General features: G+C 60.2%; 57 protein-coding genes and 2 tRNA genes (2 of these 59 cut by a window edge). 37 read left to right on the top strand and 22 right to left on the bottom strand.

Annotated elements, in window-relative coordinates; all coding sequences use genetic code 11:
• The 3 genes from BMZ42_RS10030 to BMZ42_RS10020 form a co-directional block, all read right to left on the bottom strand.
• On the bottom strand, positions 1-995 hold the 5' portion of the coding sequence (locus BMZ42_RS10030) for an amino acid ABC transporter permease (protein WP_091521740.1). 163 nt of this gene lie to the left of the window's left edge; the window shows 995 of its 1,158 coding nt (coding positions 1-995); the start codon lies at positions 993-995; its stop codon lies off the left edge, out of view.
• Position 996: 1 nt separating this feature from the next.
• The gene (locus BMZ42_RS10025; protein WP_091521738.1) at positions 997-2,187 is read right to left on the bottom strand and encodes an amino acid ABC transporter permease; all 1,191 of its coding nucleotides are present in this window, start codon (positions 2,185-2,187) and stop codon (positions 997-999) included.
• Positions 2,188-2,342: 155 nt separating this feature from the next.
• Entirely contained in the window at positions 2,343-3,371 is a 1,029-nt protein-coding gene (locus tag BMZ42_RS10020; protein WP_091521735.1) for an amino acid ABC transporter substrate-binding protein, read from the bottom strand.
• 408 nt (positions 3,372-3,779) lie between these two features.
• Between BMZ42_RS10020 and BMZ42_RS10015 the strand changes: the two genes are divergently transcribed.
• From BMZ42_RS10015 to BMZ42_RS10000, 4 genes are all read left to right on the top strand, one after another.
• Entirely contained in the window at positions 3,780-4,955 is a 1,176-nt protein-coding gene (locus tag BMZ42_RS10015) for a cystathionine beta-lyase (RefSeq protein ID WP_091521733.1), read from the top strand.
• Positions 4,956-5,074: 119 nt separating this feature from the next.
• Positions 5,075-5,151 (top strand) — tRNA-Pro (locus tag BMZ42_RS10010).
• A gap of 38 nt (positions 5,152-5,189) precedes the next feature.
• The gene (locus tag BMZ42_RS10005; protein ID WP_091521731.1) at positions 5,190-5,495 is read left to right on the top strand and encodes an ETC complex I subunit; all 306 of its coding nucleotides are present in this window, start codon (positions 5,190-5,192) and stop codon (positions 5,493-5,495) included.
• A 117-nt stretch (positions 5,496-5,612) separates the two neighbouring features.
• Positions 5,613-5,689: transfer RNA gene (locus BMZ42_RS10000), tRNA-Arg, on the top strand.
• A 66-nt stretch (positions 5,690-5,755) separates the two neighbouring features.
• Here BMZ42_RS10000 and hdaA read toward each other — a convergent pair.
• The 3 genes from hdaA to BMZ42_RS09985 are packed head-to-tail and all read right to left on the bottom strand — an operon-like array spanning position 5,756 to position 8,136.
• On the bottom strand, positions 5,756-6,463 hold the full coding sequence (hdaA, locus tag BMZ42_RS09995; RefSeq protein WP_091521729.1) for a DnaA regulatory inactivator HdaA: 708 nt from the start codon (positions 6,461-6,463) through the stop codon (positions 5,756-5,758).
• A 4-nt stretch (positions 6,464-6,467) separates the two neighbouring features.
• Entirely contained in the window at positions 6,468-7,607 is a 1,140-nt protein-coding gene (locus BMZ42_RS09990) for an AI-2E family transporter (protein ID WP_091521727.1), read from the bottom strand.
• Positions 7,588-8,136, bottom strand: coding sequence for a CDP-alcohol phosphatidyltransferase family protein (locus BMZ42_RS09985; RefSeq protein ID WP_091521861.1), 549 nt, complete (start codon positions 8,134-8,136; stop codon positions 7,588-7,590). Before BMZ42_RS09985 ends, BMZ42_RS09990 begins: the two co-directional genes overlap by 20 nt.
• Positions 8,137-8,290: 154 nt before the next feature.
• Here BMZ42_RS09985 and purM point away from each other — a divergent pair, with 154 nt between their 5' ends.
• Positions 8,291-9,355 (top strand): phosphoribosylformylglycinamidine cyclo-ligase, encoded by a 1,065-nt coding sequence (gene purM, locus BMZ42_RS09980; protein ID WP_091521724.1) that lies wholly within the window; start codon positions 8,291-8,293, stop codon positions 9,353-9,355.
• A gap of 5 nt (positions 9,356-9,360) precedes the next feature.
• Positions 9,361-10,050, top strand: coding sequence for a phosphoribosylglycinamide formyltransferase (purN, locus tag BMZ42_RS09975; protein WP_091521722.1), 690 nt, complete (start codon positions 9,361-9,363; stop codon positions 10,048-10,050).
• 42 nt (positions 10,051-10,092) lie between these two features.
• On the opposite strand, the gene BMZ42_RS09970 is transcribed toward purN, so the two are convergent.
• Complete coding sequence (locus tag BMZ42_RS09970) at positions 10,093-12,201, bottom strand: molybdopterin-containing oxidoreductase family protein (protein ID WP_091521859.1); 2,109 nt, start codon at positions 12,199-12,201, stop codon at positions 10,093-10,095.
• A 101-nt stretch (positions 12,202-12,302) separates the two neighbouring features.
• Here BMZ42_RS09970 and BMZ42_RS09965 point away from each other — a divergent pair, with 101 nt between their 5' ends.
• The 4 genes from BMZ42_RS09965 to BMZ42_RS09950 all read left to right on the top strand — a co-directional run bounded on the left by BMZ42_RS09965 (position 12,303) and on the right by BMZ42_RS09950 (position 15,040).
• On the top strand, positions 12,303-13,154 hold the full coding sequence (locus BMZ42_RS09965) for a 23S rRNA (adenine(2030)-N(6))-methyltransferase RlmJ (RefSeq protein WP_091521719.1): 852 nt from the start codon (positions 12,303-12,305) through the stop codon (positions 13,152-13,154).
• Between the two features lie 102 nt (positions 13,155-13,256).
• Positions 13,257-13,688 carry a hypothetical protein gene (locus BMZ42_RS09960; protein WP_091521718.1) on the top strand — a complete coding sequence of 144 codons (432 nt, stop codon included), beginning with the start codon at positions 13,257-13,259 and terminating at the stop codon, positions 13,686-13,688.
• The gene (locus BMZ42_RS09955) at positions 13,654-14,376 is read left to right on the top strand and encodes a ribonuclease T2 family protein (protein ID WP_244523224.1); all 723 of its coding nucleotides are present in this window, start codon (positions 13,654-13,656) and stop codon (positions 14,374-14,376) included. The genes BMZ42_RS09960 and BMZ42_RS09955 overlap by 35 nt, the downstream gene beginning before the upstream one ends.
• A gap of 64 nt (positions 14,377-14,440) precedes the next feature.
• The gene (locus BMZ42_RS09950) at positions 14,441-15,040 is read left to right on the top strand and encodes a glutathione S-transferase family protein (RefSeq protein WP_091521713.1); all 600 of its coding nucleotides are present in this window, start codon (positions 14,441-14,443) and stop codon (positions 15,038-15,040) included.
• Positions 15,041-15,099: 59 nt separating this feature from the next.
• Here the strand turns inward: BMZ42_RS09950 and BMZ42_RS09945 are convergent, their stop codons facing one another.
• On the bottom strand, positions 15,100-15,756 hold the full coding sequence (locus BMZ42_RS09945) for an outer membrane protein (protein ID WP_091521710.1): 657 nt from the start codon (positions 15,754-15,756) through the stop codon (positions 15,100-15,102).
• A gap of 317 nt (positions 15,757-16,073) precedes the next feature.
• On the opposite strand from BMZ42_RS09945, the gene BMZ42_RS09940 reads away from it, so the two are divergent.
• The 5 genes from BMZ42_RS09940 to BMZ42_RS09920 all read left to right on the top strand — a co-directional run bounded on the left by BMZ42_RS09940 (position 16,074) and on the right by BMZ42_RS09920 (position 20,300).
• Positions 16,074-16,841 carry an SDR family oxidoreductase gene (locus tag BMZ42_RS09940; protein WP_091521707.1) on the top strand — a complete coding sequence of 256 codons (768 nt, stop codon included), beginning with the start codon at positions 16,074-16,076 and terminating at the stop codon, positions 16,839-16,841.
• Positions 16,838-18,871 (top strand): excinuclease ABC subunit UvrC, encoded by a 2,034-nt coding sequence (uvrC, locus tag BMZ42_RS09935; RefSeq protein ID WP_091521704.1) that lies wholly within the window; start codon positions 16,838-16,840, stop codon positions 18,869-18,871. Before BMZ42_RS09940 ends, uvrC begins: the two co-directional genes overlap by 4 nt.
• 93 nt (positions 18,872-18,964) lie before the next feature.
• Complete coding sequence (gene pgsA / locus BMZ42_RS09930) at positions 18,965-19,549, top strand: CDP-diacylglycerol--glycerol-3-phosphate 3-phosphatidyltransferase (RefSeq protein ID WP_091521702.1); 585 nt, start codon at positions 18,965-18,967, stop codon at positions 19,547-19,549.
• A 12-nt stretch (positions 19,550-19,561) separates the two neighbouring features.
• Entirely contained in the window at positions 19,562-19,813 is a 252-nt protein-coding gene (moaD, locus tag BMZ42_RS09925; protein ID WP_091521700.1) for a molybdopterin converting factor subunit 1, read from the top strand.
• 4 nt (positions 19,814-19,817) lie between these two features.
• Positions 19,818-20,300, top strand: a complete 483-nt coding sequence (locus tag BMZ42_RS09920; protein WP_091521698.1) for a molybdenum cofactor biosynthesis protein MoaE — start codon at positions 19,818-19,820, stop codon at positions 20,298-20,300.
• Between the two features lie 91 nt (positions 20,301-20,391).
• On the opposite strand, the gene ndk is transcribed toward BMZ42_RS09920, so the two are convergent.
• Entirely contained in the window at positions 20,392-20,814 is a 423-nt protein-coding gene (ndk, locus tag BMZ42_RS09915; RefSeq protein WP_091521696.1) for a nucleoside-diphosphate kinase, read from the bottom strand.
• A gap of 239 nt (positions 20,815-21,053) precedes the next feature.
• On the opposite strand from ndk, the gene BMZ42_RS09910 reads away from it, so the two are divergent.
• Complete coding sequence (locus tag BMZ42_RS09910; RefSeq protein ID WP_091521693.1) at positions 21,054-21,566, top strand: DinB family protein; 513 nt, start codon at positions 21,054-21,056, stop codon at positions 21,564-21,566.
• A 25-nt stretch (positions 21,567-21,591) separates the two neighbouring features.
• Here the strand turns inward: BMZ42_RS09910 and BMZ42_RS09905 are convergent, their stop codons facing one another.
• The 3 genes from BMZ42_RS09905 to BMZ42_RS09895 are packed head-to-tail and all read right to left on the bottom strand — an operon-like array spanning position 21,592 to position 23,399.
• Complete coding sequence (locus BMZ42_RS09905) at positions 21,592-22,008, bottom strand: VOC family protein (RefSeq protein ID WP_091521690.1); 417 nt, start codon at positions 22,006-22,008, stop codon at positions 21,592-21,594.
• 28 nt (positions 22,009-22,036) lie between these two features.
• Complete coding sequence (locus BMZ42_RS09900; protein WP_244523223.1) at positions 22,037-22,306, bottom strand: MoaD/ThiS family protein; 270 nt, start codon at positions 22,304-22,306, stop codon at positions 22,037-22,039.
• A gap of 10 nt (positions 22,307-22,316) precedes the next feature.
• Positions 22,317-23,399, bottom strand: coding sequence for a WD40/YVTN/BNR-like repeat-containing protein (locus BMZ42_RS09895; protein WP_091521685.1), 1,083 nt, complete (start codon positions 23,397-23,399; stop codon positions 22,317-22,319).
• 101 nt (positions 23,400-23,500) lie between these two features.
• Here BMZ42_RS09895 and BMZ42_RS09890 point away from each other — a divergent pair, with 101 nt between their 5' ends.
• The 4 genes from BMZ42_RS09890 (at position 23,501) to BMZ42_RS09875 (ending at position 27,646) form a co-directional block, all read left to right on the top strand.
• On the top strand, positions 23,501-23,962 hold the full coding sequence (locus BMZ42_RS09890; protein WP_091521683.1) for a MarR family winged helix-turn-helix transcriptional regulator: 462 nt from the start codon (positions 23,501-23,503) through the stop codon (positions 23,960-23,962).
• Positions 23,963-24,146: 184 nt separating this feature from the next.
• The gene (locus tag BMZ42_RS17990; protein ID WP_091521681.1) at positions 24,147-24,857 is read left to right on the top strand and encodes a hypothetical protein; all 711 of its coding nucleotides are present in this window, start codon (positions 24,147-24,149) and stop codon (positions 24,855-24,857) included.
• A gap of 108 nt (positions 24,858-24,965) precedes the next feature.
• Positions 24,966-26,843 (top strand): ABC-F family ATP-binding cassette domain-containing protein, encoded by a 1,878-nt coding sequence (locus BMZ42_RS09880; RefSeq protein WP_091521678.1) that lies wholly within the window; start codon positions 24,966-24,968, stop codon positions 26,841-26,843.
• Positions 26,840-27,646, top strand: coding sequence for a crotonase/enoyl-CoA hydratase family protein (locus tag BMZ42_RS09875; protein ID WP_091521676.1), 807 nt, complete (start codon positions 26,840-26,842; stop codon positions 27,644-27,646). Before BMZ42_RS09880 ends, BMZ42_RS09875 begins: the two co-directional genes overlap by 4 nt.
• A 12-nt stretch (positions 27,647-27,658) precedes the next feature.
• Here BMZ42_RS09875 and BMZ42_RS09870 read toward each other — a convergent pair whose 3' ends face one another.
• From BMZ42_RS09870 to BMZ42_RS09860, 3 genes are read right to left on the bottom strand one after another with little or no spacing between them, the layout of a single operon-like run.
• A complete protein-coding gene (locus tag BMZ42_RS09870) occupies positions 27,659-28,264 on the bottom strand; it encodes a hypothetical protein (protein ID WP_091521674.1) in 606 nt (201 codons plus the stop codon).
• A complete protein-coding gene (locus BMZ42_RS09865; protein WP_091521671.1) occupies positions 28,261-28,710 on the bottom strand; it encodes a DNA polymerase III subunit chi in 450 nt (149 codons plus the stop codon). The genes BMZ42_RS09870 and BMZ42_RS09865 overlap by 4 nt, the downstream gene beginning before the upstream one ends.
• Before the next feature lie 16 nt (positions 28,711-28,726).
• Complete coding sequence (locus BMZ42_RS09860) at positions 28,727-30,217, bottom strand: leucyl aminopeptidase (RefSeq protein ID WP_091521669.1); 1,491 nt, start codon at positions 30,215-30,217, stop codon at positions 28,727-28,729.
• A 253-nt stretch (positions 30,218-30,470) separates the two neighbouring features.
• Here BMZ42_RS09860 and BMZ42_RS09855 point away from each other — a divergent pair, with 253 nt between their 5' ends.
• The 7 genes from BMZ42_RS09855 (at position 30,471) to rsmA (ending at position 38,964) form a co-directional block, all read left to right on the top strand.
• Entirely contained in the window at positions 30,471-31,259 is a 789-nt protein-coding gene (locus BMZ42_RS09855; protein ID WP_091521666.1) for a phosphatase PAP2 family protein, read from the top strand.
• Positions 31,260-31,349: 90 nt separating this feature from the next.
• Positions 31,350-32,543 carry an LptF/LptG family permease gene (locus tag BMZ42_RS09850; RefSeq protein WP_091521665.1) on the top strand — a complete coding sequence of 398 codons (1,194 nt, stop codon included), beginning with the start codon at positions 31,350-31,352 and terminating at the stop codon, positions 32,541-32,543.
• A complete protein-coding gene (gene lptG / locus BMZ42_RS09845; RefSeq protein WP_091521662.1) occupies positions 32,540-33,628 on the top strand; it encodes an LPS export ABC transporter permease LptG in 1,089 nt (362 codons plus the stop codon). Before BMZ42_RS09850 ends, lptG begins: the two co-directional genes overlap by 4 nt.
• A complete protein-coding gene (locus BMZ42_RS09840; protein ID WP_420492459.1) occupies positions 33,628-35,982 on the top strand; it encodes an LPS-assembly protein LptD in 2,355 nt (784 codons plus the stop codon). The genes lptG and BMZ42_RS09840 overlap by 1 nt, the downstream gene beginning before the upstream one ends.
• Before the next feature lie 116 nt (positions 35,983-36,098).
• Positions 36,099-37,058 (top strand): peptidylprolyl isomerase, encoded by a 960-nt coding sequence (locus BMZ42_RS09835; protein WP_091521657.1) that lies wholly within the window; start codon positions 36,099-36,101, stop codon positions 37,056-37,058.
• 59 nt (positions 37,059-37,117) lie between these two features.
• Positions 37,118-38,131 carry a 4-hydroxythreonine-4-phosphate dehydrogenase PdxA gene (gene pdxA, locus BMZ42_RS09830; RefSeq protein ID WP_244523222.1) on the top strand — a complete coding sequence of 338 codons (1,014 nt, stop codon included), beginning with the start codon at positions 37,118-37,120 and terminating at the stop codon, positions 38,129-38,131.
• Positions 38,128-38,964: a 16S rRNA (adenine(1518)-N(6)/adenine(1519)-N(6))-dimethyltransferase RsmA gene (gene rsmA, locus BMZ42_RS09825; RefSeq protein WP_091521652.1), complete on the top strand. Its 837-nt coding sequence runs from the start codon at positions 38,128-38,130 to the stop codon at positions 38,962-38,964. The genes pdxA and rsmA overlap by 4 nt, the downstream gene beginning before the upstream one ends.
• Positions 38,965-39,012: 48 nt before the next feature.
• Here rsmA and gmk read toward each other — a convergent pair whose 3' ends face one another.
• The 7 genes from gmk to fabD form a co-directional block, all read right to left on the bottom strand.
• The gene (gene gmk / locus BMZ42_RS09820) at positions 39,013-39,669 is read right to left on the bottom strand and encodes a guanylate kinase (RefSeq protein ID WP_091521648.1); all 657 of its coding nucleotides are present in this window, start codon (positions 39,667-39,669) and stop codon (positions 39,013-39,015) included.
• A gap of 3 nt (positions 39,670-39,672) precedes the next feature.
• Positions 39,673-40,560: a YicC/YloC family endoribonuclease gene (locus tag BMZ42_RS09815; RefSeq protein WP_091521646.1), complete on the bottom strand. Its 888-nt coding sequence runs from the start codon at positions 40,558-40,560 to the stop codon at positions 39,673-39,675.
• A gap of 27 nt (positions 40,561-40,587) precedes the next feature.
• Entirely contained in the window at positions 40,588-41,748 is a 1,161-nt protein-coding gene (mltG, locus tag BMZ42_RS09810; protein ID WP_091521644.1) for an endolytic transglycosylase MltG, read from the bottom strand.
• Positions 41,749-42,010: 262 nt separating this feature from the next.
• Positions 42,011-43,270, bottom strand: coding sequence for a beta-ketoacyl-ACP synthase II (gene fabF, locus BMZ42_RS09805; RefSeq protein WP_091521641.1), 1,260 nt, complete (start codon positions 43,268-43,270; stop codon positions 42,011-42,013).
• 50 nt (positions 43,271-43,320) lie between these two features.
• Positions 43,321-43,557 (bottom strand): acyl carrier protein, encoded by a 237-nt coding sequence (locus BMZ42_RS09800; protein ID WP_091521638.1) that lies wholly within the window; start codon positions 43,555-43,557, stop codon positions 43,321-43,323.
• 237 nt (positions 43,558-43,794) lie between these two features.
• A complete protein-coding gene (gene fabG / locus BMZ42_RS09795) occupies positions 43,795-44,532 on the bottom strand; it encodes a 3-oxoacyl-[acyl-carrier-protein] reductase (protein WP_091521636.1) in 738 nt (245 codons plus the stop codon).
• Between the two features lie 51 nt (positions 44,533-44,583).
• The gene (gene fabD, locus BMZ42_RS09790; RefSeq protein ID WP_091521634.1) at positions 44,584-45,525 is read right to left on the bottom strand and encodes an ACP S-malonyltransferase; all 942 of its coding nucleotides are present in this window, start codon (positions 45,523-45,525) and stop codon (positions 44,584-44,586) included.
• Between the two features lie 512 nt (positions 45,526-46,037).
• On the opposite strand from fabD, the gene rpsF reads away from it, so the two are divergent.
• The 10 genes from rpsF to purF all read left to right on the top strand — a co-directional run.
• Positions 46,038-46,478 (top strand): 30S ribosomal protein S6, encoded by a 441-nt coding sequence (gene rpsF, locus BMZ42_RS09785; protein WP_091521632.1) that lies wholly within the window; start codon positions 46,038-46,040, stop codon positions 46,476-46,478.
• The gene (rpsR, locus tag BMZ42_RS09780; RefSeq protein ID WP_019170551.1) at positions 46,478-46,726 is read left to right on the top strand and encodes a 30S ribosomal protein S18; all 249 of its coding nucleotides are present in this window, start codon (positions 46,478-46,480) and stop codon (positions 46,724-46,726) included. Before rpsF ends, rpsR begins: the two co-directional genes overlap by 1 nt.
• Before the next feature lie 191 nt (positions 46,727-46,917).
• Positions 46,918-47,499, top strand: a complete 582-nt coding sequence (gene rplI / locus BMZ42_RS09775) for a 50S ribosomal protein L9 (RefSeq protein WP_091521629.1) — start codon at positions 46,918-46,920, stop codon at positions 47,497-47,499.
• Positions 47,500-47,792: 293 nt separating this feature from the next.
• Positions 47,793-49,076: an SAM-dependent methyltransferase gene (locus tag BMZ42_RS09770; RefSeq protein WP_091521627.1), complete on the top strand. Its 1,284-nt coding sequence runs from the start codon at positions 47,793-47,795 to the stop codon at positions 49,074-49,076.
• 71 nt (positions 49,077-49,147) lie between these two features.
• A complete protein-coding gene (locus BMZ42_RS09765) occupies positions 49,148-49,471 on the top strand; it encodes a YnfA family protein (RefSeq protein WP_091521856.1) in 324 nt (107 codons plus the stop codon).
• 264 nt (positions 49,472-49,735) lie between these two features.
• The gene (locus BMZ42_RS09760; RefSeq protein ID WP_091521624.1) at positions 49,736-51,229 is read left to right on the top strand and encodes a replicative DNA helicase; all 1,494 of its coding nucleotides are present in this window, start codon (positions 49,736-49,738) and stop codon (positions 51,227-51,229) included.
• A 73-nt stretch (positions 51,230-51,302) separates the two neighbouring features.
• A complete protein-coding gene (gene alr, locus BMZ42_RS09755) occupies positions 51,303-52,409 on the top strand; it encodes an alanine racemase (protein ID WP_244523225.1) in 1,107 nt (368 codons plus the stop codon).
• Positions 52,409-53,806: a DNA repair protein RadA gene (gene radA / locus BMZ42_RS09750; protein WP_091521619.1), complete on the top strand. Its 1,398-nt coding sequence runs from the start codon at positions 52,409-52,411 to the stop codon at positions 53,804-53,806. The genes alr and radA overlap by 1 nt, the downstream gene beginning before the upstream one ends.
• Before the next feature lie 40 nt (positions 53,807-53,846).
• Complete coding sequence (locus BMZ42_RS09745) at positions 53,847-54,392, top strand: CvpA family protein (protein ID WP_091521616.1); 546 nt, start codon at positions 53,847-53,849, stop codon at positions 54,390-54,392.
• Between the two features lie 57 nt (positions 54,393-54,449).
• A protein-coding gene (gene purF / locus BMZ42_RS09740; RefSeq protein ID WP_091521614.1) for an amidophosphoribosyltransferase crosses the window boundary here: on the top strand, positions 54,450-55,671 show its 5' portion. It continues 245 nt past the right edge of the window; only the first 1,222 of its 1,467 coding nucleotides appear in the window; it begins with the start codon at positions 54,450-54,452; its stop codon lies beyond the right edge, outside the window.

Below are 55,671 nucleotides of genomic sequence, written 5' to 3'. Positions count from 1 at the left end.
AGAAGATCGAACATACCGATGATGTAAACAAGGCTGGTGTCCTTGAACAACCCGATAAAGGTATTCACGATACCAGGGATGACCAGCTTCAGCGCCTGCGGCAGAATGATCAGGTTCATTTTCTGCCAATAGCTCAGACCCAGTGAATCCGCGCCCTCGTACTGGCCCTTTGGCATGGCCTGCAATCCGCCGCGCACCACCTCCGCCATATATGCGGACGCGAACAGGACAACGCCGACCAGCGCCCGCAGGAAACGGTCAAATGTCATGCCTGCGGGCATGAACAGCGGAAGCATCACACTCGCAAGGAACAGCACTGTCACAAGCGGAACGCCGCGAACCACCTCAATGAAGATCACGCAGATCAGCTTGATCGCCGGCATCTGCGAGCGTCGGCCAAGCGCAAGCACGATTCCGAACGGAAGGGAAATTGCAATGCCGACGATGGAAAGAACCATCGTGACCAGCAATCCGCCCCACTCGGTTGTCGGCACATAACGCAGGCCAAAATAGCCGCCCACAAGCAGGAAGAATGCAACGAACGGAAAAACGAGGAAAAGAAGGATCGCATTCAGACCCTTGCGGGGAAAGCGCGGAATCAGCAGCGGAACCAGAAGCAGCACGAACAGAATAGCGGTCAGGTCGACCCGCCACCGCTCGGACAACGTGTAGCGCCCGTACATGAACTGCGCGAACTTCGCATTGACGAATGCCCAGCACGCACCGCTCCAGCCGTCGGGTTGAACGCCACCCTGGCTAGCTGTTGCGCACACGGTCCGGTCTGCGCCCGTCCATTGCGCATCAACGAACGCCCAGCGCAGAAATCCGGGAAGGAACCATGCAATCAGGAACAGCCCAAGAAGCGTCAGAATGGTGTCGGTGACTGACGCGAACATGTTCTTGCGCAGCCAGGCTGTCAGCCCTCGCTCTCGTGATGGTGCTGCCTGAGCAAGCACCATTTCAGCGCGGACAAAGGAGAGGTCATGTTCTTGCATATTACCTCTCCACCAACGCCATGCGATCGTTGAACCAGTTCATGAACAGCGACATGGACAGGCTTAGTCCGAGATAGATCAGCATCCAGATCGACACGACCTCGATCGCCTGCCCGGTCTGGTTCATCGTCGTCTGACCGATCTGCACCAGGTCCGGGTAGCCAACGAACACTGCCAGTGACGAGTTCTTCGTCAGGTTGAGATACTGGCTGGTGAGCGGAGGAATAATGATGCGCATGGCTTGCGGCACCACGACTAGGCGGAGCGTCGGGCCGGCTCGAAGTCCGAGCGCATTTGCTGCCTCTGTCTGGCCCCGGCTCACACCCAGAATGCCCGCCCGCACAATCTCTGCGATGAAAGCTGCCGTGTAGAATGACAAGGCCAGATAGAGCGACAGAAATTCAGGTTTGATCTGCGATCCGCCTGTCAGATTGAATGCCCCCTGTTGCGGATATTCAAACGTGAACGGAACTCCTGCCGCCAGCGTCGCCAAAGTCGGCAGCCCAAGGATAAGCACCAGTGCTGTCAGAAGTACCGGGAAGCGTTGTCCCGTTTTCATCTGGCGTCGGTAGGACCACCGCGCAATGGCGAATATCGCGATGATCGCCACGACAAGCGCTGCCGGAATAAGCCAGGCGCCCTCTTCCCATATCGCTTTTGGCAAAAAGAAACCGCGGCTGTTGAGATAGGAGCCGAAGGGAAGCCCGATACTGTCGCGTGGTGCTGGAAGCACCGACAAAACGCCCAGATACCAGAAGAAAATGACAAGAAGCGGCGGAATATTGCGGAAAATTTCCACGTAGATCATGCAAATCTTGGCAATCAGCCAGTTCCCCGACAGGCGACCGATGCCAATGAGAAAGCCAAGAATCGTAGCTGTTATCACACCAACGACCGCAACTAGCACGGTGTTGAGCAACCCGACGATGAGAGCTCGCCCGAATGTTGAGTCAGCGTTGAAATGGATCAACGACTGCGACACATCGAACCCGCTACGCCCGTTCAGAAAACCATAGCCCGACGAGATGTTCGCGCGGCGCAAGTTTTCTACCGTGTTTCCCCATATCCAGTATATCGCCGCAGAAAGGATGGCGACGACAAGTACCTGAAAAATGATGCCCCTTATTTTGGGATCATTCATCCAGGAAACACGAGCGGGATCGCTCGCGTGGAGCGTGTCCTGAGATGCCATGTAGTTCCCCTTGTTCGGTGCGGAAAACGTACATGCGTCTCCCGTTCTTCCGAATTTTTTGTTGGCCTAGCCAGGTAGTTTCAGTGCATCGGAACCAAAAGCCGGTCCCGATGCACCAAGATTATGCGCGCCGTTTGTGCGCGTCGCAGGCCGCCTTAGCGGACCGGCGGTGCGTACTGGACGCCGCCCTTGGTCCAGAGCTGGTTCAGGCCGCGCGCGATCTTCAGCGGGCTCTCCTGACCGATATTGCGCTCGAACACTTCGCCGTAATTACCGACGCCGCCCACGACTTTCACGATCCAGTCGTTTTCGAGGCCGAGCATCGAACCGATTTTCGACTCTGGCTCCTGGCCGAGAACGCGCTTGATCTCCGGATTGTCGGAACCCTTCATCTCTTCGACGTTGGCCTGGGTGATGCCAAGCTCTTCAGCCTGGATCATCGCGAACAGCGTCCACTTGACGATGTCGAACCACTGGTCGTCACCCTGGCGGACTGCCGGCCCGAGAGGCTCCTTGGAGATGATTTCTGGCAGAACGACGTGCTCGTCTGGATTGGCAAGCGTCAGACGCAGCGCATAAAGGCCGGACTGGTCAGTGGTGTAGGCGTCGCAACGGCCTGCTTCGTAAGCGGCGTTGGTCTCGTCGAAGCCCTGGAACACGACCGGATTGTATTCCATGTTGTTGGCACGGAAATAGTCCGCCAGATTGAGTTCGGTGGTCGTTCCCGTCTGCACGCAGACAGCGGCCCCGGACAGCTGCAGCGCGGAATTGATTCCCGGCAGCTTCTGCGCGTTGATCATGAAGCCCTGGCCGTCATAGTAGTTGACGCCAGTGAAGTTGAAACCCAGCGACGTATCACGGCTGAGGGTCCACGTCGTGTTACGTGCGAGCAGGTCGATTTCGCCTGACTGCAGCGCGGTAAAGCGCTCCGTTGCGTTCGTCGGAACAAACTTCACCTTCGACGCATCACCGAATACGGCGGCGGCCACAGCGCGACAGAAGTCAGCGTCGAAGCCCTTCCAATTGCCCTGATCGTCCGGCGCGGCGAAGCCGGCAAGCCCGGTGTGCACACCGCAGGCGACCTCGCCCTTGGCCTTCACATCATCGAGAGTTGCTGCCGAGCCGACAGACGCCGACATCAGCAACGCCGCCGAGCCCACGATTCCCGTTACTAGCTTTTTCATGCCCACTTACCCTTTGCTTTTATCACGGGATCTACCCGCTGTTCTCATTGGAAGCATGTCATTCCGGCCCCGCCGCAATGAAGCATCTAGGCGACGCTCTTGCTCCACCTCCCACTCACGAATTCCATCGAATTCGATTATTCGACGTCGGTCAAGTACGAATAAGTCTGTCAGTGTCGTTGCCCTACTCTTCAAGAGAACAGCCGAGTTCTTGTCCAGGACTGTATACTTTCATGACGAAACCAGCTTCTCTCAACTGCACCTGAAAGAGCATGCTGTCCTGCTCTCTGACCCGCAAAGGGAGTGATCTTTGCTTTTGTTCGGCAGCGTCGGCTGGACCTAGCTATTACGGTTGCATGGCGATTTCGCACTGGATATGCCTTTCATGCAACATTGAGGGCAGGATCCATGAGCAAGCGCGACTTCACGAATACCGGCATCAATACCCGTCTGGTTCATACCGGCAACGACCCCGAGGACTTCTTCGGCTTCGTCAATCCGCCAGTGGTCCATGCTTCGACGGTCCTCTTTCCCGATGCGGCAACCATGGCAGGCCGCAATCAGCGCTACACCTATGGCACTAAAGGCACACCGACCACTGACGCACTCGCAACCGCGATCGATGCACTGGAAGGCTCGGCCGGCACAGTTCTCGTCCCGTCGGGCCTCGCTGCGGTAACGATTCCGCTGCTGGGGTTCCTGTCTTCAGGTGATCATGTCCTGATCGTGGACTCGGTATACCACCCGACCCGCAACTTTGCAGACACGATGCTCGCGCGCCTTGGCGTCGAAGTCGAATATTATGACCCGATGATCGGCGCAGGCATCGCAGAGCGGATGAAGCCCAACACAAAGGTGGTTTTCACCGAATCACCCGGCTCCAATACATTCGAGATTCAGGACATCCCTGCCATTGCCCGTGAAGCGCGCGCGCGCGGCGCGGTGGTGATGATGGACAACACCTGGGCAACCCCTCTCTACTTCCGCCCGTTGGAGCATGGGGTCGACATCTCCATTCACGCCGCAACGAAGTATCCGGCCGGGCATTCTGACGTGCTGCTCGGCACTGTCTCGGCCAATGAACGTTGCTGGGAGCAGCTGCGCCAGACCCACGAGACGATGGGCTGCTGCGCTGCCCCCGACGACGTCTATCAGGTGCTGCGCGGCCTGCGCACGATGGGAGTTCGTCTGGAACGCCACGAACAGAGCGCGCTGGAGATTGCCCGCTGGCTCGAAACGCAACCCGGCGTGGCGCAGGTGCTTCACCCTGGGCTGGAAAGCTTTGCCAGCCATGAATTGTGGAAACGCGACTTTTCCGGATCAAGCGGCATTTTCTCCATCGTCCTCGATGGTGGCGGCACAGAACAGGCTCACGCTTTTCTCGATGCGCTGAAAATCTTCGGCCTTGGATATTCCTGGGGTGGATTCGAATGCCTTGCTGTCCACGTCCAACTGGGCGACCGCACGATCGCCAAGGGCGAATATGGCGGACCTGTGATTCGTCTGCAGATCGGCCTGGAAGATGTCGAGGACATCAAGGCAGACATCACGCTTGGCCTTGCTGCTGCAGCCGCATCGCGCTGACATCTGCCGCTGCGTCATACGCAAAAAGGGGAAATCTGACACAGGTTTGGCGATATTTGTTCAGATCAGGCTTGCGCTTCGAACGGGGTACCCCTATAGGAGCCCAAGCCTTATGGCGACGGAGCGTAGCGCAGTCTGGTAGCGCATCTGGTTTGGGACCAGAGGGTCGCAGGTTCAAATCCTGCCGCTCCGACCAACTCCCAAGGTCTTGGATCAAGACGCAAAGAGGCTCTTATGTCAGCGCGCATCTTCAGCCCAGCGAAAACAGCCATGCAGTCAGGTAAAGCCAAGACCGGCCAGTGGGTTCTTGAATTCGATCCGGCGCAGCCGCGCACCATCGATCCGTTGATGGGCTACACCTCGTCTACCGATATGAGAAGTCAGATTCGCCTGACTTTCCCCTCGCTGGAAGAAGCAGTCGCCTACGCCGAAAAGAACGATGTCGCCTATCGCGTCCAGCTTCCGCAGGAACCGCGCCGGCGCCCGATGTCGTACACCGAAAATTTCCGATACGATCGCAAGATGCCCTGGACGCACTGAATCAGTGCTTTATCTGGAATCGGCGTTGCAGCTTGATTTCTGCTGGGTTGCGAGAATCGAAAAGTCGAAAAATCCAATTCCACTTTTCATCTCTATGGCCTAAGGGTGCGTCGTAACGGCCCCGTAGCTCAGCTGGATAGAGCAACGGACTTCTAATCCGTAGGTCGCAGGTTCGAATCCTGCCGGGGTCGCCATTTCCACTTCATCATTGAAAATTGCATCTAAAGGCTGATCGAAGCCTTCTGCATACAATGCGCGCGCTACAGACCTAGCTTTCCCTGCCCGGCTTCCATCGCTTCGATGACCTGTGCAGCCAGCGTCCGGCTGATCTTCGTCTTGTTCTCAAGCGCGGCGCGGTCGAGCCGGGCAACCACATCCATTGCACTCGACAGCGACCGCTCGATGCGGCGGACAAGAAACTGCACGACGTGCGGCTCGACATCAACCTGCCGGTCAGCAAACAGCTTCGTCAAAATTGCCATCAGCAGGAAGTCATCCGGCTCATCAATCTCGACCGTGGCTGCTTCCTTCAGACGCGACAGCAGATCAGGAAGCCTGACGCCCCACGCCATCGGAAACCCACGCGCGGTGAGCAACAAGGATGTGCCTGCCTGCTTGACGGCATTGATGAGATGGAACAGGCCGGCTTCGTCGATCGCGCGCGCGTCGATATCGTCGATGAGTACAGGCCCCTGAATCGCGGCTTCGATCGCATCCACGCCGAGGCTGTCCGCCGACAGCGCCGTTGCGTTGCTGTCCTCGCGCCAGATGTCCGCCAGGTGCGACTTTCCCGACCCCGCCGGGCCGGCCAGGACAACCACTGCCGAGGGCCATTCAGGCCAGGATTCCAAAAGTCCAACAGCCTGCCTGTTGGATGGACCCACGATCAGGTCATCACGGCTGTTGCCAACAGGATGAACGAGATCGAGCGGCAACTGCCGGGGATGCTTGACGGGCGCGAACGACATTGGATCAGTCTTTGCTATGCTTCAGATCGACGGCATGACCGCGATAAAATGGCGACTCGAGATAGCGTGCCAGACCAAAACGGACAAGCACTCCAACCGCTGCAGCCGCCGGAACGGCTATCAGGAGTCCCACAAAGCCGAACAAGGCACCAAAGGCAAACAACGCGAACATCAGCCAAACCGGATGAAGACCGACACTTTTGCCGACAAGGTTGGGCTGGAGGATATTGCCCTCGACAAACTGTCCGGCAAAAAAGATGACGGCCACCACGATGACCCAATGCCATTCAGGCCAGAACTGAACCAGCGCCACCCCGACAGACAGAACCAAGCCGACCATCGAGCCGACATAGGGGATAAATCCGATCAGCCCGGTAAACAGTCCGATCAACAATCCGAAATTGAGGCCGACGACGGTCAGCGCCACAGCATAGAAAAGGCCGAGGATAAGGCACACCGTGCCCTGACCACGCACAAACCCGGCAACCGCGCCATCAATATCGCGTGCGATCGTTCGTACGGTGGCAAGCTGATCGCGAGGCACCCAGCTGTCGACACGGGCGACCATCTTGTCCCAGTCAAGAAGCATGTAGAACGCGACAACCGGGGTGATGACGAACAGGCCACCAATATCGATCAAAGTGCGTCCCGAACTGAGCAGCGAGGAGAACAGGCCTGTCAGAAACTTGGTACCCTGCGTCATCAGAGAACTGAGGCCGTCGCGCAGCGCGGCGGGTTCGACCCCGACGGTACGGCTAAGCCATTCCGGGTCGAACCGATTGATCAGCGCCTGCAGCCCCGTGAGATAGTCCGGGATCTTGGCAAGAAAATCGGCCGCCTGGCTCGCCAGGATGGGAATCACCAGCATCAGGCCAAGCGTCAGCACCACCACGAAGGCCAGCAGGATGACGACCGTGGAAGCCAGCCGCGACAGCCCCAGACGCTGGAGCCGGTCGGCCACAGGATCAAGGAAATATGCGAGGATCATGCCGGCAAAGAACGGCAGCAAAATCGAAGAGAAAAAATATAGAAACGCGATGAACGCGACCATCGCGCCCAGCCAGAAGACAATCTGGCGTCGGAATGCACCCGCGACGACGACCTCGGCCATACGTTCCTGAATGTCAGCGTCTTGCTTGTTCATCTGCGCCCATATGCTTCAGCCATTGCAGGAGATAGGCCGCTGCCGAAGCGAGGGTCAAGAGACCGCACAGCACGACAAGCAGGAAACGAGCATGGCCGAACAATTGCGCCTGTGCAAGTTCCGCAAGAACAACAATCACCAGAAGGATCTGAGCCAGCGTGTTGGCCTTCGAAACCATCAGCGGTCGCATCGCGACGGGATGGCTCATCACGGACGACAGCAGCACGGCGCAAATGATCAGCGCATCCCTGGAAACCGCCGCCACGACCAACCAGATCGGCAATTCTCCCATGAATCCCAGCACGACAAACGAACTGACGAGAAGAAGCTTGTCGGCCATCGGGTCGAGATAGGCGCCCAGTGCCGACTGCTGATTGAAATGACGCGCGATAAATCCGTCGACCGCATCGGAAAGCCCTGCCGTCACGAAACAGACCAGCGCCCAGCCATATTCGCCGTCCAGCAGTGCCACGATCACCACCGGAACCAGCAGGAGCCGCAGGATGGTGATCAAATTCGGTACGGTCACTTCTTCGTGTCTCCTGCCGCAAAGCGCCTGTTGATAAATGGTCGAGGGGCCACATGTCATCAAGTGTGTTGCCGCATCAAGGTTGGCAGCGCTTGCGACTGAGGGCACTTCATGCGATGAGCCGACCTTGAGCAACCTGTCGGGCGAAACAACCATGACCGAACCCAAAAGCGGCCTCACCTACGCTCAGGCTGGTGTCGATATCGACGCAGGCAACGCGCTGGTGGAAAAGATCAAACCCATGGTGCGCTCGACGCGAAGGCCTGGCGCAGACGGCGAGATCGGCGGCTTCGGCGGCCTGTTCGACCTCAAGGCGGCCGGGTTCAATGATCCCATTCTCGTCGCAGCCAATGACGGCGTTGGCACCAAGCTGAAGGTGGCGATCGAAGCCGACCTGCACGATACCGTCGGCATCGACCTCGTTGCCATGTGCGTCAACGATCTTGTCGTGCAGGGCGCGGAGCCCCTGCTCTTCCTCGACTACTTCGCGACCGGAAAGCTCGATCCTGATCAGGGCGCCGCGATCGTCTCCGGTATTGCAGAAGGCTGCCGTCAGGCCGGTTGCGCACTCATCGGCGGCGAGACCGCCGAGATGCCAGGCATGTACAGCGAAGGTGACTACGACCTCGCCGGCTTTGCAGTTGGTGCTGCTGAGCGCGGACAGCTGCTGCCGACGAATGACATTGTTGAAGGCGACGTTCTTCTGGCGCTCGCCTCCTCGGGCGTGCACTCCAACGGTTTTTCGCTGGTGCGCCGCATCGTCGAGATGTCCGGGCTAGCCTGGGACGCTCCATCGCCGTTTGACACCCATCGCACGCTCGGCGAAGCATTGCTGACCCCGACCCGCATCTATGTGAAGTCGGTCCTTCAGGCGATTCGCTCGACGCACGGCCTCAAAGCCCTCGCCCACATCACCGGCGGAGGCTTCCCGGAGAACCTGCCGCGCGTCCTGCCGAAGGGCTTTGCCGCCGAGCTTCAGCTTGACGCAATTGATGTGCCGGAAGTGTTCTCGTGGCTCGCCAAGACCGGCAATGTCGCGCCCAACGAAATGATGCGCACATTCAACTGCGGCGTCGGTATGGTTCTGGTGGTTGCTGCCGGACAGGCAGCTCAGGTCGCAGCCGTTCTGCAACAGGCTGGCGAAACTGTCAGCACCATCGGTCGTATCATTCCACGCCGGGACGAAGGTGTCGTCTATATCGGACAGATCGGGCTGTAGCTCTCATGAAAAAGCGCGTTGTCATTCTCATCTCCGGTCGCGGCTCCAACATGACCGCCCTGATCGACGCGGCAGGCGATCCGCACTATCCGGTCGAGATCGTCGGTGTCATATCCGACAATGCCGATGCTATGGGGCTGAAGGCAGCAGCTGCCGCGAACATCGCTACCAAGGCAATCACCAAGGCAGACTTTCCGACCAAAGCTGCGCTCGATGAAGCCCTCGACGCCGAACTGACGCGCATGAAGGCTGATGTCGTCTGCCTTGCAGGCTATATGCGCCTTCTTTCGCCCGCTTTCACCGAAAAATGGGCCGGGCGGATCATCAATATCCATCCATCGCTGCTCCCCTTGTTCAAGGGGCTGGACACGCATACACGCGCACTCGAATCCGGCATGCGGGTCCACGGCTGCACCGTTCATTTCGTCACGGCGGGAATGGATGAGGGCCCGATCATCGCACAGGCGGCGGTTCCGATCCTGCCAGACGATACCGAAGCTGACCTGTCGGCCCGCGTGCTGACAGTCGAACACCAGCTCTATCCGCTTGCCCTGCGTCTGGTTGCGACCGGCAAGGCGAGAATGGAGAACGACAAAGCGGTGCTGACGGGCGTTTCGGCTGAAGGCGCCGTCCTGTCGCCAGGCTCCGCCAGCGATGACATCGACATTGAAAGCCTTGCGCGCATGACGCCATAAGATGGACCGAGGCGCGTTCAGCGCCTCGTCCTCTCACGCCTTTCAGACGGCCCTGACCCACACGCGGTTGTCGTGGAATGCGGCGCCGCCATAGGGCGCGGCAGCGTCCGCGCCGGTCAGAACGTTGATCCCCTCGCCGCGCTCGTGGGCCGAATTGGGCCAGATGCCCTCTGCAATCACCACGCCGCGCTTGACGCCATCGAACAGCTTGGCGTGAAGGACCAGCTCGCCGCGCGTATTGCCCACCTCGATACGCCCGCCATCCGCAATCCCCAGAGCCTCAGCATCGAGCGGATGGAGCAGCAGTTCAGGCCGCCCTTCCTTTTTCAACGATGTCGGCGTCTCCGTGAAGGTGGAGTTCAGGAAGTTTCGTGACGGAGATGTGGCCAGCCGGAACGGGTGTTCTGCGTCGGCGACTTCAATCATGTCGACATGATCGGGAAATTCAGGGAGCATCGCATGATCGCCCAAGAGCCCGACCGAGGCTGGCGGCTTGTTCGGCGCAAACCCGCCGTTCCACTCCGGCTTGAAGCGATATTTGCCATCCGGGTGGCCAAATCCGTCGAGGAAGTGAGCCGTGTCGAATTCGGGCTGCAAGTCCAGCCAACGATCGCGCTCGAGCGTTTCGAACGTTCCGTAACCGTGCTGCGCCACCATGATGTCGACGTGCTCGCGTTCGCTCAACCCGAACCCCGGCTGATCCGCCACCCCAAGCCGCTTCGCCAGCTCTTCGATGACGAACAGATTGGAACGTGGTCCTTCCGGTGGATCAACGAGCTTCGGCCCGACCATCAGATATTGATGCCCACCACCCCGATAGATGTCGTCATGCTCCATGAACATCGTTGCCGGGAGCACGACGTCCGCAACCTTCGCCGTGTCGGTCATGAACTGTTCATGCACACACGAAAACAGATCGTCGCGCAGGAAACCGCGCGTGACCAATCGCTGCTCCGGCGCAACGTTCACCGGATTGGTGTTCTGGATGAACAGCGCCGTGACGGGCGGTCCATGCCGCAGCGCCTCGGCATCGCCGGTCAGCACGCGGCCAATCTGAGACTGGTCGAGATGGCGGATCTTGGGATCTTTCAGCGAGGCCCCTTCCAGAAGCCTCTTGTCGATCTGATAGATCGCGCCATTGTTGTGGAACGCCCCGCCGCCTTCATATTGCCAGCAGCCGGTGACAGCAGCAATCGACGCCACCGCATGCATGTTGACTGAACCGTTGCGCTGGCGGGCAAAGCCGTAGCCCAACCGGAAGAAGGTTCGCGGCGTCTTTCCGATCAGATGCGCGAAACCCTCGATCTCCTCGACCGAAAGGCCGGTGATCGCAGAAGCCCATTGCGGGGTCCGTGTTCTCAAATGAGCTTCAAGCCCGTGCGGGTCGTCGGTGTATTTCTCCAGATAGGCCCAGTCGGCCATCCCGTCTCGGAACAGGACGTGCATCACGGCACACCCGAGCGCCCCATCCGTTCCGGGCTTCACGATGAGACCGAGGTCAGCCTGCTTCATCGTGGCATTGTCATAGATGTCGACGACGACGATCTTCGCGCCGCGTTCCTTGCGCGCGCGGATCGCATGGGTCATCACGTTGACCTGGGTCGCAACGGCATTCGTCCCCCAGATCACCACGCAGTCAGACTTCGCCATCTCCCGCGGATCAGGGCCGGTAAGACGACCGGTTCCCATCACATATCCGGTCCATGCCAGATTGGTGCAGATAGAGCCGAAAAAGCCGGAGTATTTCTTGGCGTGGCGCAAGCGCTCGATGGAATCGCGCTGCACCAGCCCCATCGTGCCGGCGTAATAATACGGCCAGACCGCCTCCGACCCATCCTTTTCCTCAGCCCTGAGCAGCCGCTCGGCGACGAGGTCAAGCGCCGCTTCCCAGCTTGCCTCCTTCCAGTTGCCATCGCCCTTGGCGCCGGCCCGCACCAGCGGTTTCAGCAACCGGTCGGGATGGTGGATACGTTCAGAATAGCGCGCGACCTTGGCGCAGATCACGCCTGCGGTGTAGGCATTGTCCTTGGCGCCATGGATTCGCCCGATCCGCCGTCCGTCGATCACCTCGACATCCAGGGCACAGGTCGACGGGCAATCATGTGGACAGGCAGAGTGCCTGATCGTAGTGGTCGTGGCGTGCTGGTTCATGCGAAACATCTAGCGGAAAACCACACCGCGGAGTAGAGCCTGCATCAGCAAATGAGCGCACAAAAACACCCGCATTTCGGCTATCGCCAGAGGGAGACTTCATGAACTATCGCCACGCCTATCACGCCGGGAATTTCGCCGACGTGGTCAAGCATGTCGTTCTGACGCGCATCCTCGAATATCTGAAGCACAAGCCCGGTGCGTTCCGCGTCATCGACACTCATGCAGGCATCGGGGTCTACGATCTTTCGTCGGAAGAAGCGCAAAAGACCGGCGAGTGGCACGACGGTATCGGCAAACTTCTGGGCGCAGAAGCTCCGCAGGAAGTCGCGGCGTTGCTCACGCCCTATCTCGACGCTGTGCAGTCCTTCAACGTTGCCGGTGAAATCCGACGCTACCCCGGCTCGCCGGTAATCACACGCTATCTGCTTCGCAACATCGACCGCCTGACCGCGATTGAACTTCATCCCGCTGACTATTCCACCCTCAAATCGCATTTCGAGGGCGACTGGCAGGTCAGGGCCATCGAGCTGGACGGCTATCTGGCGATGGGCGCGCACCTGCCTCCCAAGGAAAAGCGCGGCCTTGTTCTCGTGGACCCGCCTTTCGAAAAGCCCGGCGAATTCGGCCGCCTGATCGACGGATTGCTGCGAGCGGTCAAGCGATGGCCGGGTGGCACCTACGCCCTCTGGTACCCGATCAAGGACCACGATGCTGTCGCTGACTTCCGCGAACGGCTTCGCCAAAGCGGCATTCCGAAGATGTTGGACATCCGCTTCGAGATCCGCCAGCCATCGGCCGAACCGCGCTTCGATGGCACCGGCATGATTGTCGTCAACCCGCCCTTCGTTCTCGACGCGGAGCTGAGACTGATATTGCCCTGGCTTCACACTCTTCTGTGCGATTCCGGTGCGCCAGCGCCCGAGCTTGAGTGGCTTGGAACCCCTGCCTGACGCAGATCGTTACATCCAAACACCGACTTGACCGATTCGCTCGCTTTCAGCAGAGTGAGTACACCTAGATTCGGGCGTTACGCCCATCTGCGGAGGATCTGTATGAATCGCTTTATCAGCCTGCTCACGGCGTCCTTTATTGCGCTGGCGGGTGCGACCGTCGCCGCACAGGCGGCTGATCCAGTGTATCTGCAGTACGACGATCCTGGCATTTGCGGCAGCGCACCGGTTTTGAACAAGATCACCCATCGCTTCCGCTATCAGGTAGCCAACGTGCCTCACTTGCCACAAGTCGAGATCGTTGAGTTCAACCGCATCGTGCAGAGCCGGTTTAACGCCCAGAGCGAGGAATGGCCTATCGAGCGACGTTACTGCCACGCAAAGGCTGCTCTTTCCGACGGTCATACGCGTGACATCTGGTATCTGATCGAGCGTCCGATGGGCTTTGCCGGCCAAGGCAGCAATGTCGAATTCTGCGTCTCCGGTTTCGATCGCTGGCATGTTTATGGTGGGCGCTGCCTCTCCCTTCGTTGAGCGTACCCCTTTGTCCTTGATGCGTCGTGCGCTCGCCATGCTCGGCATGGCAATGATGCTGGCCGCCTGCGATTCTCGTGACGCTGGCAGCGTTGGCACGGAAGCCATTCCGCAAGGCAAGGGCTATGACTTTTATGTCCTGTCTTTATCCTGGTCGCCGACGCATTGTCAGATGGCCAGCGCCACCGCCAACGCCCAGCAATGCGGATCGCGGCAGACGCATGGTTTCGTCGTTCACGGATTGTGGCCTCAGTTCGAAAAAGGCTGGCCGGAGTTTTGTGACAGTCGTGAGCCCAAACGGGTTCCGGAGGCCCTGTTACGCGATAATCTCGACATCATGCCTTCCGAGTCACTGATCGGCCACCAATGGCGCAAGCACGGATCATGCTCAGGATTGAGTCAGGCTGAGTATTTTTCAGTCGTCCGGGCGGCTTATGAAAAGATCGTCGTGCCGAGCGCCTACGAGGAAACGAGCATCGCTCTCGATACTTCGCCTGACAAGGTCGAGCAGGAGTTTCTGGCTGCCAATCCAGACCTTCCCGCCGACGGAATCGCGGTCATTTGCAAGGAGCGCTATGTTTCCGAAGCAAGAATCTGCCTGACAAAAGATCTGAAGTTTCGCTCCTGCCCGCAGGTCGACGCGCGCGCATGCCAAAGGAGAGGCGCGACCCTGCCAGCTTCCAACTGAGCGTGTATCAACTTTGCAGCGATTGAATTAGCGTGATGGCTCGACTCAGTTCCCGGAGACCCTGATGGCCGTCGTTTATTACTCGCCTGCATCGCCCTATTCAGCCAAAGTTCGCCTGGCCGCCGCGTGGTGCAACATTCCCGTTGAGGCAAAACTGGTGGATACCGGGGCTGAACCGGCAGAGCTGCTCGCTGCAAATCCGCTTGGAAAAATTCCAGTTTTCATTACCGATGACGGCAAGAGCATCTATGACAGCCGCGCCATCACGCAGTACCTCAACCGGATATCCGGTGGTGCACTCTATCCGCGCAATGCAGACAAGAGACTGGAATCAGAAATGCTGGAAGCTCTGGCCGACGGCATTTGCGATTGCCTTCTTGCCCACGTCTATGAACGGCGCATGAGGCCGGAGGAGAAGATCCATCAGCCCTGGCTCGACAAGCAGTGGAGCAAGGCGACCCGCGCGCTCGATATGCTCGCTGCAAATCCGCCCAAACTCACGAAAAAGGCAAATGGCGGACAGATCGCGCTGCGTGCGGCGCTTGGCTATCTGGCGCTGCGTTTCGACGGACAATGGGAAAAAGGGCGCAGCAAGCTGACCCGCTGGGCCAAGCGTTTCGATGAGCGCTTTCCCGAGCTTGCAGAACTGCTGCCGCGCGCCTGACCGTAAGACAATAAAAAAGGCCCGGATTTCTCCGGGCCTTTTATCAATCTTGCGATCGATTAGAACTTCACGCCGAGACCGATCATGACGCGGTGGTTGTCCGAGTCAACCTTGCCCGAACCAACGCCTGGCAGATCGTAGGTCTTGCTGCCGTAGTCCGTGTAACGGTACTCAGCACGTGCGAACACGTCCTGGGTCAGCTTGACGTCAGCGCCGGCGCCAACGGTGTAGCCAACGAGGCCCTTGGTGTCATGGACGCCGGAAGCCACGTCAGTGATGCGCTGGTTTTCCATTGCAACACCTGCGGTACCGTAGACGAGCACGTCGTCCGTCACAGCCATACCGATACGACCGCGAACCGAACCATCAACGCGCGTGCGGGCATGGGTGCCCAGTGCTTCGCCCTTGATGTCGCTGTAGTTCACGTCACCTTCGATACCGTAAACGAGCTGACCGTCCTGGAAGTTGTAACCGCCGAACGCGCCACCCATCCAGCCTTCGGTGCCGATGTTGCCGCCTGGGCCACGAACGGTGCCGTTGAAACCGTAGCCGAGCTGCGCACCGAGGTACGGACCAGCCCAGGTGCTCACTGGAGCAGCTTCGAAGATCGGTGCAGGAGCGGCTGGCTCCTGATAGACCACGTCGGCAGCCAGTGCCGGAGCAGCCATAAGGCCCAGGGCAGCAGCCGACAGGGCGAACTTGGTCTTGATGTTCATGTTAGTACTCCTTTGCCGCAGGAAGCAGTCACGCGCTTCCCCCTTAAATGACGCAACCACCTTATGGGAGATAAATGGTTGACTGCGTCCGCGGTTCCTTATCTGGGCGCGAAATGCGGCTGAACAAGACCTGAAAATAGGATTTTCCCCGGCGAGAAAATGGCTGAATTGTGACGTTGCGATTCAGCAACACCCTTGTCAGCTATCCCACAGGCGCCGCGGGACGAACGCTTGGTCCGCGAAGCAAGCTGGCCTATATCAAGAAAAAGGTTCGACAATCCAGCACTTTGAGCCGTGCATATTGAGGGCATGAATTGATGGCAACGACGCAACATCCGGTGGCGCTGGTGACAGGTGGCGCCCGTCGCATTGGCGCAATCATCGTCCGGGACCTTGCGGAAGCAGGATTTTCCGTTGCCATCCATTGCAACTCTTCCCGCACCGAAGCTGATGCGCTGGCGCAGGAACTGACGGATGCGGGCAAGCGCGTTTGCGTGGTTCAGGCTGACTTGTCCGACATGGATGCGGTCGCCGGTTTGGTTCCTGCCGTTGCTGCCGAGCTGGGCTCTCTTGGACTTCTGGTCAATAACGCATCGATCTTTGACGATGACGCTGCCGACAATTTTGATTGGGAAACCTGGGACAAGCACTTCGACGTTCATCTGAAAGCCCCGGTTCTTTTGGGCCAGAAGCTCGTGGCCGGCCTTCCCGAAGAGGCGAGCGGATTGATCGTCAACATTATTGACCAGCGGGTCTGGCGTCCGACACCGCGCTTCTTTTCCTATACATTGTCGAAATCGGCTCTATGGACAGCCACCCGCACGATGGCTCAGTCCTTTGCGCCACGCGTGCGCGTCAATGCCATCGGTCCGGGCCCTACCCTGATGAATCAGCGTCAGGATCCTGTCGACTTTCAGCAGCAGGTCGATGCGCTGCTTTTGAAGCGTGGGCCCGAACTCAGCGAGTTCGCGCAAACGATCCGCTTTCTGTGGCAAGCCCGCTCGGTCACTGGCCAGATGATTGCACTGGACGGAGGGCAGCATCTCGCCTGGAAGACCCCCGACGTCTATGGGGTCGTCGAATGACGCCGCGCCGCCCAGCCGCAGACATGCCGGATGTCGATGTGCCTGACGAGCTTGACGACACCGTCGAGGCTTCCCTTCACCCGGCGGGAAGCCCGGAGCTTGAGGTTCCCGAGATCAGTTGGGACTCCGAACAGGGCGACACTGAAGGCAAGATCGGGATTGAGGTCATCCAGACGCTGGTCAAGCGACTGCCGAACGCGCCCGGCGTCTACCGTATGATCAACAAGGCCGGCGACGTTCTCTATGTCGGCAAGGCTCGCAGTCTGAAGAAGCGCGTCAGCAACTACGCGCAAGGTCGCGGTCACACCAATCGCATCGGCCGGATGGTCAGCGAAACGGCGACGATGGAGTTCATCGTCACACGCACAGAGACTGAAGCGCTGCTGCTGGAAGCCAACCTTATCAAGCGCCTGCGGCCACGGTTCAACGTGCTGTTGCGTGACGACAAGTCATTTCCCTATATTCTCATCACAGCCGACCACCGCGCACCCGGCCTTTTCAAGCATCGCGGCGCGCGCTCCCGCAAGGGTGACTATTTTGGCCCCTTTGCATCCGCAGGCGCTGTAGACAGAACGATCAACGCGCTCCAGCGCGCCTTTCTTCTTCGCTCCTGCACGGACTCGTTTTTTGAGAACCGCACACGGCCATGCCTGCTCTATCAGATCAAGCGATGTTCGGCTCCCTGCACGGGCGAGGTCAGTGACGCAGACTACCGCGAACTCGTATCGGAGGCGGAAGATTTTCTATCCGGCCGCTCCGGTCGCGTAAAATCCGAAATTTCCGTCGCCATGCAGAAGGCGTCCGAAGACCTCGACTTCGAACGGGCCGCCATCTATCGCGACCGGCTCTCTGCTCTCTCGCATGTGCAAAGCCATCAAGGGATCAACCCTCAATCCGTCGAGGAAGCCGACGTTTTTGCCATCCATCAGGAAGGCGGGCAGAACTGCATCGAAGTGTTCTTCTTCCGTACGGGACAGAATTGGGGCAACCGGGCCTACTTTCCGAAGGCAGATCCGGCGCTCGAAGCATCGGACGTGCTCGGAGCCTTCCTGTCACAATTCTACGATGACAAGCCGTGTCCGCGTTCAATACTTCTATCGCACCCGATCGAGGATCTTGCGCTGCTGGCCGAGGCTCTTTCCTTGCGCGCAGGCTATAAGGTGACTGTCTCGGTGCCCCAGCGCGGCGAGAAGAAAGACCTGACGGATCACGCCCTGCAGAACGCAAGGCAGACCCTCGGTCGCCGGCTGGCAGAGACGTCATCGCAGACGCGGCTGCTCGCCGGGCTGGCGGAGACCTTCGGGCTGGAGAAAGCGCCGCGGCGGATCGAGGTCTACGACAACTCTCACATCATGGGCACGAACGCTGTGGGGGCGATGATCGTGGCGGGACCGGAAGGCTTCGTCAAAAACCAGTATCGCAAGTTCAACATTCGCTCCACCGACATCACGCCCGGTGATGACTTCGGCATGATGCGCGAAGTGATGGAGCGGCGTTTCACGCGCCTTCTCAAAGAGCACACGCAGCCAGACGGACAGGCGCCGGAGATCGACACAGAGGACGACACTTTTCCGGCATGGCCCGACCTGATCCTGATCGACGGCGGCCAGGGCCAGATGTCAGCCGTCCGCACGATTCTCGATGAACTGGGTATTGCCGACAAGGTCCAGGCAATCGGTGTCGCCAAGGGCGTTGACCGTGACGCCGGGAGGGAGCGCTTTTTCGTCCGTGGCCGCGAACCCTTCACGCTGCCCGTTCGCGATCCGGTCCTCTATTTTGTCCAGCGCATGCGTGACGAAGCGCACCGTTTCGCCATCGGCTCACACCGTGCGCGCCGCAAAAAGGAGATGATACGAAACCCGCTCGACGAAATCGCAGGCATCGGGCCGACACGAAAGCGTGCTCTTCTCCATCATTTCGGAACCGCAAAAGCCGTCAGCCGCGCCGGATTGGAAGACCTGATGCAGGTGGAGGGAATTTCCCAACGGGTGGCGCAGCTGATTTATGGCCATTTCCATGAAAACGAGTAAACCATCCCTGACTTGCGCGCGGGTGGACACTTTGCGAGGTTGACCATTCACCGGGTCAACCTATTAGTAGGCTTGAAACCAGAGCGGGAATCGATGTCAAAACGTGCTTTCAATCTACCGAACATGCTGACCTACGCGCGGATTCTCGCCGTGCCGCTCATCGTGCTTTGCTTCTACATGGAAGGGCGAGTGCGCCCGACCGACTGGTGGCGTTGGGTAGCTGTGGGCATTTTCGTTGTCGCCAGCATTACCGACTATTTTGACGGCTACATCGCCCGTATCTGGGAGCAGACATCGAACATCGGCAAGATGCTCGATCCTATCGCCGACAAGCTGCTTGTCTCCGCAGCACTTTTGCTGCTGGCCTATGACCGCACCATCGACAAATGGACCCTGTGGGCCGCCATCATCATTCTGTGCCGTGAAATCCTCGTGTCGGGCTTGCGTGAATATCTGGCGGCGCTGAAGGTTTCGGTCCCCGTTACCCAATTATCGAAATGGAAAACGACGATCCAGCTCGTCGCGATCGGCTTTCTTCTGGCGGGCCCGGCAGGCGATCAGATCCTTCCCTATACGACCGAGATCGGCATCGCGCTTTTGTGGGTTTCGGCGATCGTCACGCTCTATACTGGCTATGACTATTTCCGTGCCGGTCTCAAGCACATCATCAATGAATAGCGGAGGCATGCCATGAAGCTCAGATATTTCGCCTGGGTGCGAGAGCGGATCGGCAAGGCTGAAGAAGACATCGACCTGCCGGAAAACGTCGTATCGGTGCGTGATCTTCTTGTCTGGCTGAAGCAGCGCGATGATGGCTATGCGCAGGCGTTGCAGCATCCCGAAGTTATTCGCGTGGCGATCAACCAGGAGCATGTGGATCACAAGCAGCCCATCGGCGATGCGCGCGAGATCGCGTTGTTTCCGCCCATGACCGGCGGGTGAGCTGATGACTGTGCCGGTTCGACAGATAGAGCCTCTGATCCGCGTCCAGTCTGACGATTTCGACCTTTCGGTCGAAACTGCGCGCCTGACAGATGGACGCACCGACATCGGTGCAGTCGTCGCGTTTTCAGGCCTTTGCCGCGACGAAGGCGGTTCACTGTCAGCGCTTGAGCTGGAACATTATCCCGGAATGGCGGAAGTCGAGATTGCGCGCATTGCCGGGCAGGCAATCGACAGATGGCCGCTTCAGGGACTGAGCGTCATTCATCGCTATGGGAAAATAAAGCCCGGCGAAAACATCGTGCTGGTGGTTGCCGCATCGGCCCATCGTCACGCCGCCTTTGAGGCTGCATCCTTCATGATGGATTTCCTGAAGACGCGCGCGCCGTTCTGGAAACAGGAACACGACGCCGAAGGCAGGCCGCAAGGCTGGGTCGAGGCGAAAGCCGAAGATGACGCCGCGCAGTCGCGCTGGTCCGAGCGCTGATACCCAAAGCGCCGCGTCTCAGATCTTTCTTCATACGAAAAAGGCCGCGAACATGTCGCGGCCTTCATCAAATTCGGCTCGTCGTAGTAAATTAGCCGACGATTTCGGTGTCCGAGAACCAGTAGGCGATTTCAGCTGCAGCGGTTTCCGGAGCATCCGAACCGTGGACCGAGTTCTCGCCGATCGACAGCGCGTGGGTCTTGCGAATGGTGCCCTCGTCTGCGCTCTCTGGATTGGTTGCGCCCATCACTTCACGGTTCTTGGCGATTGCGTTCTCGCCCTGCAGAACCTGAACAACGGTCGGGCCGGAGGTCATGGTGTCGACCAGCTCGCCGAAGAAAGGACGCTCCTTGTGAACAGCGTAGAAGCCTTCAGCTTCGCGACGGCTCATCCAGACGCGCTTGGATGCAACGACGCTCAGGCCGGCATCTTCCAGCATCTTGGTGATAGCGCCGGTGAGGTTGCGACGCGTTGCGTCCGGCTTGATCATGGAAAAAGTGCGTTCAATGGCCATGTGAGGGTCCTTGAGGTTTCAGAAATTGACGGGAATGCCGGGTCTATACCGTTACGCCACAAGGATGTGAAGGGGCGATTGCAGCTCCACGTGCGCCCCCTTCGCCGCCGGGCTGATCTGTGCATGGCACTCCCGGCTGCCAGCAATCGCGTCAACTGAGCGATGTTTTGCGGTTTGATCTTTGGCGTCGTGCGTGTAGGTGTGCGACGATCAATCCGGCAACGCAGAGGGCAACCGGGATGCGTCAGCATTTTCAGATGTTTGCGGCCTACAATCATTGGGCCAACACCGCAGTCTACGACGCAGCCGCCCGGCTCGACGATGAGGCGTTGAATCGCAACACCGGGGCGTTCTTCGGCTCGTTGCTGGGCACGCTCAATCATATCCTGGTCGCAGATCGAATCTGGCTGAAGCGTTTCACGGGCGAAGGAAACGCACCCACGGCGCTCGATACGACACTGCATGCCGACCTGCCGGGGCTCCGTGTCGCCCGTCATGATGAGGATATGCGCATCATATCCTGGATCGAATCGCTGCCGGATTCCGCGTATAAGGGCAGGTTTACCTACCTGACCGTCACCGACATGCGCACCATTTCGCAGCGGCTCGCCCCTGCCCTCGCACACTTCTTCAATCACCAGACCCATCACCGTGGACAGGCGCATGCGATCCTGACGGCGTTGGGACAGCCCAGCCTGACGTTGGACCTGGTCTATTTCCAGCGCACCGAGGAAGGCCGCCGTTTTGCGTAACCGCGCCCCTCGTCGCACAATATAGTCAGGACAGCGGCTTCGAGCAGCTGATCATCCACTGCGTTCCAAACCGGTCCCGCAACATCGCGAAGCGACTGGCCCAAAACGTCTCCTGCAGCTCCATCATCACCTGCGCTTCCGGCATGAACGCCGCGTAGATCCGTTCGGCATCCTTCTCCGTGTCGACGGTCAGTGTCACCATCGAGCCTTGCGGCATCTCATACATTGATGCCGGCGCGTCAGAGCCCATGATCGCGTTTCCGTCGACCATCAGCATTGCGTGGAGCACCTTGTCCGCCATTTCAGGCCCATGCCCCTCCTCGCCCGGCGGCATGTCGGCGTGCGTCGACATCGCAACGATCTGGCCACCGAGCACCTCGGCATAGAAGGTGAATGCTTCCCGGCAGGTTCCGGCAAAAACCAGATATGGATTGATCTGCATGGGTGGCTCCTCGTTGCCGCCGCCAGCGTCACCCGCCGCTGATGGCCGTGATGATGTAAACTTTCGCCCCCGGTGACAGAGGCGTGTCGAGTCTTGCGCGATCGCCATCAACGAAGACATTGATGTGCTTGCGGATCGCCGGACGGCTGTCCGTGATGCGATCTCCCATTCCCGGCCAGCGCTGATCCAGCGCAAGGATCATGGCACCCACCGTTGCCGCTTCGACGTCCACCTGTCTGGTCGAACCTGGGAAAAGATCGACCAGCAGCGGTGACAGTGTCACGACGACACACCCCATTCGGCACATCCTATTGCTGGACGACCATCGTCTCGACGGACGAGATCGACGGCAGATGCTGGGCAATGCAGGCCCAATTGTCGCCCTCGTCGCGAGACGCGAACAGCGCCCCACCCGATGTGCCGAAATAGACGCCGGCGCGATCCAGCCGATCTGTCGCCATCGCCTGCCGGAGGACGCCGAAGAAAGCATTTTCCTGCGGCAGTCCGTTGCGCAGATCCTGCCACGTCTCGCCACCATCACGGGTTCGCCACACCGCTGCCTTTGCATCAGGCACGTAGCGGCCGCGAATATCGCCGTTGAGAGGCAGCAGATAGAGGGTCGAGGGATCACGCGGATGGGTGGCTGCGGGAAATCCGAAGCTTGAGGGCAAGCCCGCCTCGATGCTCTGCCAGGTCTGGCCGCCATCTGCGCTGCGATACATGCCGCAATGATTTTGCTGATAGAGCAGATCCTCGCCACCCGGCGCCTTCACGAGACAGTGCACGCACTGGCCAAACTCAGGGTAATTCTGCCCCTCAGGCATATAGTCGGCGCGCGTGCCGCGGTTGCGCGGCTCCCATGTCTGGCCACCATCGCCGGTATAAAAGACACCAGCAGATGAAATGCCGATCCAGATTTTCTGCGGATCTTCCGGGTCAGGCACCAGCGAGTGCAGGATCAGGCCCGCCCCACCGGGATTCCATTCAGATCTTGTCGGGTGGTGCTGCAGCCCTTCGACATGGCTCCAGTTGTCTCCACCGTCGTCGCTGACAAACAGCCCCGCCGGCTCAACTCCCGCATATAACCGGTCATGTTGCGCAGCGAGGCTCCACACCGATTTCACCGGCTCCTCGCCTTCCTTATAGGCCAGACCAGCGCTTGAGTGCGTCCATGTGCGACCAAGATCGGTCGACTTCCACACCGCCGGACCGAACCACTCATTGCCCCCAGCACCGTAGATAATGCCTGAGGCCCGGTCGCCGATTACATGCTGGATGGGCCAGGTCTCGCAAAACGGGCCTGAAAGTTCCCAGTGTCGGCGTTCCTCATCGCTTCGTGCGATGAAAACACCCTTCTTTGTACCGATCAAAACTAATATCTGCGTCGGCATCGTTGTCCTCCCAACCCAATGCCGCCCCCATTCCAGCGCACCACTTGGACGCACCAAGCTCTGTCACTGGACAACAACGTTGATATCAACACTATAGGATCATGTCAAAAGCAAATGATTCTTCCTTCGCAGACTTGCCGTTCACATCTACGCTGCATGTGCGGGACACCTGCATCTGCCTTCACCTGCAGCGTGCGGCGCGCACCGTCGCCCGCAGATTTGACGATGCACTTCGACCGGCAGGCCTCACCAACGGCCAGTTTTCACTCTTGATGTCGCTGAATCGTCCCGAGCCGCCGCTGATGCGCGATGTTGCATCGCTCCTCGCGATGGACCGCACCACCTTGACGGCGATGCTCAAGCCACTCGCACGACGCGGTCTGCTCGCCATAACTGAAGATAAAGCGGACCGACGCGGACGCCGCCTCCACTTGCTCCCCGAAGGGCGAGAGCTGCTGATCAAGGCGCTTCCGCTCTGGACGGAGACGGAAAAACTTGTCGAGTCGGAAATCATTCGATCAGACCCAGCTATATTTCGCGAAACGCTAAGATCAATCGGATGATTATAAAATACATCTAAAAAATAAGACATATTTTATTCGACTTATAAATCGCAATAAAACTATAGTTTTATTATTGCCGCACAATCTCAACCTACCGTGCAACCATGCCTCTGCATATGCGTAGCTCATCAAGGCAACACATCATGTAAACCGAACATCGTCTCTAAACGCAGAGGAGAGCGTCATGAACGTGAACCGCACCAGACTATTTGCCAGGAGCCTGGCGATCGGAACTGTCATTCTTTTTGTCAGCGTTCCGGCTCAGGCTCTCGACGTGGGGGTGAGCATTGGTGGCGTTGATGTCGGCGTCGGATTGGGAGTGGGATCGGGCGGCATCAACGCCGATGTCTCCGCCGCAGTCGGCGGGTCAAATGGGATAAATGCCGACGTTGGCGCCAATGTTGGCGGCGCAAGCGGTGTCGATGCAGCAGCAACTGCTTCAGTCGGTGGCCAGAATGACATTAACGCCGACGCTGCTGCAAATGTCGGCGGCTCCTCCGGCATCAGCGCTGCCGTGGGCGCAAGCGTCGGCGGGCAAAATGGCATCAATGCCGGTCTGGGTGCCAATGTCGGCGGCGGCAGCGGGATCGGTCTGGGCCTCGGCGTAGGCATCGGCGGTCGCGGCAACGGCGGCGGCGGCGGCGGCAATGGCGGCGGTTCTGGCGGAGGCAACTCCAGTGGTGGTGGTGGAAACGCCGGAGGTGGTGGAAGTGCTGGGAATGGCGGCGGCAACGGCAGCCACGGCGGCGGAAATGCCGGAACAATCACCGCAGCCAGCATGTCGGAAACAGACAGGACGCAACTGCGCAAGAGCTGTGGTCAGGTGATCTCCAGCCCCGCTCTGTTTGACAGGGATCTTGTCGTTCTTTGCCGGGCTCTTCGTGCATCGAACTGAGTTTCTGTGGCAATCCTGCCAATGACCGGATGCGACGTGCTCCTGCATGCCAGGATCACGTCGTGTCCTCTTGCCATCGACATGCCGGTCAGCCAATAGAACGGCATCATGCTGATTATTGAAGACGTCTCACTGCGTATCGCCGGTCGGTTGCTCCTCGATCACGCCTCCCTTACCTTGCCAGCGGGATCGAAGGCCGGGCTTGTCGGTCGTAACGGAACCGGCAAGACAACGCTGTTCAAGGCGATCTGCGGCGACATGCCGACAGAATCCGGCAGCATCAGCTACCCGAAGAATACGCGGATCGGCCAGGTCGCTCAGGAAGCGCCCGGCACCGAGGAAGCGCTGATCGACATCGTGCTGCAGGCTGACACCGAGCGCGTCGCCCTTCTGGCTGAAGCTGAAACCGCAACCGAACCGCACCGCATCGCCGAAATCCAGACGCGCCTTGCCGATATCGGGGCGCATTCCGCTGAGGCACGAGCATCCACAATTCTGGCCGGTCTTGGCTTTGACGCCGAAGCGCAAAAGCGGCCTGCCTCGTCGTTTTCGGGTGGTTGGCGCATGCGCGTTGCGCTCGCATCCGTGCTGTTTGCCGAGCCCGACCTGCTGCTGCTGGACGAGCCGACCAACTATCTCGATCTGGAAGGCACGATCTGGCTCGAAAATTATGTCGCGCGCTATCCGCACACCGTGCTTTTGATCAGCCACGACCGCGACCTTCTCAACCGCGCCGTCAACTCGATTGTCCATCTCGACCAGCTCAAACTGACGTTCTGGCGCGGAGGATATGACCAGTTTGAACGCCAGCGGGCCGAACAGATCGAGTTGCAGGAAAAGAGCCGGGTCAAGCAGGAGGCCCACCGCAAGCACATGGAAGCCTTCGTCGAGCGCTTCCGCTACAAGGCCTCGAAGGCTCGCCAGGCTCAATCCCGCTTGAAAGCGCTGGAGAAGCTGAAGCCGATCTCGGCGGCGCTCGAAGATAATGTGCGCCCGTTCTCATTTCCGGAACCAGCGAAAACCGTTGCCTCGCCGATCATCACGATGCAGGGCGGAACGGTCGGCTATGAGCCCGGAAAGGCAATCCTGAAAGGCCTGACCCTTCGCATCGACGAGGACGACCGCATCGCATTGCTTGGTGCCAACGGTAACGGAAAGTCGACCTTTGCCAAGCTGATCGCCGGCAGGCTGGGCCTCGAAAGCGGCACGATGACACTGGCTCCTGGCCTCAAAGTGTCGATGTTCGCCCAGCACCAGATGGACGATCTGCGGCCGGAAGAAACACCCGTCGAGCATGTGCGCCGGCTGATGCCGGATGCGCCGGAGCCGAAGGTGCGCGCCCGCGTCGCGCAAATGGGGCTGACGACCGAAAAGATGGCGACGAAAGCCAAGGATCTGTCAGGTGGCGAGAAGGCGCGCCTTCTGATGGGACTGGCAACCTTCGACGGGCCCAACCTGTTCATCCTCGACGAACCGACCAACCATCTGGATATCGACAGCCGCGAAGCGCTGATGATCGCCCTCAACGAGTTCCCCGGCGCTGTCATCCTCATCAGCCACGACCCGCATCTGATCGAGGCGACCGCAGACCGGCTCTGGCTAGTCAAGGACGGCACTGTCGCGCCCTATGATGGCGACATGGCCGACTACCGTCAGTTGATTACAGGCGGCTCGTCGGAGCGACGCGAGAAAAAAGAAGCCGACAAGAACTCGAAGGCCGACAAGCGGCGCGAGTCCGCCGCGCGCCGCAAGGCCCTCGAACCCGTTGCCAAGGAAATCAAGGCGACCGAAGGGCTGATCGAGCGAACCCGCAAGCGGATCGAGGTGATCGAGCAGCAACTCGCCGACCCTGCCCTCTACGAAAAAGATCCCGCCAAGGCGACAACGCTTGCCAAGGAGCGTTCTGACCTTTCCAATGCTCTGGGCCGCCACGAAGACAAGTGGCTGGCGCTTTCGGAGGAATACGAGGGAGCATTGGCGGAATGACAATTCATGTCGAACGGGACGGCGACGTCACCATCGTCACCATCGATCGCGCCGAGGCGCGCAACGCAGTCAATCCGGAGATGGCTGACGCCCTGTTCCGCGCCTTCGTCGAGTTCGATCGCGACGAGACCGCAAAGGTTGCGGTTCTGACGGGTGTGCCCGGCATGTTCTGCGCTGGTTTCGACCTGAAATGGGCGGCGGAAAACGTCGATGACAAATGGTACGCCACGCACGACCTCGACGGAAGTTTCGACGGAAATGATGACCGTCCCCGCAAGGGCCCCATGGGGCCGACACGCCTTCAACTCTCCAAACCCGTGATTGCAGCAATCTCCGGCCCTGCCGTTGCCGGCGGGATGGAACTGGCACTTTGGTGCGACATGCGGGTGATGGAACGATCTGCCTATATGGGCGTCTTCTGCCGTCGATGGGGCGTACCACTGATCGATGGCGGCACCGTGCGCCTTCCGCGCATTGTCGGCCATGGCCGCGCGATGGACCTGATCCTCACGGGACGCAAGGTCGAGGCTGACGAATGCCTCTCCATCGGTCTGGCCAGCCGCGTCTGCGCCGACGGCGAATCCCGCCAGGCTGCCGTCGAACTTGCGCAGGAGATAGCCAGATTCCCGCAAGCCTGCATGCAGGCCGATCGCCGCTCCGCGCTCAAGCAATGGTCGCTCGGCCAGGAAGCTGCGCTTGCGAATGAATGGGCCAGCATCAGCTCGTTCCGCAGCGAGGGCATCCTGGGTGCCAGCCGCTTTTCAGGCGGCAAGGGGCGTTCTGGAGATTTCGAAGAAATCTGAATTTGGCGGCTTTCAGCCTCTGCCCCATCTGCGCGGCGCGGGCTTTTGCGCCGGAGCTGCATTTCGCGACCGGCGCGTCAGCAACATGCCGAGCATGCCCAGTGCGATCATTCCGTATCCAATCGGCGGTACTGACGCATCATAGGCGTAGGTGCCTCCGACCAGCACGAGCTGAACCGAGGAAAACGGTTGTTCGACCTCCCCTTCGGTGAAGACGAAACGATAGGGCTCGTCGCGCACAGGTCGCAGGACCGGCGCGTGCAACACGAATCGTTGCTTGCCGGAAGGGCTTGGCTGGGCGCGCGGCTCTGCTCCTGAAAGTCTGAAAACCTGCGCAAACTCGGTGGTCTGCCCTCTGCCCGCCGTCAGCGTCAGCACGACAGCATCGCCGATGGTCTGCGTCGGCTCCGCAGTTTCCACCTCGACAGCGACGCGAACCTGATCTTCGGACACAGGCAGCTTGGTTTCGAACTGGATGAACTCGCCCCGCTCGTCCAGAGCCTGCCAGCGGGCCAGTTCACGGCCCTGCTGTTTCCCGGCGGCAAAGGGATAGATGACCGCAAGGACAAAGCCCAATGCGGCCATCACAAAGAACAGGCCACGCAGGATACGCCTCACGCCTTGCGCTCCCACCGCTTTTCCGGGGTCTGCTGCCAGTAGGTCACGGGATGCCCTTCCGCTTTGATGCTCTTCCAATGCTCGCGAGCCTGCTCAAGCTGGAATGCGTCATGTCCATCGAACATGAAGACCGCGCGCTCATAGTCGGCCAGCGGCGGCGGTGCCGCACCGTCGACCATGAAGCGGATATGCGCTCCGTTCGGGTTCTCCGCTCCGGTCGTCAGCAACACCGGCTGATGCTCGACATGCGGCTCCATGTCCGTGCCGTGCGCCAGAAAGGCATCGTCACGCCAGGTCCACAAATGCACGTCCAGCGTGTCGCGACGCTCTTCAGACCCGGTCTGAACCACGGCACGCCACCCGCGATCAAGACTGCGCTCGAGGAGCGCTGGCAGCGCTTCCTCGAGCGTGGACTCGGTCAGATGATAGAACAGCACATCTGTCATTATTCCGGCCCGGCCGTCACCCTTCGTAGCTCTCGGCGACGAGCTGGTTCAGAAGCTGCACGCCATAGCCGGACGCCCAGGACTGGCTGATCTCGGTGGTTGGCGAGCCCATCGCAGTCCCGGCAATGTCGAGATGTGCCCAAGGCGTATCCTTGACGAAACGCTGCAGGAACTGGGCCGCCGTGATGGCGCCGGCATATCGACCGCCCGTATTTTTCATGTCAGCGTTCTTGGCATCGATGATCTTGTCATATTCAGGGGCAAGCGGCATCCGCCACACCTTCTCGCCAGAGACCAGACCTGCTGCCGTGAGCCGCTCGGCAAGTTCGTCATTATTGGAAAACAGCCCCGCATGCTCGCTGCCAAGCGCGACCATGATAGCGCCCGTGAGCGTGGCCAGATTGACCACCATCTGCGGCTCGAACCGGCCAATCGTGTACCAAAGCGCGTCGGCCAGAACGAGACGTCCTTCGGCATCGGTGTTCAGCACCTCGATCGTCTGGCCCGACATCGACGTGACGATATCGCCCGGACGCTGGGCATTGCCGTCGAGCATGTTCTCGACCAGGCCAATGACGCCCACCGCATTCACTTTCGCCTTGCGCGCAGCAAGCGCATGCATCAGTCCTGTGACTGCGGCGGCGCCACCCATATCGCCCTTCATGTCTTCCATGCCGCCAGCCGGCTTGATCGAAACACCGCCGGAGTCGAAAACGACACCCTTGCCGACAAAGGCAACCGGCTTGTCTTTCGCCTTGCCGCCATTCCACTGCATGATCGCCATGCGAGGGGGACGGGCAGACCCTTGAGCGACCCCGAGCAAGGCCCCCATGCCAAGCTTTTTCATCTCTTTCTCGGTGAGGATTTCGACCTCGACGCCGAGCTTCTCCAGTTCTTTGGTCTTTTCCACGAACTCGAGCGTCCCGAGAATGTTCGCCGGCTCGTTGACGAGGTCACGTGCCAGCAAAACACCATCCGCAACCGCTTCCATCACGCCGAATGCGCGCTTGGCGGCGGCAGGATCCACACACAAAATCGTGACCTTGGAGGTCTTGGGAGCCTCGTCTTTCGCGTCGTCCTTCTTGGTCTTGTATTTGTCGAACGCGTAGGAGCGGAGCACGATACCGAACGCGATGGCTGCTGCATCCTCTGGTGAGGGCTCGATGCCGGCGACATCCACGATGATGGAAACTTCCGCGGCTTTCCGGGCGGCTGCGAATGCTGCGCCGCCGATCCGACGCCACGCTTTTTCATCCAGAGCTTCGGTCTTTCCGACGCCGACCACCGCAATGCGATCAAGGGCTGTGCCATGTGGCGCAAGGATTTCGGCTGTGGAAACCAGCTTTCCGCTGAACTCGGCAACGCCGAGCGCCCGCGCCAGCACACCCTCCGGGTCAACGGTCGCTGCTGAACCTGCCAGCGACGCTCCGTCGGAGGCGAGGAGCACGACACTGCCCTTCTTTGGAGCCGTTACCTTCGCGAAGGTGATCGTCGGACGCATGGACATGAAACTACCTGTGTTGTGATTGAGACGTCGATGATTCGGGTTGGGTAGGAATTGAGAAGCCTGATTGTGGGCCTTTTGACTTGTTTGACAAGACCGGTATCGCCGGATGAAAACCGCTTCGCTTTCGCTGGCAGCCTGTGTATGCCCAGTTGCGGACTGCCTCATCAGGTGATCGCTATGGGTTGGCCCAAGCGAATTCGGCATCTGGGTGAGCCCTGGCAAGAGCCCGAAACGTTGCAGGAGAAGATCTGCTTTGACCGCGGAAGAACGACCATATTCACATTCGGGGAAGGCCGTTGAGTTCCTCGACCCATTCTCACGGCCGCGTGTCGCAATCGTGCTGGTGGCTGCAACGCTCCTGCTCACCGCTCTGTTCTATCTGGTTCCCGCGATCGATATCGCGGTCAGCAGCCTGTTTTTCAGACAGGAACCCTGCGCTCCCGATGTCGCCAAAACGATATGCGGGACTTTCCCCGCACTCTCCGACACGACGCTGAATGACATCCGCGACTTCTTCCACCAGATGCCGATTGTCATTGCCGTGCTCCTGCTGCTCACCGCCGTGTCGATTTCGCTGCGCCGCGACAAGTCGCTTCAGCGCCTTGCCGCCGGCATCTATGTCGCGCTTGCCGCGCTGATCGTGAACTCGCTTTTCATCGTCAATCTGTGGCTCAAAAGCTATTCGGGTCGCCCACGTCCTGAACAGACCGACCTCTTCGGCGGCTCGCTTCCCTTCGTGCGTGCAGGCGAGTTCACCGATTTTTGTGCAAGCAACTGCTCGTTCATCTCCGGCGAGAGTTCAGCGGCATTCTGGCTTGTGGGCCTGGCCGCACTCTTCCCGCCACAATGGCGTGCGAGGGCGCTGGGGGTGGCGCTGGTGATGGCGACCATAGCCGGAAGCCTGCGCGTCGCGTTTGGCGGACACTATTTTTCGGATGCCGTCATCGCAGCCATGGCCTCAGTCGCCACTTTTGCCGTGCTTGCGACGCTTGCAAGAGCATTTGGGCTGGGTGGCACCGAAACCGCATCAACCTCTCGTTAACCTTGAGCGTTGGGATATTGTTAGCTACGCTGCCTCTACTATCGAAATTGGGCGGCATGGGCCGTGAAGACGGACAGGCATAGCCGCGTAATGGGCATTGCAGAGCGTTACATCCTGAATCGAGTGGTGCTGATCACACTCACGACACTGGTTTCACTGGTGACAATCGTGCTGATCACGCAGGTGCTGATTTTCGTCAACGTCGTCACCAATTCCGGTGAGGCAATCCGCACGTTCATGACGATGGCGGCAATGCTGGTGCCTATGGTGACGGGCATCGTCCTGCCCTTCGCGCTGGTGATCGGCGTTTCGAACGCGCTCAATCAGATGCACGCTGATTCAGAAATCGTCGTCCTCGAAGCCGCCGGCGTTTCCCGCAGCGTTGCGATCAAGCCGGTCATGATGCTGGCTGTCGTTGCGTCGTTGCTGTCGCTGTTCAACTCACTCGTGATCGAGCCGGCCGCCAACCGCCAGCTTCGCGACATCATCACCCAGGTCCGCACCGACATGATCGGCATGGCCGTGCGCTCGGAAGCGTTCCTTCGCCTCGACGACAATCTTTACCTGCAAATCGGCGGCCAATTGCCGGGTGGCACCTTCGAAAGCATCTTCATTTCCGATCTGCGCGATCCGGAGAGCGAGTTGCTCTACTATGCGCAACGCGGCTCCATCACCGATTATGGCGACACGAAACTGCTGGTTCTTCAGGACGGCGAAGTCCACCGCAGCAATGCGCGCACCGGTGAGGTGTCCATCATTTCCTATGCCGCCTATGCCATCGACCTGACCCAGTTCACGTCCGCAGCTGGCGGCAACGCCTACCAGCCGAAGGAAATGCCCCTCAGCGATCTGCTCGATCCGGCGCCCAATGGAGCGGCGAGCGCCTGGCAACCTCGCCAGATCAAGAGCGAACTGCACCGGCGCCTGTCAGACTGGCTCTATCCTTTGGCGCTGGTCCCCATCGCGCTCTATTTTTCCGCCGGCGCACGCTCCAATCGTCAGGAGCGCGTCTGGAGCCTGATGGGCGCGGCGGGTGCTGCGCTGGCCGTTCGCGGAACCGGCTTCTTCGTCGTGGAACAGTCCGGCAACTCGGCGATGCTGGGGGTCTTGCCCTACGCAGTGCCTGTCGCCAGCCTGATCTTTTTCTGTGCCCTGCTGGCCAGCGGCAAGCGCATGAGCCTTCCCCAACACTGGCTTGACCGCATCTCGAACGCGACTGATGCGATCAACAGGACCATCATGCGCATTCTTCGCCGTCCTCTGGCAAAGGAAGGCGGGAAATGATCGGGCGCACACTGTTCTTCTACTTCTTCCGCCGCAATCTGGTGATGGTCGGCCAGTTCCTGCTCGGCATCATGGTCATGTCCTATCTGGTCGATTTCGTCGAGTTTTCGCGCCGAACCTCCAGCCTGGATGGCTACAGCACGCCCCTCGCATTGCTGGCGTCGCTGCTGCGGGTTCCCTCGATCCTGCAAATGGCCATCCCCTTCGTCATTCTCTTTGCCGCCATGGCAACCCTGACGTCGCTCAACCGCCGCTACGAACTGGTCGTCACGCGCGCGGCGGGTGTTTCTGCGTGGCAGTTTCTCGCGCCGCTCTGTGCGGTTGCAATTCTGGTTGGTGCCATCGGGGCGACGGGCTTCAATGCACTCGCCGCCTTCGCGCTCGACAAGTCGCAATCCATCGAAGCGATGTTCTCCGGGGCATCTTCGGCGCGCAGCACCACGAGCACTGTCCCGTGGCTGCGCCAGCGTACCGCGGAAGGCGTCACCATCATCGGCGCTGCCAGCACTGCCGAACGCGGACGTCTCCTCAGCGATGCCGTTTTCATCCGCATCGGCCTAGACGGAAAGATCGTTGACCGGGTGGACGCCCGCCAGGCGCTGCTGGAGGACGGGAACTGGCATCTGACAGAGGCTGTCACCTACAAGGCGGGCGAAGCGCCGGTGCCTGCGCCGACCATGGAAATCGAATCGACCCTCGATCCGCTCTTCATCGAGGAGCAGTTTGTGATCCCGGAACTGATTCCCTTCCACGAACTGCCTCGCAAGATTGCAGCGGCACGCTCATTTGGGCTCAGCGCCGATGCATTTTCGATGCAATTTCATTCACTTCTGGCACTTCCTGCACTTTTGGCGGCCATGACTCTCATCGCAGCGACCGTTTCGATGCGTTTCGCAAGGATGGGGCAATCCCTGACGATTATTCTGGGTGGCGTCGTGGCAGGGTTTCTGCTTTATGTCGTATCCGTTCTGGTCAAGGCGTTTGGAAGCGCCGGTTTCGTTCCGCCTGTTGCGGCGGCATGGTTTCCAGTGCTGGTGGCGGCGTTTATCGGGGTGACCTTCTTGTTGTATAAAGAGGACGGTTAGTGAGGGGCGCACGAGCATATAGCGGCAAGTCCATCAGAACGTTGCGCCTTTTGGGTGCGACGGGACTGGCATTGATTCTTGCCTGCATCGCGCCATCGCAATCGGTGCTTGCCCAGTCACTTCCAGCGGGAGTGAATGTCAGCGACGATGCCGAAATGTTGCTGGAAGCCGACACCGTCATCTATGACAATGATCGCAATACCATCACCGCAGTCGGCGGCGTCCAGATCGACTACGACGGCAACCGCCTCGTCGCCCAGCGCGTCGCCTACGACCGCGCTACGTCGCGGCTGATCGCTTCTGGCGGAGTCGAGATCGTCGATCCCAGCGGCACCCGCATCTATTCCGACCAGATTGATGTCACCGACGATTTCCGCGACGCTTTTGTGCGCAGTCTGCGTGTGGAAACCGCAGACAAGACCTATTTCGCCGCCGACAGCGCCGAGCGGGCCAATGGCGAACTGACCACTTTCAATCAGGGCGTCTACACCGCCTGCGAACCTTGCGCGGAACGTCCCGACAAGCCGCCGCTGTGGCAGATCAAGGCGCAGAAGATCATTTGGAACGGCAAGACGAAGACCGTTCGCTTCGAGCGCGCCCGCTTCGAGTTTTTCGGCAGCCCGCTGGCATTTCTGCCAGCCTTCGAGATCGCTGACCCGACAGTCAAACAGAAATCCGGTTTTCTCGCGCCGTCATTCCGATCCTCCAGCGAACTCGGCTATGGCGTCACGGTCCCCTATTACTGGGCGCTCTCTCCGAGCTACGACATCACCTTCAAGCCGACCGGCCTGACCAAGCAGGGTTTCCTTGCCGAGGCCGAATGGCGGCAGCGTTTCGACAATGGCGAGTACTCCCTCACCATCGCAGGCATCAGCCAGCAAAATCCGGGCACCTCGGGCTGGCCTGACGGCAAGCGCGAGCGTGGCATGGTCGGCTCGAAGGGCAAATTCCAGATCAATCCACGCTGGTCATTCGGCTGGGACGTGCTGGTGCAGAGCGACAAGGTGTTCGCGCATCGTTACGGTATTGACGGGTTTGAAGACACCAACCGTACCGACACGGTGTACCTCACCGGTCTGAACGATCGGAACTATTTCGACCTGCGCTTCCATCGTTTCGCGGTTCAGGAAGCTCATCCCAATGATCGCCACGAAGTGCAGCCCTGGGTGCTGCCGTCTTTCGACTATTCGTTGACACCTCAGAATTCCGTCGCTGGCGGGGAGCTGAAGATCAATGTCAACGCGCAGGGCGTGATGCGTGATGCGCTTGACTACAGGACGTTTGCCGGTGCTGGCCACCCGCAAGCTGCGCTGAGGGGTATTCACGGAACTTCAGCCCGTCTCACCGCCGAAGCAGAATGGAAGCGCTCTTTCGTGACGCCCGGTGGATTGATGCTCACGCCGCTGCTTCACGCGCGGGGCGATGCAATCGGCGTCGACTACCGAGGTGGCTCGCAAGCTGCCATCGGCAGCGTTGCGGCTTTCAACAGCTACGGCACCGACATCCAGTCGTCCTATTACCGTCCGATGGCAACCGCAGGGCTTGAGGCCCGCTGGCCCATCCTGATCACGACGGAGAACTCGACGCATGTCATCGAGCCGATGGGGCAGCTGTTTGTACGCCCTGATGCCGCACATTCGACCCGCTTCGGCATCCCGAATGAAGACGCACAAAGCCTTGTCTTCGATGCCAGCAACCTGTTCGAGCGCGACAAATTCTCCGGTTATGATCGGGTAGAGGGCGGCACGCGCGCCAATCTCGGCGTTCGCTACTCGGCTGCCTTTGCCAATGGCTGGTCTGCCAATGGTGTTGCCGGCCAGTCCTTCCACCTTGCTGGAATCAACCCCTACACGTCCCCTGACCTCGTTCATGTCGGCGCACAGTCAGGCCTGGAAAGCGCCCGCTCAGACTACGTCGCCTCGGTTGGCGTCATCAGTCCGAACGGGTTCTCACTCAGTGCAGGCGGTCGTTTCGACGAAGAAAATCTCGGCATCCGCCGGGCAGACATCACCGCTGGTTATGCGTCGGCTCCGGTGACCGTTTCGGGCGCTTACTCTTTTATCGAAAAGCAGCCGGACTACGGCTTCGCACAGGACAGGCACGAAATTCGCGCCAATGCGTCCGTGCGCGTCGCGGAAAACTGGCGTATCTTTGGCGGCGGGACATACGACTTTGAAAGTGACGTGGTCGTCGCGAAATCGATTGGTTTCGCTTACGATGACGACTGCTTCGCCTACACATTGTCAGCGACCGAATATGTCGATCGCACCAACCCGTCACAGAAATCGCAGACATTTGGTTTCGCTGTTTCTTTGAGAACGCTTGGCGAATTTGGTTCAACCGCTCTACGTTAAGCCCTATAAGGCAGTCGATTTGGCGGAAATGATGCCGATATGGTCACGGTTTCGCCCTATAAGCGATGCACCGGTGACCCATGATGGCAGGCGAAGGATTTAGGGAGATAGGTACGATGCTCAAGGCCAGAGGCGTTCTGCGTCATTGTGCGCTGGCTCTCATGCTGGTCGGCACGGCACTGCCGCTGACTGCCGGCACGGCGTCGGCTCAGTCGAGCGAGATCCGCTACGTTGTCAACAACGAAGCCGTGACGAGCTACGACATCCAGCGCCGCGCAGCGTTTCTGCGCCTGCAGAACCGCCGCGGTAATGTTCAGGAACTCGCCACGCAGGAAATGATCGACCAGGCAGTCAGAAATGCCGAGGTCAAGCGCATGAGAATCCGCATTTCCGACGATCAGGTTGCGGCGGCCTACGAGCGTTTTGCCAAGTCCAACAATATGAGCCCCGCGCAGATGGATCAGGTGTTGAGCCAGACGGGCGTGACCAAGGGCCATTTCCGCGACTTCATCCGCGCACAGATGAGCTGGTCGCAGGTGCTTGCATCAAAATCCGGCGCAAGCCCGAGCGCTGGCGGTCGGATCAGCGAACAGGAAGCCGTGCGCCAGATGCTGCAGCAGGGCGGCAACAAGCCGACCGCGACGGAATACATGCTGCAGCAGGTCATCTTCGTCGTCCCCGCCTCCGAGCGCCGTTCGAAGCTTGGCACCCGCAAGCGCGAAGCCGAGGCAATGCGTCAACGGTTCCGCAGTTGCGATTCGACACGCGAATTTGCCCGTGGCCTGCTTGATGTCACGGTCCGTGACCTTGGACGCGTGCTCGACCCGGAGCTGCCCCCTGAATGGGCAAAGCAGATCAAGGCGACGAAATCCGGCGGTGCGACCGGCGTGCGCGAGACCGAGCGCGGCGTTGAGTTCATCGGCGTCTGCAGTGCGCGCGAAGTTTCGGACGACCGCGCTGCGACGATGGTCCTTCAGTCGCAGCAGGGCGCTGCCGGAGGCAACGAAGCGACCGACAAGCTGTCGGAAAATTTGACCAAGGAACTGCGCGCCAAGGCGCATATTGTTCGTCGATAATTGTGTGCGGGGCGTTGATGAAGGACGCCCCTGCCAACCATCCCTAGGAAATGTCCGTCATGTCCCGCCCTCTTGCGTTGTCTGTCGGCGATCCGTCCGGGATAGGTCCAGAAATTGCCATTGCGGCCTGGCAGGCCCGGCATGATCTCAATGTGCCGCCCTTCTACCTGCTGGCTGCCCCAGACCTCATCGTGTCTCGCGCGAGGTCAATGGGCCTGTTGGTGAACATGGCGCTCGTCGATCCCGCATCTGCCGCGGCACAATTCGAAGCCGCGCTTCCCGTTTGCCCTCTCACAGCCACGATGGTTGACCAGCCGGGTGCACCGGACCCGTCCAACGCTGCAGGCACCATCGAGGCCATCGAGCGCGCGGTAGCCGATGTCTTCGCAGGCCTTGCCGACGCGGTTGTCACCTGCCCTATCGCCAAGAAGCCGCTCTACGATGCAGGCTTCGCATTCCCCGGCCACACCGAATTTCTCGGACACCTCGCGCAGCAGAAGACCGGAATAAACGCACTGCCGGTGATGATGCTTGCGGGGCCGGAACTGCGTACCGTGCCTGTCACCATCCACATCGCTCTAGCCGACGCCCCCCGTCATCTGACCCGCGACCTGATTATCGAAACAGCGGAAATCACCGCACGCGATTTGGTCGAAAGGTTCGGGATCGCCCATCCGCGTCTTGCCATTGCCGGGCTCAATCCACATGCAGGCGAGAGTGGCTCGATGGGCATGGAAGACGAGACAATCGTGCGCCCTGCGGTCGAAGCGCTCCAGCGCCTCGGCATCGACGCGCGTGGCCCGCTGCCTGCCGACACAATGTTTCATGCCCGCGCGCGCGCTTCCTATGACGTTGCGATCTGCATGTATCACGATCAGGCGCTGATCCCGGCCAAAACCCTTGCATTCGACGAGGCAGTCAACGTCACGTTGGGCCTTCCCTTCATTCGCACATCCCCCGACCATGGAACGGCCTTCGACATTGCCGGCAAAGGCATTGCGCGGCCAGACAGCCTGATCGCCGCACTGAAGCTTGCCCGCGCCATGGCAGACGCAAAGGCGCAGCGCGCATGACACTGGACGGCCTTCCACCTCTGCGCGACGTCATCGAGCGGCACGGCCTGCACGCGAACAAGTCGCTTGGCCAGAACTTCCTCCTCGACCTGAACCTGACCGGAAAGATCGCCCGCTCGGCAGGCGACCTGTCGCGCACCACAGTCATCGAGGTCGGCCCCGGTCCGGGCGGTCTTACGCGCGCCTTGCTCGCTCACAACGCCAAGCGCGTCATTGCCATCGAGCGCGACGAGCGCTGCCTCAACGCGCTTGCGGAAGTCTCTGCACACTATCCCGGCCGACTGGAAGTCATCTCGGGCGACGCGATGAAGACCGATTTCGCAGCCCTTGCGGCTGGCGCGGAAGACGTCAAGATCGTCGCAAACCTGCCCTACAACATCGGCACGGAATTGCTGCTGCGCTGGCTGACAGTGACCGACTGGCCGCCATTCTACTCGTCGATGACACTCATGTTTCAGAAGGAAGTGGCGCAGCGCATCGTCGCCACCCGCGATGACGACGCTTACGGACGGCTGGGCGTTCTGGCGGGCTGGCGCACCAAATCGCACATCATCTTCGAGCTTCCGCCGCAGGCATTCACGCCGCCGCCCAAGGTCACCTCTGCGGTCGTTCACATCGTACCGCGGGCAAATCCACTGGAAGCAGACGGCACGACGCTGGCGCGCGTGACTGAGGCCGCTTTCGGCCAGCGCCGCAAGATGCTGCGTCAAAGCCTCAAGGGCATCGGCGGCGAGCGCCTGCTAGCCGCCACGGGTGTTGATGGCACCCGCCGCGCCGAGACCTTGTCGGTGGAAGAGTTCATCTCTCTGGCCAACGCGCTCGATCGCGGCTGACGAGAAAAGGGATGCGTGGCGACACGCATCCCTTGAAATTCCGGCCGGTCAGTCGAGCTTTTCGTCCAGAAGCCCGCTGACGAAATCAAACAGACCCGGACGCCGGTCACGCCGCAAGCGCTCTGCGTCGACGATTGCCTTCACATTTCTGAACGCTGCATTCAGATCGTCGTTGATGACGATATAGTCATAATCGCGCCAGTGCTCGATCTCGGTACGCGCATTGAGCAGGCGCGCGTCGATGACGTCATCGGTGTCCTCCGCGCGGCGGCGCAGACGCCCCTTCAGCTCCTTCATCGACGGCGGCAGGATGAAGATCGAGACGATGTCCGCACGCATCTTGTCGCGCAGTTGCTCCGCGCCCTGCCAGTCGATGTCGAACAGCATATCGCGCCCTTCCGACAGCGCCTTTTCGGCGGGGCCGCGCGGCGTGGCGTAGAAATTGCCGTGCACTTCCGCCCATTCCAGTAATTCATCACTGTCGCGCATGCTCTCGAACTCGCGACGGCTGCGGAAGTGGTAGTGTCGTCCGTCGATCTCGCTGCCACGTCGCGCGCGCGTCGTCACGCTGATCGACAGCTCGAATCCGTCATCGCTTTCCAGCAGATTGCGCGAGATCGTCGACTTTCCGGCGCCGGAGGGCGACGACAGGACAAGCATCAGACCACGGCGGAGGATCGGATCGGTATGCGGCTTTTCCGCCATGATTTACTCCAGATTTTGAACCTGCTCGCGAAACTGATCGATCACCGACTTCAGTTCAAGGCCAAGCGCGGTCACCGACCCTGCGTTGGACTTGGAGCATAATGTATTGGATTCACGATTGAATTCCTGAGAGAGGAAATCGAGCTTTCGCCCGACGGTGCCACCCGCCAACAACAGCGACCGCGCCGATGCAATATGCGTGCGCAACCGGTCGAGTTCTTCCCTGATATCTGCCTTGGTCGCAAGAAACGCTGCTTCCATGTGCAGGCGGCTTTCATCCAGCGGCGCACCGGTTTCCAGCAGCAGACGAACCTGTTCAGCCAGACGTGCGCGGATCGCCTCGGGCTCGCGCGATGGGTCGGCTTCCGCCTTCGCGGTCAGTTCGGCGATCTGGTCGATCTGTGTTTCGAGAAGCGCGCCAAGCGCCGCGCCCTCGCTTGACCGAGCCTGCTTCAGGCTGGCCAGCGCATCGTCCAGCAACGACAGGATCGCCTTGTCGAACGCCGCCCTGCTCTCGGCATCGTCGGATTGCTCGGGCTGCTCCAGCACTCCGCGCAACGCGAGAAGTCCGTCCGCAGTCGCCTGCGCCGCGCCAAATTCGTTTTCCAGCTTCTTCGCCAGTCCCGCCAGCTCGCGCAGCAATGTCTCGTTGATGACCGGCTGGGCTTGGGCGCTGCCCCGCGACACCGTCAGCGAAGCCTGGATATTGCCGCGGGCGAACGCCTTCTGGATCGCCTGACGAACGGCCTGCTCCAGCCGCTCAAAGCCCGGCGGCAGACGCAGGCGTGCTTCCAGCGTCTTGCCGTTCACCGACTTGAGTTCCCACGAAAATGCGTCGCCCGAAAGCTCCGCTGCGGCTCGACCGAACCCGGTCATGCTCTGTAACGCCATAACGTCCCCTAAAAGCCCCGGAGTATCCTACTCCTCGCTCGTCGCAGCCTCTCCGGCCGCTGACGCGCGCTGCCGCTCGATCTGGCGCCAACGCGCTACATTCGCATTGTGATCTTCCAGCGTCTTCGCGAACACATGCCCACCGGTCCCGTCCGCGACAAAATACAGGTCATCTGTCTTCGACGGGTTGGCGACCGCCTCCAATGAGGCGCGACCAGGAATGGCAATTGGTCCGGGCGGCAGGCCGTTGATCGTGTAGGTGTTGTAGGGCGTCGGCTTGTCGATATCAGAGCGATAGATCGGACGATCCGACGGCTTTCCCTCCCCACCGAAAATTCCGTAGACGATCGTCGGGTCCGACTGAAGGCGCATGCCCTTTTTCAGTCGGTTGATGAACACCGAGGCAACACGTGAGCGCTCATCGCCGCGCCCCGTCTCCTTCTCGACAATCGACGCGAGGGTCACAAACTCGTTGAGATCCTTCAGCGGCAGGTCTGGCGAGCGACGCGCCCAGATGCTCTCGACGAGCGTCTGCTGGTCGGCCTTTAGTCGTGCGATGACTTCCTGGCGCTGCATCCCTCGGCTGAAACGGATCGTGTCGGCAGCCAGCATGCCCTCTTCAAGCGGCTCTGCCGGCATGTCACCCGCAAGGTGCTCGGCTTCTTCGATGCGCTTCAGCGCCTGCATCACCGTCAGCCCTTCCGGGATCGTCACCGAATGCAGAATCGATCGGCCGCTGACCAGCAGGTCCATGATGTCGCGCATCGACGCATGTGCAGGGATTGCATATTCGCCAGCGCGCAGCCGGCTGTCATTTTCATGCGCGCGCAATCCCAGACGGAAGACCCGCGCATCGGTAATCATGCCACGGCGCTCAAGCAGTTCGGCAATCTCGATGCTGCCAGCGCCGTCGCGCACCATCACGGTGTCTGCCGTCGGCAGCGGCCCTTGGGTTTCGAAAAGATGCTTGCCGTACCAGACCGCCGCAAACCCGGCGATGGCCACGAGAACGACCGCCGACATGACGAAGTTCAGGAAGACGACAAACTGGCTGCGCGAACGCTTGGAGCGACGCGGCGGCGGTGTTCCGGCCTGCGGACGCAGAGCCTCACTCGCGGTTTTCGCCACGATAGGCTTGGATGCCGCGCCCGGCTGATCGCCAGCTTGATCCGCAGAATTGCTCGTCATCAGGCTTCACGCTCCTCGACCCCAACGCCCGGTTCATGCGAACCGAAACTACCCCAGAATATGGCGAAAATCGCAGCGTCGCAGGACCGACCAAGCGCAAACACCATAGTCGAAAGGACTAATACAAATTCGACGGCCTTGAACGCCGTTACGGATAACAGACTGTGACAGTCCACAGCCTGTTTCACCGTCCGACCCGGTCCAGCACAGATTTGACGGAAAACGTCGCCTGAAACGACGTTCTCATGCTGGTCTGAAATCGTCAGCCTTCGTAGCGGCGGAACACAAGCGATGCGTTGGTGCCACCAAAACCGAACGAGTTCGAAAGTGCCACATCGACCTGACGCTTGCGCGCAACGTTGGGAACCAGATCGATCAGGGTTTCGCGTTCGGGATTGTCGAGATTGATCGTCGGCGGCACGATGTTGTCGCGAATGGCCAGCATCGAGAAGATCGCTTCCGCAGCGCCAGCCGCACCCAGCAGGTGACCGATCGACGACTTGGTCGACGACATCGAGATCTTCGAGGCGGCATCTCCGACGAGACGCTCGACCGCACCAAGCTCGATGGTGTCGGCCATCGTCGAGGTGCCATGCGCGTTGATGTAGTCGATGTCGGCAGGTGTCACGCCAGCGCGCTTCAGAGCCGCGCTCATGCAGCGACGTGCGCCATCGCCGTCTTCGGATGGTGCGGTAATGTGGTAGGCATCGCCTGAAAGGCCATAGCCCACGACTTCCGCGTAAATCTTTGCGCCACGCGCTTTTGCGTGCTCGAGTTCTTCAAGCACCACAACGCCCGCGCCCTCGCCCATGACGAAGCCGTCGCGGTCGCGGTCATAAGGACGCGATGCCTTCTGCGGATCGTCGTTGCGCGCGGTAGACAGTGCACGGCAAGCAGCAAAGCCAGCCAGCGACAGACGGGTGATCGGCGCTTCTGCACCACCTGCGACCATCACATCGGCATCGCCGAACATGATCAGGCGGGCCGCATCGCCAATGGCGTGCGCGCCGGTCGAACACGCGGTCACGACTGCATGATTCGGACCCTTGAGGCCGTGCTTGATGGAAACATGTCCGGAAACGAGATTGATGATGTTGCCGGGAATGAAGAACGGGCTGATACGACGCGGCCCCTTCTCCTTCAGGATCATGGCGTTCTCGGCAATGCCGTCGATGCCGCCAATGCCGGAACCGATCATCACGCCTGTGGCGTTCTGGTCTTCCGTGGTGGTGGGATGCCAGCCGGCATCCGCAAGCGCCATATCGGCAGCAGCTACACCATAAATGATGTAATCGCCGACCTTGCGCTGCTCCTTCGGCTCCATGAACTCGTCAGGATTGAAGGCATTCTCCCCGCCATCGCGAGGAATGACGTGGGCGATCTTCGCAGGAAGATCGTCCACCTCAAAAGTATCGACACGCCGAGCCGCGCTCTTGCCTGCCAGAATTTCCTTCCACGCATGATCTACCCCAACGCCAAATGGCGAAAGAAGGCCCATGCCGGTAACGACGACACGTCTCATCGCGCGCTCTCAGGTCTGTCTGGATCGGAAAAGGCGGTACGACGAAGGAATCAGGCCGATGCCTTGTCGATGTACTTGACGGCGTCGCCGACGGTCAGGATCGTCTCAGCAGCATCGTCCGGGATTTCAACGCCGAACTCTTCCTCGAAAGCCATGACCAGCTCGACGGTATCGAGGCTGTCTGCACCGAGATCATCGATGAAGCTCGCGCCCTCGGTGACCTTCTCGGCATCAACGCCCAGATGCTCTACAACGATTTTTTTGACGCGTTCTGCGGTATCGCTCATTTGCAAACCCTCGACTTCAGAAAGTTGGTGGGACTTCGTTAGCGGCACGATTGCCGGTAATCAAGCTGAAAGATGGGAGCATCAGGTGGCTATCAATCCGGAATTAACCGTTTTGTTCCTATTCCGATGCGACCTGTAACGTTGCTCCATCCAAAGGCGTTCATATGCCCTGGAGCGGCGACCTACACGAAAATGCCTTGCACTCCAAGGTGAAAAGCACTTTCGGGCGGTCCATCCTCAGATCATCGCCATTCCGCCGTTCACATGCAGCGTCTGGCCGGTGACATAACCTGCTTCATTTGACGCAAGATACACCACTGAAGCGGCGATATCCGCGCCCGTGCCCATCTTGCGCATCGGAATCGCGCCCATGATGGCGTCTTTCTGCTTTTCGTTCAGCTTGTCGGTCATGGCCGATTCGATGAAACCTGGGGCGACGCAGTTGACGGTGACGTTGCGCGAGGCAATCTCTTGCGCCAGCGATTTGGAAAAGCCGACAAGCCCTGCCTTGGCAGCGCAGTAATTGGCCTGGCCTGGATTTCCGGTCGTTCCGACGACAGAGCTGATGTTGATGATCCGGCCAAAGCGGCGACGCATCATCGGGTGGGTCAACTCGCGGGTCAGCCGGAAAACCGAGCCGAGATTGATCTCAAGTACCGCATCCCAGTCTTCGTCCGACATGCGCACGAAGAGACCGTCGCGGGTGATTCCTGCATTGTTGACAAGGATATCAACGCCTTCCAGCTCGGCTTCGGCCTTCTGGCCCAGCGCCTTGACGTCGGCGCGGTCAGACAGGTCCGCCGGCAGCACCTTGACGCGGTCGCCAAGATCGGCGGCCAGCGCGTCGAGCTTTTCGACACGGGTGCCGTGGATGCCGACAACGGCACCGGCTGCGTGAAGGGCGCGCGCTACGGCCTCGCCAATGCCACCGGTCGCGCCGGTAACGAGGGCCTTGCGGCCAGTCAGATCAAACATCTTCTTCCCCTTGTTGGTCGAAGGCGCTCCCCTATCAAGGGAGTAGGGTCATCAGGCCAGAGCAGCGAGTGCGGCGTCAATTTCCGCAGCATTGCCGATATTGGCCGTGGCGATGGTACGGTCGATACGACGGGCCAGACCCGACAATACCTTGCCCGAACCGATTTCATAAAGGGTGGTGACACCATTGGCGCCGAACCACTCAACCGTCTCGCGCCAGCGCACACGGCCGGTCACCTGCTCGACGAGGCGGGCAGCGATTTCATCCGGATCGGAAATCGGCTGCACGACCACATTGGCGATCAGCGGCACCGATGGCGCGTGCTTTGCAACTCCTGCGAGCGCTTCACGCATCGCCTCGGCAGCAGGTTGCATCAGCGCAGAATGGAACGGCGCCGAAACCGGCAGCATCAAAGCGCGCTTTGCGCCCTTTTCGGTGCAGATTCGCGCGGCTTCTTCAACGGCAGCCTTGGCGCCGGAAATCACCAATTGCCCGCCGCCATTGTCGTTGGCGATCTGGCAGACGGAGCCTTTGCCGGCTTCTTCGCAAGCAAATTCAACGTCTTGCTGCTCAAGCCCGATGATCGCAGCCATCGCGCCTTCACCGACCGGCACCGCGGCCTGCATGGCGTTGCCACGGATTCGCAGGAGACGGGCCGTGTCGGCAATGGAAAAAGTACCGGCGGCGGCAAGGGCGGAATATTCCCCGAGCGAATGGCCGGCGACGTAGGAAACCTTGTCCTTGAGCGAGAGGCCACGCGCCTCCAGAACTCGAATCGCAGCAAGCGAAACGGCCATCAGAGCAGGCTGGGCATTGGCGGTGAGGGTCAGCTGCTCTTCGGGACCATCCCACATCAGCGCCGACAGCTTCTGTCCAAGTGCCTCATCTACTTCATCAAAAACTGCACGGGCTTCCGGGAAGGCATCGGCAAGATCCTTGCCCATCCCGACAGTCTGGCTGCCCTGCCCCGGAAACGTAAAAGCGATCGACATGGCATACTCCCTGCTCTCGTTGCGGGCAGCGTTTGACGCAAGCGACGCTGGCGGTCAATAGTCGACGCACAACGCCAAACCCGGTCCTTCCCGCCGCGCTTCTGCATCTCATAAAGTCAGAAGGTGTATAAGCCTATCAAGCTGTCCGCGAAAAAGTCCATATAATCCGGGGGATACAAACTTTAACGACAATTCCTGCCCGGAATCTGTCCACAACGGATTTCGGATGGACAATGGCTGAAGTTTTCGGGTTTCTTGGCGCGTCCAGCTTGCCATTTCCGCCAAACATCTTTATGGACGCGCCTAATCTGTTGGTCCTAGCTGGGGGCTGAACGGAGGGCCGCGCCGGGCAGCTTTGTTCGTCGCGTGCGAAAGCAGGTCTTTCCGCCTCCCGTGTCTCCGCTCTCGACCGTCTCGGAACGCTCCTTTCTTCGCCCACATATTGGGAAAAGAGAAGTTGCAGAGGCTTTTGCCGCCGGGGCCGACAGGGAAACCGAAGAAAGGCAAAGACAATGGCTCTTTATGAACATGTGTTTCTTGCCCGCCAGGATTTGTCGGCGCAGCAGGTCGAAGCTCTTGTAGAACAGTACAGGGGTGTGATCGAAGCGCATGGCGGCTCCGTAGGCCGGGTCGAGAACTGGGGACTGAAGTCCCTCACCTACCGCATCAACAAGAACCGCAAGGCGCACTACACGCTCATGGACATCACCGCTCCGGCGGCTGCTCTCCACGAGATGGAGCGTCAGATGGGCCTGTCGGAAGACATCCTGCGTTTCATGACCATCCGCGTGGAAGCCCACGAGGAAGGTGCTTCGGCAATGATGCAGAAGCGTGACGATCGCGAGCGTGAAGGCCGTTTCGGCGACCGTCCGCGTTTCGGCGACCGTGATCGTGGAGACCGCGGCGACCGTGGCCCACGTCGTCCACGCGAACAGGCTGAAGGAGCAGAATAATGGTCGACATTAATCAGATCCCGACGCGCCGCCCGTTCCACCGCCGTCGCAAGACCTGCCCGTTCTCCGGCGCTAACGCACCGAAGATCGACTACAAGGACGTGCGTCTGCTGCAGCGCTACATTTCCGAGCGCGGCAAGATCGTGCCGTCGCGCATCACCGCCGTCAGCCAGAAGAAGCAGCGTGAACTCGCCAAGGCGATCAAGCGCGCCCGTTTCCTCGGTCTGCTGCCCTACGTGGTGAAGTAAGACTTCTTGCCGGGACGGCTTTCCGTCCCGGCATTCGCCTTTGCGGTCGGCGCATAGGCAGAGCATGAAAATCCGAGTTGGGTCCACGACCCTAACTGCCACAGGCAGGACAGCGAACGCGAACGGCACCGTTTCCGTATTCAGTCCTGCCTTGCATGAAACGGCCTCACAAGGCCAACAGGAGCAAGACAATGGACGTCATTCTTCTTGAGCGCATCGCACGCCTCGGCCAGATGGGCGACACCGTCAAGGTCAAGGACGGCTTCGCACGCAACTTCCTTCTTCCTCAGGGCAAGGCACTGCGTGCCAACGAAGCCAACAAGAAGAAGTTCGAAGGCCAGCGCGCACAGCTCGAAGCCCGTAACCTTGAGCGCAAGTCCGAAGCTGAGAAGGTCGCCGAGTCCCTCGACGGCAAGAACTTCATCGTCGTTCGTTCGGCTGGTGAAACCGGCCAGCTCTACGGCTCAGTTTCGACCCGCGACATCGCAGATATCCTTGCAAGCGAAGGCTTCACGGTTTCGCGCAACCACGTCGAACTGAACCAGCCGATCAAGACCATCGGCCTGACCAATGTCGAACTCTCGCTGCACCCGGAAGTTCAGGTGACGATCACCCTGAACATCGCACGCAGCGCCGACGAGGCAGAGCGTCAGGCAGCAGGCGAGAAGCTTGATTCGGCAGAAGCCATCTATGGCGACGACATCAACGAGAACGCCCGTCCGGACGCATTCTTCGATCCAAACGAAGACGGCTTCGACGACGAAGACGAGTAATCACCCGTGTGATTGCAGAATTGATACCCGGCTGGAAACAGCCGGGTATTTTCGTTTCAGGGGAGAAAACTTGGCGGTCACACGAAGTTGAGGTAGCTTACCCTGCGTAATTTGATGCGTGTCGCGATCGTTCGGATCGCTTCACACGCTTTGAGTTCGTGTAATGACGCATGTCTTGATGCCGAAACCGGTTCTCACTTTCGGGAGACATGCTTCAGGTTTTGTAGTTGCGCATGTCTTGATGCCGAAACCGTTTCCCACTTTCGGGAGACATGCGATATCGAGGTGAGCCCATGAACAGAGTGCTGCAAGGCATTGTCGGGCGGCTGATTCGCACCGGCAATCTCACGGTCACCGATCCGGACGGAACCGCAGACAAGTTTGGCGACGGCAACGGGCCGCCTGTTCATGTCGTCCTCAAAACCCATCACGCCGAGCGCGCCATCGCCTTCGACCCGATGCTTTCACTGCCCCAGGCCTATATGGACGGCGAACTGGAGATGGCAGAAGGAGATATTCTCGACCTGCTGCAACTCGTCTATTCGAATATGGGGCCTGCCGGCGTCGAGCCAGCCTGGACCAAAGCCATCGAAGGCATGCGGGTTGCGTTGCGGCGCCTGCAACAGGTCAACACGGCGGCCCGCGCGAAACGCAATGTCGAGCATCACTACGATCTGTCGCGCGAGTTCTACCGCCTGTTCCTCGACGACGACCTGCAATATTCCTGCGCCTATTTCGAACGCCCCGACATGACGCTGGAAGAAGCGCAGCTGGCCAAGCGCCGGCATGTGGCCGCCAAGCTGCGGCTGGAGCCTCGACAACAGGTGCTCGACATCGGCTCGGGCTGGGGTGGGCTTGCGCTCTATCTCGCGGAAAATTTCGATGTCAATGTGCTCGGCGTTACCCTCTCGACGGAACAACATGCCGTTGCGACTGACCGCGCGCATGAGGCAGGGCTGCAGAACCGGGTTCACTTCGAGATCCGCGACTATCGCGACCTGCAGGAGCGCTTCGACCGGATCGTCTCGGTCGGCATGTTCGAGCATGTCGGCGTGAACCATTATCATGCGTTTTTCGAGCGTGTGAGCGCGCTGCTCAAGCCCGACGGGGTGATGGTGCTGCATGCGATCGGCCGGGCCGGACCGCCGACAGCGACCAACGCCTTTATTCGCAAATACATTTTTCCGGGCGGATATATCCCTGCCCTGTCCGAAGTGCTGCCACATATCGAGAAGGCCGGATTGATTGTCGACGACATCGAGATTTTGCGGCTCCATTATGCCGAGACGCTGAAACACTGGCGTCAGCGCTTTCATCAACAACGCCAGCGCGTGCTGGAAATCTACGACGAGCGCTTTTTCCGCATGTGGGATTTTTACCTGGCGGGTTCGGAAGCTGCATTTCGCTGGCAGGGTCTGATGGTGTTCCAGATCCAGCTCTCTCGCAGCAATGACGCGGTGCCGATCACCCGCGACTACATCGCCAGATGCGAGGAAAAACTGCGGGCGCGCGATGGCGGCAGCGCAAGGGCGGGCGCAGTGGATGAGGCTGCACCGCACACGCTCAGGGGTCCATGAAAGGTCGCGGGCGGGAAGCGCTTGCGTTTCCCGACATGAGAAACAAGATGGCGGCTTCAACAGAGGCTGTCATGACCCTACCGATCTTCGTCGCCGCCGCGCTTGCAGAAATTGCCGGTTGCTTTTCATTCTGGGCGTGGTGGCGGCTGGGAAAATCCGTGCTGTGGCTCATCCCCGGCATGTTCAGCCTTGCGTTGTTTGCCTGGCTTCTCAGCCTTGCAGACACCGACGCGGCGGGGCGCGCCTATGCAGCCTATGGCGGCATCTATATCTGCGCGTCGCTCGGCTGGCTGTGGGCGGCGGAAGGCATCCGTCCCGACCGGTTCGACGTTCTGGGCGCGCTTGTCTGCCTTGTCGGCGCGGGGATCATCCTGATGGTGCCACGCGGCGCGTAAGGCTGACCGCTCGTCGGCATTCTTCATTTGTTCCAATCGGTGCGCGCGCCTAGAATAGCATGTGATTCGCGTCAACGATTAAGCGTGCCCCGTCACCGACTGCCTGTGGACGAGTGTGAATCATGGGTCTGGCGGTGCAGGTGACGCATGATAAGCGCCATGACCGTTTGAATGCGAGTGCTGACCGGTCTAGGACTGACGACAACCCGAACCGGGGCATTGTTTTCAGTATCCGGTCGCTCAACCTTACAGGCTGGAACGCGCATGGCTGAAGCACTCCGCAAACTGAATCAAAGCGCTGAAACGCCCCTTTACCGCGAAGCTCCGAACAATATCGAAGCGGAACAGGCGCTGCTGGGCGCGATTCTCGTCAACAATGACGCGTTCTATCGCGTCTCGGACTTCCTGAAGCCGACTCACTTCTACGAACCGCTGCACCGGCGCATCTACGAGGTGCTGAGCGAACTGATCCGGATGGGCAAGATGGCCAATCCGGTGACGATCAAGACCTTCCTGCCCGCCGAGGAAAAAGTCGGCGACATGACCGTGGCGCAATATCTTGCCCGGCTTGCCGCCGAAGCCGTGACGATCATCAACGCCTCGGACTATGGCCGCGCCATCTATGATTTGGCGACCCGCCGCTCGCTGATCACCGTTGGCGAAGACATGGTCAATGTCGCCTATGACGCGCCGGTCGACATGGCGCCGCAGACGCAGATCGAGGACGCCGAACGCCGCCTGTTCGAACTGGCGGAATCGGGCCGCTATGACGGCGGCTTCGAGAGCTTTTCCGACGCGGTAAAGACCGCCATCGACATGGCCAGCGCCGCCTATATGCGCGACGGCCACCTCTCGGGCATCGCCACCGCGCTGCATGATCTCGATGCGCGCATGGGTGGCCTGCAGCCCTCCGACCTGATCGTGCTGGCAGGACGTCCCGGCATGGGCAAGACCTCGCTGGCCACCAATATCGCCTTCAACATTGCCGCCGCCTATGAGCCGGAGCAGCAGGCGGACGGCTCGTTCAAGGCCAAGAATGGCGGTGTCGTCGGGTTCTTCTCGCTGGAAATGTCGGCGGAACAGCTGGCGACACGTATCATCTCCGAGCAGGCGGAAGTGCCCTCCTCCAAGATCCGTCGCGGTGACATGACCGAGACGGATTTCGAAAAGCTGGTGGTGTGCACGCAGACGCTGCAGAAGATCCCGCTGTTCATCGACTCTACCGGTGGTATCTCCATCGCCCAGCTGGCCGCGCGCTCGCGTCGCCTCAAACGCCAGCGCGGCCTCGACGTGCTGGTGATCGACTATATTCAGCTGATGCAGGGCTCGAGCGCGAAATCCTCGCAGAACCGCGTGCAGGAAATCACCGAGATCACCACCGGCCTGAAGGCGCTGGCCAAGGAATTGTCGGTGCCGATCATCGCGCTGTCACAGCTGTCGCGTCAGGTCGAATCGCGTGACGACAAGCGCCCGCAGCTCTCCGACCTGCGTGAATCGGGCTCCATCGAGCAGGACGCCGACGTAGTGCTGTTCGTGTATCGCGACGAATATTACATGCAGAGCAAGCAGCCGGAAGAAGGCACCGCCGAGTATGAAGAATGGCGGCTGAAATTCGAGCGCGTGAAGGGCAAGGCCGAAGTGATCATCGCCAAGCAGCGTCACGGCCCGACCGGCACCGTCGAACTTGCGTTCGAGGGCCAGTACACGCGCTTCTCGGACCTTGCCGACGAACAGCGCCTGCCAGAACGGTTCGAGTGACGTGACGGACTGGACGCGCTACAGCCCCGACGAAGCGCATAGCGGACCCGATCCGCGGCTTGGCGGTGGGCGTCTGACGATCGACCTTGGCGCGCTGGCGGACAATTATCGGCTGCTCGTCGCCAAGGCCGCGCCGGCAAAGGTCGCCGGCGTGGTGAAGGCCGACGCCTATGGGCTGGGTGCGGCACAGGTCGGCAAGGCGCTTTGGGGCGCGGGATGCCGCACCTTCTTCGTGGCACTGCCCGACGAAGGCATCGCCTTGCGGCGGGCGTTGCCTGATGCGGAAATCTACGTTCTCAACGGGCTGTTCGGCCCGGAAGCAGCGCCCGCCTACGCCGCGCACCGGCTGATCCCGGTGCTGGGTTCGCAAAGCGACATCTCCTGTTGGGAAGCCTATGGCTGGGACGGCGAGACGCCGCGACCCTGCGCAATTCATGTCGATACCGGCATGAACCGGCTCGGTCTGCGGGCAGAGGAAGCGCTGGCCTTTGCGCAGGAAAACGCGCTGACGCGCGCCGTCACGCCAAAACTGCTGATGTCGCATCTGGTCTGTGGCGACGAGCCATCGCATCCGATGAACCAGCGACAAGTCGAATCATTTCAGGCGGTTCGGAGCGCTTTCGGCGACATTGATTCAAGTCTGGCAAATTCGGCCGGCATGTTTTTGGGGCGCGAATTTGCGTTCGACCTCGCCCGTCCCGGTATCGCGCTCTACGGCGGCGCGCCCGTGTCGGGGATGGCGAACCCGATGAAGGCGGTGGTGACCGCTGAAGCGCGGGTGGTGCAGGTGCGCACCGCGCGGCGCGGCGAAACCATCAGCTATGGCGGCGCACAGCGGCTGGAGCGCGACACGATCGTTGCCATTGCGTCGGTCGGCTACGCGGATGGCTATCTGCGTTCCGGGTCGAGCGCCGGGGTGCCGCTGCGCAGCGTTGTCTCTCCAGGTGCGGCGGGGTATCTCGGCGGCAAGCGCGTGCCGGTGCTGGGACGGATCACGATGGACCTGACGTCGTTCGACGTCACCGACCTCGGCCCTCATGCAGTGACGGCGGGAGACTGGATCGAACTCATCGGCAACAACATGCCGCTGGACGAGGTGGCGAAAGCTGCCGGGACGATCTCCTACGAAATTCTGACCTCTTTGGGACGGCGCTATCACCGCCGGTATATAGGCGCCTGATGGCAAGAGCCCGATCCGTTTTCCTGTGCCAGAACTGTGGCGCAACCCATACACGCTGGGCAGGCAAGTGCGATTCCTGCGGCGAGTGGAACACGCTCGTCGAGGAAGGCACCCATGGCGGCATCGCCAGCGGCCCGGCGGGCATGAAAAGCTCGCGCAAGGGGCGTCCGGTGACGCTGACCACGCTGTCCGGCGACATCGACGAGGCCCCGCGCATCGTCTCAGGGATCGGCGAACTTGACCGGGCTACCGGTGGCGGATTCGTGCGCGGCTCAGCGCTGCTGATCGGCGGCGATCCGGGGATCGGCAAGTCGACCCTGCTGACGCAAGCGGCGGCCGCGCTGGCACGGCACGGACACCGCGTCGTCTATGTCTCGGGTGAAGAGGCGGTGGCGCAGATCAGACTTCGCGCCCAGCGCCTCAATGCGTCGGAAGCGCCGGTGGAGCTGGCCGCCGAAACCAATGTCGAGGATATTCTGGCGACGATCTCGGAGGGCAAGCGCCCCGATCTGGTGATCCTCGATTCGATCCAGACGCTGTGGACGGACATGGCAGATTCGGCACCGGGCACCGTGACGCAGGTGCGCGCCTCGGCGCAGGCAATGATCCGCTATGCCAAATCGACGGGCGCGGCGGTGGTGCTGGTCGGCCACGTCACCAAGGAAGGCCAGATCGCCGGACCGCGCGTGGTCGAACACATGGTCGACGGCGTGCTCTATTTCGAAGGCGAAGGCGGGCACCATTATCGCATTCTGCGGACGGTGAAAAACCGCTTCGGCCCGACCGACGAGATCGGGGTTTTCGAGATGTCGGACAGAGGGTTGCGCGAAGTTGCCAACCCATCAGAACTGTTTTTGGGCGAGCGCAGCGCCAAATCGCCGGGCGCGGCCGTGTTCGCCGGCATGGAAGGCACCCGCCCGGTGCTGGCCGAGATACAGGCACTGGTTGCCCCCTCGCCGCTTGGAACGCCGCGCCGCGCGGTTCTCGGCTGGGACTCGCAGCGATTGTCGATGGTGCTCGCGGTTCTGGAGGCCCATTGCGGCGTGCGGTTTGCCCAGCACGACGTCTACCTCAACGTGGCGGGTGGCTATCGGATTTCAGAACCGGCCGCCGATCTTGCTGTTGCGGCTGCACTCGTTTCCTCGCTGACCGGTCTTGCCCTTCCGGCCGATTGCGTCTATTTCGGCGAAATCAGTCTTTCGGGGGCTATCAGACCTGTTGCTCATGCGCAGCAACGTCTGAAAGAAGCGGAAAAGCTGGGTTTTGCACAGGCAGTCATGCCGGCAGCGACGGATGAGCAGAACGGCGATAAAAACCGGAAGACATTTCAGCCGGCTACCCTTACCGATCTGGTCGTTCGCATTGCGGGCGCAAAGAAGCGAAACCCGGACGACTGACATTTGCGAGCCACGCTCGCGCGATTGGAGTGAAGCCTGAATGCCTATCACCCTGCTTGACGGAATTCTCGTCGGGTTCGCCCTCGTTTCAGCCGTACTGGCGATGGTCCGCGGCTTCTCGCGCGAAATTCTGTCAATTGCCTCATGGGCGGCGGCGGCGGCGGCAGCGTTCTTTTTCTATCCCTTCGTCGTTCCCTATGTCGCGCCCTATGTCGACCACGCCCAGTTGCAGATCGTTGCAGCCGCAGGCGTCGTCTTCCTGATCGCGCTGATCGTCGTCACCGTCGTGACGATGAAGATCGCGGACTTCATCATCGACAGCCGCATCGGCGCGCTCGACCGCACTTTGGGTTTCCTCTACGGTGCAGCGCGTGGCGTTCTGGTGGTGGCCGTCGGACTGCTGTTCTTTTCCTGGCTGGTCGGCTCAAACCCGCCCGCATGGATTGCTGAAGCAAAGTCGCTTCCGCTGCTGGAAGGAATCGGCAACTGGCTTGAGAGCATTCTGCCGGACGACCCGGAAAATTCTATCCTGAACCGCATTTCGCCGGCAGGCGAAGCTCCCGGCGCGGAACCACGGGACAACTGATTTTCGCCACGAACTGGCGATAACAACACTTGAAAACATGGCGAAAGGCGTAGCGTAATGGCTGACGCGAACGATACCCCGTTTTCATCAGAAGATGATCGCTTTCACGATGAGTGCGGCGTCTTCGGCATTTTTGGTAGGCAGGATGCTGCGGCCATCGTGACGCTGGGGCTGCATGCGCTGCAGCACCGTGGGCAGGAGGCGGCAGGCATCGTTTCCTTCGACGGCCAGCAGTTTCATGTCGAACGACATGTCGGCCTCATCGGCGATACCTTCACCAAGAAGGCGGTGATCGACCGGCTGAAGGGCCATCGCGCCATTGGCCACACACGCTATGCAACAACCGGCGGAACCGGCCTGCGCAACGTGCAGCCGCTGTTTGCCGAACTCGCGGACGGCGGCATTGCGGTCGCCCATAACTGCAACCTGACCAATGCCATGACCGTGCAGCGCACGCTGCAGAAGCAGGGCTCGATCTTCACGTCCACCTCGGACACCGAGACGATCCTGCACCTGATCGCCACCAGCCGTGAACAGGACATCAATTCGCGCTTCATCGACGCTGTGCGACAGATCGAGGGCGCGTTCTCGCTCGTCGCGCTGACCGCCAAGAAGATGATCGGTTGCCGTGATCCGATGGGCATTCGCCCGCTCGTTCTCGGCGATCTCGATGGCGCGTGGATCCTGGCTTCGGAAACCTGTGCGCTCGACATCATCGGCGCGCGCTTCGTGCGCGACCTGAAGCCGGGCGAAATGGTGGTCATCACCTCGAAGGGCATCGACAGCTTCTTCCCGTTCGAGCCGCAGAGCCCACGCTTCTGCATCTTCGAATATGTCTATTTTGCCCGCCCCGACTCTTACGTCGAGGGCCGCAACGTCTATGGCGTGCGCAAGAATATCGGGATCGAACTTGCCCGCGAAAGCCCGGTCGATGCGGATATCGTCGTGCCGGTGCCGGATTCCGGCACCCCGGCGGCCATCGGCTTTGCGCAGGAAGCGAACCTGCCGTTCGAGCTCGGCATCATCCGCAACCATTATGTCGGGCGCACCTTCATTTCGCCGGGCGATTCGATCCGCCACATGGGCGTGAAGCTGAAGCACAACACCAACCGCAAGATGATCGAGGGCAAGCGCGTCGTGCTGGTCGATGACTCGATCGTGCGCGGCACCACCAGCCAGAAGATCGTGCAGATGGTGCGCGACGCGGGGGCGAAAGAGGTGCATATGCGCATCGCCTCGCCGCCGACCCGCGCCTCGTGCTTCTACGGCGTGGACACGC

It is taken from the genome of Aquamicrobium aerolatum DSM 21857 (genome assembly GCF_900113935.1).
Classification (GTDB): Bacteria; Pseudomonadota; Alphaproteobacteria; order Rhizobiales; family Rhizobiaceae; genus Aerobium; species Aerobium aerolatum.
Note: the sequence above shows the minus strand (reverse complement) of the source record. Positions and strands in the feature narration are given on the sequence as shown.

What these genes read in the sequence shown, in the direction of transcription:
- BMZ42_RS10025 (WP_091521738.1), bottom strand. Translation starts at nt 2,187, where the DNA reads ATGGCATCTCAGGACACGCTCCACGCGAGCGATCCCGCTCGTGTTTCC.
- BMZ42_RS10020 (WP_091521735.1), bottom strand. Translation starts at nt 3,371, where the DNA reads ATGAAAAAGCTAGTAACGGGAATCGTGGGCTCGGCGGCGTTGCTGATG.
- BMZ42_RS10015 (WP_091521733.1), top strand. Translation starts at nt 3,780, where the DNA reads ATGAGCAAGCGCGACTTCACGAATACCGGCATCAATACCCGTCTGGTT.
- BMZ42_RS10005 (WP_091521731.1), top strand. Translation starts at nt 5,190, where the DNA reads ATGTCAGCGCGCATCTTCAGCCCAGCGAAAACAGCCATGCAGTCAGGT.
- hdaA (WP_091521729.1), bottom strand. Translation starts at nt 6,463, where the DNA reads ATGTCGTTCGCGCCCGTCAAGCATCCCCGGCAGTTGCCGCTCGATCTC.
- BMZ42_RS09990 (WP_091521727.1), bottom strand. Translation starts at nt 7,607, where the DNA reads ATGAACAAGCAAGACGCTGACATTCAGGAACGTATGGCCGAGGTCGTC.
- purM (WP_091521724.1), top strand. Translation starts at nt 8,291, where the DNA reads ATGACCGAACCCAAAAGCGGCCTCACCTACGCTCAGGCTGGTGTCGAT.
- purN (WP_091521722.1), top strand. Translation starts at nt 9,361, where the DNA reads ATGAAAAAGCGCGTTGTCATTCTCATCTCCGGTCGCGGCTCCAACATG.
- BMZ42_RS09970 (WP_091521859.1), bottom strand. Translation starts at nt 12,201, where the DNA reads ATGAACCAGCACGCCACGACCACTACGATCAGGCACTCTGCCTGTCCA.
- BMZ42_RS09965 (WP_091521719.1), top strand. Translation starts at nt 12,303, where the DNA reads ATGAACTATCGCCACGCCTATCACGCCGGGAATTTCGCCGACGTGGTC.
- BMZ42_RS09960 (WP_091521718.1), top strand. Translation starts at nt 13,257, where the DNA reads ATGAATCGCTTTATCAGCCTGCTCACGGCGTCCTTTATTGCGCTGGCG.
- BMZ42_RS09955 (WP_244523224.1), top strand. Translation starts at nt 13,654, where the DNA reads ATGTTTATGGTGGGCGCTGCCTCTCCCTTCGTTGAGCGTACCCCTTTG.
- BMZ42_RS09950 (WP_091521713.1), top strand. Translation starts at nt 14,441, where the DNA reads ATGGCCGTCGTTTATTACTCGCCTGCATCGCCCTATTCAGCCAAAGTT.
- BMZ42_RS09945 (WP_091521710.1), bottom strand. Translation starts at nt 15,756, where the DNA reads ATGAACATCAAGACCAAGTTCGCCCTGTCGGCTGCTGCCCTGGGCCTT.
- BMZ42_RS09940 (WP_091521707.1), top strand. Translation starts at nt 16,074, where the DNA reads ATGGCAACGACGCAACATCCGGTGGCGCTGGTGACAGGTGGCGCCCGT.
- uvrC (WP_091521704.1), top strand. Translation starts at nt 16,838, where the DNA reads ATGACGCCGCGCCGCCCAGCCGCAGACATGCCGGATGTCGATGTGCCT.
- pgsA (WP_091521702.1), top strand. Translation starts at nt 18,965, where the DNA reads ATGTCAAAACGTGCTTTCAATCTACCGAACATGCTGACCTACGCGCGG.
- moaD (WP_091521700.1), top strand. Translation starts at nt 19,562, where the DNA reads ATGAAGCTCAGATATTTCGCCTGGGTGCGAGAGCGGATCGGCAAGGCT.
- BMZ42_RS09920 (WP_091521698.1), top strand. Translation starts at nt 19,818, where the DNA reads ATGACTGTGCCGGTTCGACAGATAGAGCCTCTGATCCGCGTCCAGTCT.
- ndk (WP_091521696.1), bottom strand. Translation starts at nt 20,814, where the DNA reads ATGGCCATTGAACGCACTTTTTCCATGATCAAGCCGGACGCAACGCGT.
- BMZ42_RS09910 (WP_091521693.1), top strand. Translation starts at nt 21,054, where the DNA reads ATGCGTCAGCATTTTCAGATGTTTGCGGCCTACAATCATTGGGCCAAC.
- BMZ42_RS09905 (WP_091521690.1), bottom strand. Translation starts at nt 22,008, where the DNA reads ATGCAGATCAATCCATATCTGGTTTTTGCCGGAACCTGCCGGGAAGCA.
- BMZ42_RS09900 (WP_244523223.1), bottom strand. Translation starts at nt 22,306, where the DNA reads ATGGGGTGTGTCGTCGTGACACTGTCACCGCTGCTGGTCGATCTTTTC.
- BMZ42_RS09895 (WP_091521685.1), bottom strand. Translation starts at nt 23,399, where the DNA reads ATGCCGACGCAGATATTAGTTTTGATCGGTACAAAGAAGGGTGTTTTC.
- BMZ42_RS09890 (WP_091521683.1), top strand. Translation starts at nt 23,501, where the DNA reads ATGTCAAAAGCAAATGATTCTTCCTTCGCAGACTTGCCGTTCACATCT.
- BMZ42_RS17990 (WP_091521681.1), top strand. Translation starts at nt 24,147, where the DNA reads ATGAACGTGAACCGCACCAGACTATTTGCCAGGAGCCTGGCGATCGGA.
- BMZ42_RS09880 (WP_091521678.1), top strand. Translation starts at nt 24,966, where the DNA reads ATGCTGATTATTGAAGACGTCTCACTGCGTATCGCCGGTCGGTTGCTC.
- BMZ42_RS09875 (WP_091521676.1), top strand. Translation starts at nt 26,840, where the DNA reads ATGACAATTCATGTCGAACGGGACGGCGACGTCACCATCGTCACCATC.
- BMZ42_RS09865 (WP_091521671.1), bottom strand. Translation starts at nt 28,710, where the DNA reads ATGACAGATGTGCTGTTCTATCATCTGACCGAGTCCACGCTCGAGGAA.
- BMZ42_RS09860 (WP_091521669.1), bottom strand. Translation starts at nt 30,217, where the DNA reads ATGTCCATGCGTCCGACGATCACCTTCGCGAAGGTAACGGCTCCAAAG.
- BMZ42_RS09850 (WP_091521665.1), top strand. Translation starts at nt 31,350, where the DNA reads ATGGGCATTGCAGAGCGTTACATCCTGAATCGAGTGGTGCTGATCACA.
- lptG (WP_091521662.1), top strand. Translation starts at nt 32,540, where the DNA reads ATGATCGGGCGCACACTGTTCTTCTACTTCTTCCGCCGCAATCTGGTG.
- BMZ42_RS09835 (WP_091521657.1), top strand. Translation starts at nt 36,099, where the DNA reads ATGCTCAAGGCCAGAGGCGTTCTGCGTCATTGTGCGCTGGCTCTCATG.
- pdxA (WP_244523222.1), top strand. Translation starts at nt 37,118, where the DNA reads ATGTCCCGCCCTCTTGCGTTGTCTGTCGGCGATCCGTCCGGGATAGGT.
- rsmA (WP_091521652.1), top strand. Translation starts at nt 38,128, where the DNA reads ATGACACTGGACGGCCTTCCACCTCTGCGCGACGTCATCGAGCGGCAC.
- gmk (WP_091521648.1), bottom strand. Translation starts at nt 39,669, where the DNA reads ATGGCGGAAAAGCCGCATACCGATCCGATCCTCCGCCGTGGTCTGATG.
- BMZ42_RS09815 (WP_091521646.1), bottom strand. Translation starts at nt 40,560, where the DNA reads ATGGCGTTACAGAGCATGACCGGGTTCGGTCGAGCCGCAGCGGAGCTT.
- mltG (WP_091521644.1), bottom strand. Translation starts at nt 41,748, where the DNA reads ATGACGAGCAATTCTGCGGATCAAGCTGGCGATCAGCCGGGCGCGGCA.
- fabF (WP_091521641.1), bottom strand. Translation starts at nt 43,270, where the DNA reads ATGAGACGTGTCGTCGTTACCGGCATGGGCCTTCTTTCGCCATTTGGC.
- BMZ42_RS09800 (WP_091521638.1), bottom strand. Translation starts at nt 43,557, where the DNA reads ATGAGCGATACCGCAGAACGCGTCAAAAAAATCGTTGTAGAGCATCTG.
- fabG (WP_091521636.1), bottom strand. Translation starts at nt 44,532, where the DNA reads ATGTTTGATCTGACTGGCCGCAAGGCCCTCGTTACCGGCGCGACCGGT.
- fabD (WP_091521634.1), bottom strand. Translation starts at nt 45,525, where the DNA reads ATGTCGATCGCTTTTACGTTTCCGGGGCAGGGCAGCCAGACTGTCGGG.
- rpsF (WP_091521632.1), top strand. Translation starts at nt 46,038, where the DNA reads ATGGCTCTTTATGAACATGTGTTTCTTGCCCGCCAGGATTTGTCGGCG.
- rpsR (WP_019170551.1), top strand. Translation starts at nt 46,478, where the DNA reads ATGGTCGACATTAATCAGATCCCGACGCGCCGCCCGTTCCACCGCCGT.
- rplI (WP_091521629.1), top strand. Translation starts at nt 46,918, where the DNA reads ATGGACGTCATTCTTCTTGAGCGCATCGCACGCCTCGGCCAGATGGGC.
- BMZ42_RS09770 (WP_091521627.1), top strand. Translation starts at nt 47,793, where the DNA reads ATGAACAGAGTGCTGCAAGGCATTGTCGGGCGGCTGATTCGCACCGGC.
- BMZ42_RS09765 (WP_091521856.1), top strand. Translation starts at nt 49,148, where the DNA reads ATGACCCTACCGATCTTCGTCGCCGCCGCGCTTGCAGAAATTGCCGGT.
- BMZ42_RS09760 (WP_091521624.1), top strand. Translation starts at nt 49,736, where the DNA reads ATGGCTGAAGCACTCCGCAAACTGAATCAAAGCGCTGAAACGCCCCTT.
- radA (WP_091521619.1), top strand. Translation starts at nt 52,409, where the DNA reads ATGGCAAGAGCCCGATCCGTTTTCCTGTGCCAGAACTGTGGCGCAACC.
- BMZ42_RS09745 (WP_091521616.1), top strand. Translation starts at nt 53,847, where the DNA reads ATGCCTATCACCCTGCTTGACGGAATTCTCGTCGGGTTCGCCCTCGTT.